General features: G+C 36.2%; 48 protein-coding genes and 2 tRNA genes. 30 read left to right on the plus strand and 20 right to left on the minus strand.

Annotation, left to right across the window (positions count from 1 at the left end; genetic code table 11):
- Together ACTB1O_RS01445 and ACTB1O_RS01450 are read right to left on the minus strand one after the other, a co-directional pair.
- The coding region (locus ACTB1O_RS01445; RefSeq protein ID WP_462993364.1) for a methyl-accepting chemotaxis protein at positions 1–2,242 on the minus strand (2,242 nt) is incomplete at its 3' end.
- 7 nt (positions 2,243–2,249) lie between these two features.
- Positions 2,250–3,092: a ParA family protein gene (locus tag ACTB1O_RS01450; RefSeq protein ID WP_462993411.1), complete on the minus strand. Its 843-nt coding sequence runs from the start codon at positions 3,090–3,092 to the stop codon at positions 2,250–2,252.
- Positions 3,093–3,400: 308 nt separating this feature from the next.
- Between ACTB1O_RS01450 and ACTB1O_RS01455 the strand changes: the two genes are divergently transcribed.
- The 3 genes from ACTB1O_RS01455 to ACTB1O_RS01465 are packed head-to-tail and all read left to right on the plus strand — an operon-like array spanning position 3,401 to position 5,409.
- Entirely contained in the window at positions 3,401–3,754 is a 354-nt protein-coding gene (locus ACTB1O_RS01455; protein ID WP_462993365.1) for a hypothetical protein, read from the plus strand.
- Positions 3,755–3,760: 6 nt separating this feature from the next.
- Positions 3,761–4,558, plus strand: a complete 798-nt coding sequence (locus tag ACTB1O_RS01460; protein WP_462993366.1) for an amidohydrolase family protein — start codon at positions 3,761–3,763, stop codon at positions 4,556–4,558.
- Positions 4,519–5,409, plus strand: a complete 891-nt coding sequence (locus ACTB1O_RS01465) for an adenine deaminase C-terminal domain-containing protein (RefSeq protein WP_462993367.1) — start codon at positions 4,519–4,521, stop codon at positions 5,407–5,409. The genes ACTB1O_RS01460 and ACTB1O_RS01465 overlap by 40 nt, the downstream gene beginning before the upstream one ends.
- A 74-nt stretch (positions 5,410–5,483) precedes the next feature.
- Here ACTB1O_RS01465 and ACTB1O_RS01470 read toward each other — a convergent pair whose 3' ends face one another.
- Positions 5,484–6,236, minus strand: coding sequence for a heparan-alpha-glucosaminide N-acetyltransferase (locus ACTB1O_RS01470; protein ID WP_462993368.1), 753 nt, complete (start codon positions 6,234–6,236; stop codon positions 5,484–5,486).
- A gap of 62 nt (positions 6,237–6,298) precedes the next feature.
- On the opposite strand from ACTB1O_RS01470, the gene ACTB1O_RS01475 reads away from it, so the two are divergent.
- Positions 6,299–7,156 carry a methanogenesis marker 8 protein gene (locus ACTB1O_RS01475; RefSeq protein ID WP_462993369.1) on the plus strand — a complete coding sequence of 286 codons (858 nt, stop codon included), beginning with the start codon at positions 6,299–6,301 and terminating at the stop codon, positions 7,154–7,156.
- Positions 7,157–7,230: 74 nt separating this feature from the next.
- Here the strand turns inward: ACTB1O_RS01475 and ACTB1O_RS01480 are convergent, their stop codons facing one another.
- Positions 7,231–7,914, minus strand: a complete 684-nt coding sequence (locus ACTB1O_RS01480; RefSeq protein WP_462993370.1) for an HAD family hydrolase — start codon at positions 7,912–7,914, stop codon at positions 7,231–7,233.
- A 285-nt stretch (positions 7,915–8,199) separates the two neighbouring features.
- Here ACTB1O_RS01480 and ACTB1O_RS01485 point away from each other — a divergent pair, with 285 nt between their 5' ends.
- The gene (locus ACTB1O_RS01485; RefSeq protein WP_462993371.1) at positions 8,200–9,939 is read left to right on the plus strand and encodes a sensor histidine kinase; all 1,740 of its coding nucleotides are present in this window, start codon (positions 8,200–8,202) and stop codon (positions 9,937–9,939) included.
- 93 nt (positions 9,940–10,032) lie between these two features.
- Here ACTB1O_RS01485 and ACTB1O_RS01490 read toward each other — a convergent pair.
- Positions 10,033–10,117, minus strand: a tRNA-Leu gene (locus ACTB1O_RS01490).
- Positions 10,118–10,327: 210 nt separating this feature from the next.
- Here ACTB1O_RS01490 and ACTB1O_RS01495 point away from each other — a divergent pair.
- On the plus strand, positions 10,328–10,828 hold the full coding sequence (locus ACTB1O_RS01495; protein WP_462993372.1) for a regulator of amino acid metabolism, contains ACT domain protein: 501 nt from the start codon (positions 10,328–10,330) through the stop codon (positions 10,826–10,828).
- A gap of 133 nt (positions 10,829–10,961) precedes the next feature.
- On the opposite strand, the gene ACTB1O_RS01500 is transcribed toward ACTB1O_RS01495, so the two are convergent.
- From ACTB1O_RS01500 to ACTB1O_RS01520, 5 genes are read right to left on the minus strand one after another with little or no spacing between them, the layout of a single operon-like run.
- Positions 10,962–11,465: an HDIG domain-containing metalloprotein gene (locus tag ACTB1O_RS01500; protein WP_462993373.1), complete on the minus strand. Its 504-nt coding sequence runs from the start codon at positions 11,463–11,465 to the stop codon at positions 10,962–10,964.
- Positions 11,462–11,983 (minus strand): transcription factor, encoded by a 522-nt coding sequence (locus ACTB1O_RS01505; protein ID WP_462993374.1) that lies wholly within the window; start codon positions 11,981–11,983, stop codon positions 11,462–11,464. The genes ACTB1O_RS01500 and ACTB1O_RS01505 overlap by 4 nt, the downstream gene beginning before the upstream one ends.
- Positions 11,977–13,065, minus strand: coding sequence for an ATP-grasp domain-containing protein (locus tag ACTB1O_RS01510; protein ID WP_462993375.1), 1,089 nt, complete (start codon positions 13,063–13,065; stop codon positions 11,977–11,979). The genes ACTB1O_RS01505 and ACTB1O_RS01510 overlap by 7 nt, the downstream gene beginning before the upstream one ends.
- Positions 13,062–13,583, minus strand: a complete 522-nt coding sequence (locus tag ACTB1O_RS01515) for a tRNA (cytidine(56)-2'-O)-methyltransferase (RefSeq protein ID WP_462993376.1) — start codon at positions 13,581–13,583, stop codon at positions 13,062–13,064. Before ACTB1O_RS01515 ends, ACTB1O_RS01510 begins: the two co-directional genes overlap by 4 nt.
- Positions 13,580–13,879 carry a MarR family transcriptional regulator gene (locus tag ACTB1O_RS01520; protein WP_462993377.1) on the minus strand — a complete coding sequence of 100 codons (300 nt, stop codon included), beginning with the start codon at positions 13,877–13,879 and terminating at the stop codon, positions 13,580–13,582. The genes ACTB1O_RS01515 and ACTB1O_RS01520 overlap by 4 nt, the downstream gene beginning before the upstream one ends.
- Before the next feature lie 78 nt (positions 13,880–13,957).
- Here ACTB1O_RS01520 and ACTB1O_RS01525 point away from each other — a divergent pair, with 78 nt between their 5' ends.
- On the plus strand, positions 13,958–14,356 hold the full coding sequence (locus tag ACTB1O_RS01525) for a hypothetical protein (RefSeq protein WP_462993378.1): 399 nt from the start codon (positions 13,958–13,960) through the stop codon (positions 14,354–14,356).
- A gap of 2 nt (positions 14,357–14,358) precedes the next feature.
- On the opposite strand, the gene ACTB1O_RS01530 is transcribed toward ACTB1O_RS01525, so the two are convergent.
- The 3 genes from ACTB1O_RS01530 to ACTB1O_RS01540 are packed head-to-tail and all read right to left on the minus strand — an operon-like array spanning position 14,359 to position 16,959.
- The gene (locus tag ACTB1O_RS01530) at positions 14,359–15,066 is read right to left on the minus strand and encodes a UPF0280 family protein (RefSeq protein ID WP_462993379.1); all 708 of its coding nucleotides are present in this window, start codon (positions 15,064–15,066) and stop codon (positions 14,359–14,361) included.
- A 1-nt stretch (position 15,067) separates the two neighbouring features.
- Positions 15,068–15,454: a 4Fe-4S binding protein gene (locus ACTB1O_RS01535; RefSeq protein WP_462993380.1), complete on the minus strand. Its 387-nt coding sequence runs from the start codon at positions 15,452–15,454 to the stop codon at positions 15,068–15,070.
- A complete protein-coding gene (locus ACTB1O_RS01540; RefSeq protein WP_462993381.1) occupies positions 15,451–16,959 on the minus strand; it encodes a homocysteine biosynthesis protein in 1,509 nt (502 codons plus the stop codon). The genes ACTB1O_RS01535 and ACTB1O_RS01540 overlap by 4 nt, the downstream gene beginning before the upstream one ends.
- Before the next feature lie 94 nt (positions 16,960–17,053).
- Here ACTB1O_RS01540 and ACTB1O_RS01545 point away from each other — a divergent pair, with 94 nt between their 5' ends.
- The 4 genes from ACTB1O_RS01545 to ACTB1O_RS01560 are packed head-to-tail and all read left to right on the plus strand — an operon-like array spanning position 17,054 to position 21,673.
- Positions 17,054–17,758, plus strand: coding sequence for a Nif3-like dinuclear metal center hexameric protein (locus tag ACTB1O_RS01545; protein ID WP_462993382.1), 705 nt, complete (start codon positions 17,054–17,056; stop codon positions 17,756–17,758).
- A 14-nt stretch (positions 17,759–17,772) separates the two neighbouring features.
- Entirely contained in the window at positions 17,773–18,096 is a 324-nt protein-coding gene (locus tag ACTB1O_RS01550) for an SWIM zinc finger family protein (RefSeq protein ID WP_462993383.1), read from the plus strand.
- 58 nt (positions 18,097–18,154) lie between these two features.
- Positions 18,155–20,890, plus strand: coding sequence for an alanine--tRNA ligase (gene alaS / locus ACTB1O_RS01555; protein ID WP_462993384.1), 2,736 nt, complete (start codon positions 18,155–18,157; stop codon positions 20,888–20,890).
- Between the two features lie 9 nt (positions 20,891–20,899).
- Positions 20,900–21,673 carry an ArsR/SmtB family transcription factor gene (locus ACTB1O_RS01560; RefSeq protein WP_462993385.1) on the plus strand — a complete coding sequence of 258 codons (774 nt, stop codon included), beginning with the start codon at positions 20,900–20,902 and terminating at the stop codon, positions 21,671–21,673.
- Between the two features lie 89 nt (positions 21,674–21,762).
- Here ACTB1O_RS01560 and hisH read toward each other — a convergent pair whose 3' ends face one another.
- Positions 21,763–22,365, minus strand: a complete 603-nt coding sequence (hisH, locus tag ACTB1O_RS01565; RefSeq protein WP_462993386.1) for an imidazole glycerol phosphate synthase subunit HisH — start codon at positions 22,363–22,365, stop codon at positions 21,763–21,765.
- Positions 22,343–23,749, minus strand: a complete 1,407-nt coding sequence (locus tag ACTB1O_RS01570) for a phosphoadenosine phosphosulfate reductase domain-containing protein (protein ID WP_462993387.1) — start codon at positions 23,747–23,749, stop codon at positions 22,343–22,345. The genes hisH and ACTB1O_RS01570 overlap by 23 nt, the downstream gene beginning before the upstream one ends.
- A gap of 185 nt (positions 23,750–23,934) precedes the next feature.
- On the opposite strand from ACTB1O_RS01570, the gene ACTB1O_RS01575 reads away from it, so the two are divergent.
- From ACTB1O_RS01575 to ACTB1O_RS01645, 15 genes are all read left to right on the plus strand, one after another.
- The gene (locus ACTB1O_RS01575) at positions 23,935–24,831 is read left to right on the plus strand and encodes a DUF6159 family protein (protein WP_462993388.1); all 897 of its coding nucleotides are present in this window, start codon (positions 23,935–23,937) and stop codon (positions 24,829–24,831) included.
- Between the two features lie 223 nt (positions 24,832–25,054).
- Positions 25,055–25,606 carry a Na+/H+ antiporter subunit E gene (locus ACTB1O_RS01580; protein WP_462993389.1) on the plus strand — a complete coding sequence of 184 codons (552 nt, stop codon included), beginning with the start codon at positions 25,055–25,057 and terminating at the stop codon, positions 25,604–25,606.
- The gene (locus ACTB1O_RS01585) at positions 25,603–25,860 is read left to right on the plus strand and encodes a monovalent cation/H+ antiporter complex subunit F (protein WP_462993390.1); all 258 of its coding nucleotides are present in this window, start codon (positions 25,603–25,605) and stop codon (positions 25,858–25,860) included. Before ACTB1O_RS01580 ends, ACTB1O_RS01585 begins: the two co-directional genes overlap by 4 nt.
- A 1-nt stretch (position 25,861) precedes the next feature.
- Positions 25,862–26,218 carry a monovalent cation/H(+) antiporter subunit G gene (gene mnhG, locus ACTB1O_RS01590; protein WP_462993391.1) on the plus strand — a complete coding sequence of 119 codons (357 nt, stop codon included), beginning with the start codon at positions 25,862–25,864 and terminating at the stop codon, positions 26,216–26,218.
- Positions 26,218–26,487, plus strand: a complete 270-nt coding sequence (locus tag ACTB1O_RS01595; RefSeq protein ID WP_462993392.1) for a hydrogenase subunit MbhD domain-containing protein — start codon at positions 26,218–26,220, stop codon at positions 26,485–26,487. Before mnhG ends, ACTB1O_RS01595 begins: the two co-directional genes overlap by 1 nt.
- Entirely contained in the window at positions 26,484–26,774 is a 291-nt protein-coding gene (mbhE, locus tag ACTB1O_RS01600) for a hydrogen gas-evolving membrane-bound hydrogenase subunit E (RefSeq protein WP_462993393.1), read from the plus strand. The genes ACTB1O_RS01595 and mbhE overlap by 4 nt, the downstream gene beginning before the upstream one ends.
- Positions 26,767–27,228 (plus strand): MnhB domain-containing protein, encoded by a 462-nt coding sequence (locus tag ACTB1O_RS01605; protein ID WP_462993394.1) that lies wholly within the window; start codon positions 26,767–26,769, stop codon positions 27,226–27,228. Before mbhE ends, ACTB1O_RS01605 begins: the two co-directional genes overlap by 8 nt.
- 1 nt (position 27,229) lies before the next feature.
- Positions 27,230–27,574 (plus strand): sodium:proton antiporter, encoded by a 345-nt coding sequence (locus ACTB1O_RS01610; RefSeq protein WP_462993395.1) that lies wholly within the window; start codon positions 27,230–27,232, stop codon positions 27,572–27,574.
- Complete coding sequence (locus ACTB1O_RS01615; RefSeq protein WP_462993396.1) at positions 27,571–29,145, plus strand: proton-conducting transporter transmembrane domain-containing protein; 1,575 nt, start codon at positions 27,571–27,573, stop codon at positions 29,143–29,145. The genes ACTB1O_RS01610 and ACTB1O_RS01615 overlap by 4 nt, the downstream gene beginning before the upstream one ends.
- A 1-nt stretch (position 29,146) precedes the next feature.
- Complete coding sequence (locus tag ACTB1O_RS01620) at positions 29,147–29,494, plus strand: hydrogenase (protein ID WP_462993397.1); 348 nt, start codon at positions 29,147–29,149, stop codon at positions 29,492–29,494.
- A 1-nt stretch (position 29,495) separates the two neighbouring features.
- The gene (locus ACTB1O_RS01625; protein WP_462993398.1) at positions 29,496–29,936 is read left to right on the plus strand and encodes an NADH-quinone oxidoreductase subunit B family protein; all 441 of its coding nucleotides are present in this window, start codon (positions 29,496–29,498) and stop codon (positions 29,934–29,936) included.
- Entirely contained in the window at positions 29,929–30,639 is a 711-nt protein-coding gene (locus ACTB1O_RS01630; protein WP_462993399.1) for an NADH-quinone oxidoreductase subunit C, read from the plus strand. Before ACTB1O_RS01625 ends, ACTB1O_RS01630 begins: the two co-directional genes overlap by 8 nt.
- Entirely contained in the window at positions 30,640–31,866 is a 1,227-nt protein-coding gene (locus ACTB1O_RS01635; protein ID WP_462993400.1) for a hydrogenase large subunit, read from the plus strand. It begins immediately after the preceding gene.
- The gene (locus ACTB1O_RS01640) at positions 31,863–32,891 is read left to right on the plus strand and encodes a respiratory chain complex I subunit 1 family protein (RefSeq protein ID WP_462993401.1); all 1,029 of its coding nucleotides are present in this window, start codon (positions 31,863–31,865) and stop codon (positions 32,889–32,891) included. Before ACTB1O_RS01635 ends, ACTB1O_RS01640 begins: the two co-directional genes overlap by 4 nt.
- Entirely contained in the window at positions 32,888–33,292 is a 405-nt protein-coding gene (locus tag ACTB1O_RS01645; RefSeq protein ID WP_462993402.1) for a 4Fe-4S binding protein, read from the plus strand. The genes ACTB1O_RS01640 and ACTB1O_RS01645 overlap by 4 nt, the downstream gene beginning before the upstream one ends.
- Positions 33,293–33,313: 21 nt before the next feature.
- On the opposite strand, the gene ACTB1O_RS01650 is transcribed toward ACTB1O_RS01645, so the two are convergent.
- A complete protein-coding gene (locus ACTB1O_RS01650) occupies positions 33,314–33,622 on the minus strand; it encodes a hypothetical protein (RefSeq protein WP_462993403.1) in 309 nt (102 codons plus the stop codon).
- Complete coding sequence (gene hycI, locus ACTB1O_RS01655; RefSeq protein WP_462993404.1) at positions 33,612–34,064, minus strand: hydrogenase maturation peptidase HycI; 453 nt, start codon at positions 34,062–34,064, stop codon at positions 33,612–33,614. Before hycI ends, ACTB1O_RS01650 begins: the two co-directional genes overlap by 11 nt.
- A gap of 49 nt (positions 34,065–34,113) precedes the next feature.
- Between hycI and ACTB1O_RS01660 the strand changes: the two genes are divergently transcribed.
- Entirely contained in the window at positions 34,114–35,235 is a 1,122-nt protein-coding gene (locus ACTB1O_RS01660) for a hypothetical protein (RefSeq protein ID WP_462993405.1), read from the plus strand.
- An 81-nt stretch (positions 35,236–35,316) separates the two neighbouring features.
- On the opposite strand, the gene ACTB1O_RS01665 is transcribed toward ACTB1O_RS01660, so the two are convergent.
- Both ACTB1O_RS01665 and ACTB1O_RS01670 read right to left on the minus strand, forming a co-directional pair.
- Positions 35,317–35,607 (minus strand): hypothetical protein, encoded by a 291-nt coding sequence (locus ACTB1O_RS01665; protein ID WP_462993406.1) that lies wholly within the window; start codon positions 35,605–35,607, stop codon positions 35,317–35,319.
- 117 nt (positions 35,608–35,724) lie between these two features.
- Positions 35,725–36,213, minus strand: coding sequence for a MogA/MoaB family molybdenum cofactor biosynthesis protein (locus tag ACTB1O_RS01670; protein WP_462993407.1), 489 nt, complete (start codon positions 36,211–36,213; stop codon positions 35,725–35,727).
- Positions 36,214–36,380: 167 nt separating this feature from the next.
- Here ACTB1O_RS01670 and ACTB1O_RS01675 point away from each other — a divergent pair, with 167 nt between their 5' ends.
- The 3 genes from ACTB1O_RS01675 (at position 36,381) to ACTB1O_RS01685 (ending at position 39,175) form a co-directional block, all read left to right on the plus strand.
- A complete protein-coding gene (locus ACTB1O_RS01675; protein ID WP_462993408.1) occupies positions 36,381–37,022 on the plus strand; it encodes a hypothetical protein in 642 nt (213 codons plus the stop codon).
- 119 nt (positions 37,023–37,141) lie between these two features.
- Positions 37,142–37,213, plus strand: a tRNA-Arg gene (locus tag ACTB1O_RS01680).
- A gap of 780 nt (positions 37,214–37,993) precedes the next feature.
- Complete coding sequence (locus ACTB1O_RS01685; protein WP_462993409.1) at positions 37,994–39,175, plus strand: type III PLP-dependent enzyme; 1,182 nt, start codon at positions 37,994–37,996, stop codon at positions 39,173–39,175.
- Positions 39,176–39,258: 83 nt separating this feature from the next.
- Here ACTB1O_RS01685 and corA read toward each other — a convergent pair whose 3' ends face one another.
- Positions 39,259–40,323, minus strand: a complete 1,065-nt coding sequence (gene corA, locus ACTB1O_RS01690) for a magnesium/cobalt transporter CorA (RefSeq protein ID WP_462993410.1) — start codon at positions 40,321–40,323, stop codon at positions 39,259–39,261.
- Positions 40,324–40,605 lie beyond the last annotated feature (282 nt).

The following is a 40,605-nucleotide window of genomic DNA, read 5'->3' on the forward strand; positions in this document are numbered from 1 at the left end:
TTTCAAGCGCTGCTTTCTTGGATTCACCTGCAAGATTTTTCACTTCCCCTGCAACGACTGAAAAACCTCTTCCATGTTCTCCTGCACGGGCAGCTTCGATTGCAGCATTTAATGCGAGCATGTTAGTCTGCTCGGCAATTCCACTAATTAAATTAATAATATCGTTTATTTTGTGCATCTCATCGTTTAGGGAATTAATCTCCTCAACGCTCTTTTGGGATATCTTTCCGACTGCTTCCATCTTCAAAGATGCATCCTTTCCAATATCAGCAGCGAGTTTTCCCTCAGATGTTGCCAGCTGGGTCTTTTTCATGACTTCCTGTGATGTACTGGATATCTCTTCAATGGATGCAGAGAGATCTGAGATGCTGTTACTGATATTCTCAAAGTGTTTTGTAAGGTTTCTTGTGAAATCTGAAGATTCACATGCATTTTGTGCCAGTTTTTCTGTTGCATGAGCAATATCTTCATTATTTCTCCTGAGTTCTTCAGAAGTGCTTTCTACCAGATTGGTTTTTTCACTAATTTCTTCAATTAGAGTTCTGAATGACAGAATTGATTCATTGAATTTTTCCTTTAATATTTTTAGGCGGTCATTTTCCAGGATTGAAGCTTTTGTTACCAAATCTCCCTTTGCCAGTTCAACCATATTTGCAGTTATTGTTTTGGCACTTTCTTCAAGGCAGACTGATTCCTCTTTTGCTTTTTTCATCAGTTCTTCGATCTCTGTCTCTCTTCTACGCAATGCTGTTATTTCATTATAAACAATGAGAATGTTTGAAATTTCCTCTTTTTCATTCAGGATTGGAATTGCATATTGTTCAAGTATATGTGTTCCTGTTGGAAGATCTATTGTAATCTCACCATATGAACGACGTTTTGAAGAAAATATTTTGTTAAGTTCATCGCCCCGGTTATAATTTATTTTAAAATCACCGGCATTCATTTCAAGCAGTTTTGCTTCATTAATGCCGCTCATCTCTTCAAAAGCCTTGTTTGTTACAAGAATTCTGAGATTTTTATTCAGAAGAATAATTGGCATGGGGTTTTGCTGGACGATGGTCTCGGACCGTCTGTTAAGGGAATCTATCTCTTTAATTTTTGCTTTTATATCTTCTGATTCCTCTCTTTCTTTAGTTATATCGTTGTAAATGATCAGAATATTTTTAATATCGCCATCTTTATTTTTTATTGGTATTCCATATTGCTTAAGGTAATGGACTCCGGAAGGAAGTTTGATTTTCAATTCGGAAAAACTGCGCTTTCGGTTTTTCAATACACCTGATAAACCATCTCCTTTCTTTTCCAGAATATCAAAATCTCCTAAATTCATATTTTTGATATCAGATTGCGTAATACCGCTCATTTTTTCATAAGCTTTATTGGATACAAGCACTTTAAAGGAAGTGTCGGTTAAGAGAACCGGCATTGGATTTTCCTGAACAATTGTTTCAGAACGAAGTTTTAAAACATCAATCTGTTTTAATATTTTGTTAATCTCTTCTGATTTGTTTATGCAGGTTTCTTTAAGATTTTTGTTTTCTTTCTGAAGTTTGAATATATCTTCATCTTTTATATTGAGCAGATTTTTAGCATCTTTTAATTCATTATTAATTTCAGATAATGCTGAATTTCTGTTCTCAATATTTTCACGTTCCAGTAATATTTCTGCTTCAATTTTTTGCAAATTCTCTTCTTTTTCTGATTCGTAAACTGTTTCAGGATTATTTATTGTATCTGCAGTTGCAAGATTTTCAAGTTCTGTTATTTTTTCTTCCTGAATTTTTATGTAGTGTTTATACTCATTTTCAGTTTCGATAAGACGTTTATTTAGATCTTCTTTTATCTCAATTAATGAGGAAATTTCACTTTTTAGTGAATTTATGTCCTCATTTGGCAGAATATCTTTGGTTTTTTCAGCATTATTCTTAAGAGCTGATATTTCATTTTCCAGAACATCTATTATTCTGTTTTCTTCTTCTGAATATTTTCCGGATTCTATATTCTCAAGTATCCTGTTTATAGTAGAAGCAAAAGATTTAGCATCTTCATCAGCAACATTCAAGTCTACTCTTTCCTTTGTTTTTCCTGATAAAAAATTATCAAGAATTGTTGTGCTTTGGGATACAAATTCTGATAATACGTCTCCTGTATTAACTTTTGAAGTTTCTCTTGGTATCTGTGCACCTGTAAATAGTGCTTTTCTTCCGGGTCTGTTTTGATAGATTTTATCTTCAGTCATAAAAAAATCACCATTTTTTCACTTTTTCTGAAATTTGTTCATATTTTATTGCTGCCGGACTGGTGGATGATAATAGTGTCAAAGGGATTCCAATTTTTTGGGCATTGTAAACTTCGGCATCATAAGGGACAGTGTGTACTTCTTTTATTGAGCTTTTTATCGTTGCTTCCAATTCATCCTGTCTTTCTTTTTCTTTTTTTTCGGGATTGTTATTTGATAACAACTGCCTGAATATTTCTTTTATTTCTTCAAAAGGTGCTTTTCTTTCATATAATGCACCTGCGCGTGTAATAATGGCCAAATCAGGAGAACGGTTTCTGCCAGTATTTTCTTTAATGTCCTCGAATATCTGGTTTAAACTTTCGATTCCTTTTTGAGCAAAAATACTACTGTCAAGTGTCAGAATGATCCTGTCTGCCGCCAGGAGGCCATTTATAACAAATTGGCCCATACTTGGCGGAGTGTCTATCAGAATATATTTGTATTCGCTCAAAATCGGCTTTAATGCTTCTTTTAAGACCAGAGCTCTTTCATTTATGCTGTATAAATAAGGTTCTACACCTACCAGATCCAGAGAAGATGGTGCAAGAAATATACCTGACTGCGTTTCAGTAATTACATCTTTTATTGAAATATCAGGAAAACCCTCAAAAACATTCATAAATACATCATACATGTTTTTAGTCTGTTCTTCGGGGACAACTCCAAGGCCTGTTGTTGCATTTGCCTGTGGATCACAATCTATTACGAGAACCTTTTCTTTTGTTTTCTGGAGGCATCCCGCAATGCTCAGACATGAGGTTGTTTTGCCAGTACCTCCTTTGTGATGCGCAAAAGTAATTACTGTTATAAAATCACCATCCCTTTATTACTAGTTTTTATGGTTTTTTGTGCTAAAAAAAGATAACGAAGCGAATCGTGAATTAAAAAGAGTGGAAATTAAAAACCAAAATATCATTTAATGATAGTATTGTGCATTTTATTAATTTCAAGAAGCAAAAATCCATATTTTATATATATTTTTTTGTGAAAAAAGTCATAATTTCTGCAAATACCTGAATTAATAACCAATATGAAACCATTTAATTACTACATTTACTTCTCTTTCATTCGAAACATTGCGAATGATTTAAGTCATAGGGATTTGACATTGATTTAATGACCTTTCGAAAAGTGAGAATTCTTTTAATACCTGTATTTATGATTCTTTTGTTTACATCAGGGTGTCTGAATTATTCGTTTGGTGATCTTACGTATAATGACACGGAATTAAACATAAACATTCAAAATAGTGGTGAAGGCAGATATTCAACAGTTCAGATAACAGTTTTCAGTCTTGAAGATTTCAGGCAGAAAGAGTATGCCAAATATGTTGAAACTGTTTACTTAAAACCTGGTAATAACGTATATTCAGTAGAAACAGAATTAAAAAAGGGTTCTTATAAGATGTATCTTTATGTTCTGGAGGATGGTAAACGTGCGTCTGCAGAGATTAGAGATATTACAGTCTGATTGATCATGACAAGGCTATCACTTTTAAAAGCCGCTCTTGGGATGGAGAAGGCCGATTTGGTATTTTATAATGCAAAGGTATTCAATCCGTTTACATGTTCATGGAAGACTGTTAATTTTGCTGTGAAGGAGGGTATCATTCTTGGTGAAGGTGATTATCAAGGAATAAAGGAGATAGATCTTTTTGGTGCAAAGGTTATTCCCGGACTTATTGATGCCCATGTTCATATAGAGAGTTCCTTATTAACACCCGGCGAATACGGGCGTCTTGCGTTGAGTAACGGTACAACGACGGTCTTTGCAGATCCTCATGAGATAGCCAATGTAGCCGGGAAAAGAGGAATCAGATATATGTTATCAGAAAGCAGAAAAACTCCTCTTGATATATTCTATCTGCTTCCTTCCTGTGTTCCGGCAACGCCCTTTGATATGGGTGGTGCATCTCTGGATTCCGGGGACTTAAAAGATTTCTGTGAAGAAAAAAATATTGTCGGCCTTGGAGAGATGATGAATTATCCGGGTGTTCTCTCGGGAGATGCTGATGTTTATAAAAAACTGGATCTTTTCAATATAATTGACGGCCACTGCCCGCTTCTGTCAGGTAAGGAGCTCAATGCCTACATTATGCAGGGAATTTCAAGTGATCATGAATGTACAAATCCAAAAGAAGCTGAAGAAAAGCTTAAAAAAGGGATGTATATCATGCTTCGTGAAGGTTCAACTGAAAAAAACTTATCTGAAATTCTTTTACTGTATCCAGATGTATGTTTGCAACAGATGACAGACATGTTGATATGCTTATAAATGAGGGGCATATTGATGACTGTATAAGAAAAGCGATAAACGGTGGATTAAAACCCGAACTTGCATACAGGATGGCCACTCTTTCCGCGGCAGAAAGATTTGGTCTTTCTGACAGGGGTGCAATTTCTCCCGGAAGAGTAGCTGATTTCTGTATAATTGATGATTCTGATGAATTCAGGGTATTAAAAACATATAAGTCGGGTGTTGAAGTGGAAGATAATGGATATACCCCGCCCGATTCTGTTTATTCTGAATTCAATGTTCCTGATTTAAAACGAGATGATATTAAAATATCCGGAAAGGGAAATGCACATGTTATTGGCTTGATTAAAGGACAAATATTAACCAAATCTCTTCTTATGGACGTGGATTCCAATGATATCCCTGATGTAAAAAATGATTTGCTGAAGTGTGTTGTGTGTGATCGTTACAGGGGTAAAAAAACCGGTATCGGGCTTGTTACAGGAATGAAGATGAAAAAAGGAGCGATTGCATCTTCAGTATCTCATGATTCTCACAATATTGTATCTGTCGGATGCAGCGATGATGAGATTATTTCTGCAATAAATTTATTAAAGGAATCAAAAGGAGGGATGTCTGTTTTTGTTGAGGGCAATGGATTTGTGCTCCCTCTGGACTGTGGTGGAATAATGTCATCCAAATCTTATGAGGAAGTATCTTCAGATCTTAAAAAGCTAAATGAAATTATTAAAAAAACAGGGAGTATTAAAAATCCCTTTATGTATCTCTCTTTTTTGGCTCTGACTGTAATACCTGAAATAAGAATTACGGAAAGAGGAGTGTTTGATGTTTTAGAATTCAGAGATATTCAGTTATTTGATAATAATTAATAATTTTTTGATTCATTTTTTTAAATTAAATTATGTTCTGTGTAAAAAAATTAATTTATAGTTGAGGATTTTTTTCAGATAAGTATTTTGCCGGTAATTATTGATAATATGAGAATTATTACAGGTTGATGAATAAGATAAATGATCAGTGAATGTCTTCCCAAATGATCAAAAAATGCGTAAAAATTATTGTATTTGGGAATTTTATTAAAATTTCTTTTTGCTTTGGGATAAAAATATGAACCCGCGGCGATTCCTATCAGAAAAAATCCAAACCAGGGAAAAAGTGGTTCATAATCAAGAGAATAAAATGTATCTGGTGTTATTCCTAAAGGTATCAGGAGATAAGATCCTTTTGTTCCTGCAATAAATATCCCTGAAATAATCACTCCAATGCCTGCTAATGCATTTAGTTTTCCAAATCTGATGAAAAAAGGTGAAAGAATTATTGAAAGTCCTATTAAGTGGAGTATTCCAAATACAATGAAACCATCTCCAACAAATATCCATGTTACAAATGTAATAAGACCTCCTGTTAATAATAAAAAAAGTCCCCTTTTAAGGAATTTAAGGTAATATTGAGTGCCTTTAAGATATTTTTTTGATCTTTCACTACTGATAAATATTGAAACGCCCGCAATGAAGACAAATAATACCGCTGTTGAATATCCAAATATTTTCCAGAAACCATAATGTACATTTATCTGAAAAATTCCGAAATATTCAATGTCAAAGAGTATGTGGAAAAGAATCATCATTACAATTGCAAGACCTCTAAATGAGTCCAGTTCCCAATATCTCTCTTTTTTTTTATTAGAATTAACCAAAATTACTGCACCTGAAAAATTGTTAATATTAATTTGCTTTTAATAACTAAATATCTGTATCAATGAACTTTTATGATGAACATATAATAGAAGTGGCAGGAAAAACAAAAGTTGTCGTAAGAGACAGAACTGTTGTTTTTGTAGGAGAGTCTATGATATCGGAATGTCCTCTTGCAAGGAAGTTTAATTCACCTGTAAATAATATGAATCCCGAAGAGATTAAAAAAAACATTGAAGAGAGAATTAATTCATTCGGAATGTGCACAGGAGAAAGGGAAATTCTCTCTGACGATGATTTTGTGCTTTTTGGTGCTTCAGAACTGTTAAGTAGTGCATTGAAAAGCGGTCTGATTGATTGTGCGGTTATTGCATGTGATGGTGCAGGGACTGTTGTTGCGACAAATCCCCGTCTTATTCAGGGTATTGGCGGGAAAATGTCAGGACTTGTTAAGACCTGTCCATATGACGATGTAATAGGACGGATAAATAAAAATGGTGGTTATGTTGTATTTCCTGAGAATGCTTCAATAGATTCTTATAGGGGTTTTTTAGAGGCATGTGAACTTGGTTTCTCAAGGATTGCTGTTACTGTTGCAAAAGGTGAAGATGCAAAAAAAATCAGGGACATTTCGGATGATGCAGTAATCGTCGGCGTACATACAACAGGTGCTGACAGGGAAGAATCAATGTTTTATGCTGATAATTGTGATATAATATCTGCCTGTGCATCTTCAAATATAAGAGATATTGCCGGCAGAAAGGCGCTGATACAGGGAGGTGTTTCTGTTCCTGTGTATGCAATGACTCTTAAGGGAAAAGAAATTATTCTTGAGAAAATTAAAAATACACCTGCTCAGGTTTTTATTAAGGGAGAAAAACTTCCTATAACATTTGGAAAGGATCCCTCACCTCTCCTATAATTTTTTTATAATATTCATTTTTATAAATATGGGTGGGATGTATTTTTGGGAGATATACAAAAATAATTTTTGATCTAGATATTTAGAATTTTTTTAATTTCTGAAAATTTTTCTATTGTATAATCCGGTATTACTTTAGGAGAAGGAATTTTTAACCAGTCACCATATTTTGCATATACAGTTGTAATCCCCAGTTTGTTGCAGGGCTCGATCTCTCTTTTTGGACTGTCCCCTATTACCATTGAAACATCAGGTTCGGAAGACAGGTTTTTTAGAGCCATCAAAAATGTGTCTGGTTCGGGTTTTCTGTTTCCTGAAATATCTGGTGTGACAACACATTCAAAATATTGGTTTATTCCTACTTTTTTCAGTCTTTTTTTTGCCTGTGAACTTTCAGCATCGGTCACAATTGCCATTCTGATTCCGGCACCCATTATTTCCGGAAGTATCTCACAGACACCCGGATATGTCTCAATCGATTCAAGTTTTACTGATTCATATACATTTACAGCAGAATTAAAAATATCAATATCCCAGACATTTCTATCTTTCATGAACTGTTTAATATTTCCGTGGTCTTCAAATCCGTATCTGCCAAACAGAAAATATCGCAAAAGTTCCTCGCCTGTTCCGGATTCTATAAGTTCTGTTACACTGTTGCAGGCTTTTAATTTTGCATCTGAGAAGTTGTACAGTGTATTGTCCATATCAAAAAGAATCGTCTCCGGTCTTTTCCTGACAGGATTATGTAGATTCATCTTATTCATTATCTATTTATTTATTCATAATACCAGTGAAGTATACAATTTTTAGTTAATATAGGAAATAATATCTTTGACAGTTTTAAAATTAAGATAAATTTTGATAAAATTTCAACATTTATTTTGATTAAAATGCCATTTTCAAGGAAAACTGGTAAATTGGGAGATTTTTTTAATATCTGTATGAAAAAGATATCTATATATTAGATCCGATAAAGTTTTTATTAATCAATAATATTTTTTACATGTCACCCTCCCCTCGAATAAAAGGAGTTAAATATCTTGATTGATGGTCTGGAATTGGGAAATAATATTCTTACAAACATTTTGGAGCAGTCTGACGAATCTGCTTCTTTTTTATTTGATATTTCAGGTGGTGCAAATGCAGTAACTGATTCATCAGGGAGAATTATCATTGCAAATTCGTCTTTTTTTAATATGCTTGATGCAGATTATAGTTTAATTGAATCCGGACTGTTTCTTTCTGATTTTTTTGAAGGGAAAGAGATTACATCTTTGAGATTTTTTTTGAATGAAAGGATTTTTGATCCATACAATTCTCCTAAAACTTCAGTATTCAGTATAAATACCAGTGGCGGAGAGAGAAAAAAAGTTATATTTACTGCAGTACGCATTCCCGGAACAGGTAATATTCTGGTCTCTGCAATAGAACCTGATTTATTTCATATCAAAAATTCTTTTGAGTTAATATCAGAAAAAAAAGATGATTTTGTTTTGATTTCAAATGATAATATTGCAGGTGAAAAAAATTATGATAGAGCAGAATACATGGATTTTGAGGATCCTGAAGATATTCTGGATGATTCTTCACATGAAGAAGAAAATTTGAGAATTTACCAGCTTGAACTTTTAAACGAAATATTAATTTCCGCAAATTCTGTGTATATTCTAAGCAAAATGCTTGACAATATTCTTCATCTTATTTCAGAACGTCTGAAATTTGATATTTGTTTTATTTATCTTAAAAATAGTGATGGAAAAACAGCTGAAATTGTATCTGAACTTGACGTTCCGAGAAGTTTTATTGAAAACCAGAAGATCCTTGATATTAGAAGCTGGCCCAACAATCTGATCTTTTATGCAGGCCAGCCTAAATACATTGAAAATTTTTCTGATGTGGATATCAGTCGGTATGATATTAATATTCTTGAAAGCCTTGGTGCATTGTCTTATGCTGCAATTCCTCTTATTTCTGAGAATACAGTCATTGGAGCTATTTTTGTAGCTAAGGCATATGAATGTTCATTTAAACCTTTTGAAAAAGAGACCCTTGAACTTATAGGCTGTGAGGTCAGCAGTATTATTCTTCGTGGTATTCTTCAGGAAAGGCTTGAAAAGGACTATTCTGAAACAAAACAGTGTTTTGGAATAGTGCTTGATGATATCAATGATTTGAATGATGATCTGATGCGTTCTGTAAAACAAATTACTGATCCTAAAAGTTCACTTAGTCATCTTACCAGCAGGATGAGTGCAGGTATACATGAAAATAGGTTAATATTGAGAAATCTCAGGATATTGAAAGATATTCGTGAAGGATTTAGCAGTGAATTGAAAGAAACATCCCTTGATGATGCAGTAAGATATGTTATAGATATAAATCCTAAAATACAAATAAATTATTCTGAATCAGGTCTTTTTGTTTATTCAGATGAGTATCTAAGGGAGATATTTGAAAATCTTATAAACTTCATAATCAAAACCACAGGAGACAGAACTGAAATTTTCATTGAGTCGGTTTCTTTATTAAGTGAGGTAAGGATTTCTATAGAAATCAAAGGGCAGGGACTTTCTGATGAAGAGAAGATGCTTTTCTTCTCTGATTTTGATGAAGAGAATCTTCATCTGGATTCGAATTCACTTTGTTTATATATTGTATTGATTCTTATAAGGCGTTATAAAGGAGAAATAAAAGTAACAGATCGTATCGCCGGGGACAGATCAAAAGGTCTTGCGTTTCAGATTCTGCTTGGCAGATGTTGCAGAGAAAATGACTTATAGTTATATTTTTGTAATATTTTTAAATTCCAGAATTTTTAGTATTGGAATACTATGTAATAATTGTGTTAATTTCAAAAATTTCACAAAAATGAATGCGAGGGAAGGGATTCGAACCCTCGAATACCTACGTAACAAGGCCCTCAACCTTGCGCCTTTGACCTGGCTCGGCAACCCTCGCCTGTGTTACTCTAATAAGAATGATGTTTGGACTAAAATAGCTTCCGATTTTATGCTGAAAAACCTGAATATTCTATGAATTCTAAATACATTTATTTTATGGGCATTATTTTTGAGCATAAATTTGAGACATGATTATATTTTTCAAAGGAACGATTTTTCCTTATACATATCAGTGTATATATATGTTCACAGATGCAAATAATCTGTCATGTGGGCTGCTATATTGCGGGAGTTTTTAGACTCTCCATCGCAGACAATAGTCATCAAATATATGCTGGAGAATGGTTTCGGTGTAAATGAAAAGGGACGAATTACCTGCAACGGAATTGAGATACCTGCAACACATATCGGGAAGATGACAAATACTGACAGAAGGGTTGTTGATGCCACTTCCAAAAGGATTCTTTCTATCCCTTTAATTCGTGAAATTTTTCTAAATCTTCGTGTGACACCTGATCTTACAAAAGTAGCTGAGCACATGAATCTTTCAGTTATTACCATATACCCAAAGGATGCATGTCAGAAAGGAATTGTGGGAGCGGCGGTTGAAGTTTTGACAAAAAATGATCTCTCAATAAGACAGATCTTTGTAACGGATTCACAATTATCAGAAGATCCCAGGTTAGTAATAATTGTCGAAAATAACCCTCCCTCATCTGTATATGAAGATTTAAAAAAACTGCCTCAGGTACGACAGATTGTTATTTAAAAAAAGTTTTATCAATCAATTCAAAGTAAAAAAAGAATAATTATCCTGATTATTTACAATATGTTGTAAAGATCAGAAAAAAATTCAAAAAAAAGTTGGGAAAAATATTATTTGTATAGAATCCGCTAATTTTTTATTGCTTTTTTGTGTATCTGTATTTTTCAATCTCTTTTGCCAGCTTTTTCAATCTTAATTTGATATCTTCTGACATATCTGAAGAGATTCTTAGTCTTTCTTCAATTGTTATCTCCTTTGTACCTTTAATCAGGTTGTCACAATGAGCAACAATTTTCTCCTCAAGAGTCTCCGGTATGCAGTCCTTTGGAATAAGTCCATATTTCCGGCATTCATCTGCTGTTAGTCCCGCACCTATATGTCTTTCAATAATTAGGCAGATGTCTTCCGAAAGTCCCATATCCCTGCAGATTTGTGCTCCTGTCTGACCGTGTGCTATAGAATGCGTCCTGGAGCGTCCTATGTCATGGAGGAGTGCTCCTGCATTGACAAGTTCCATATCTGCATCTGCATTCTCTGCAAAGGATATGGACAGGTCTCTGACCGCTATGCAGTGATTTATTATCTTATCCTCGCATCCTGCGTTTTTAAGGAGCGTAATCAGATCATCTGTTGTTTTCACGCTCGTCCAAGATTTTCCTTAATACGCTCCACACGGCGTTTCAAGGCTTCTCCAATGAGTTCATTATCAAAATGCTCCATTTTTTCATCACAGTTCTGACATACAAAGTCTCTGTTTAAGGCCTCATCAAATGTATAACGAAGACCGCATGTGGAGCACATATAGAAATCATTCATTGTTTCATATTTTTCTCTGACTTCAAGGATTTCAAGGACTGCGTCAATATCCTCATAAAGACAACTGTCGATGTTATCAAGTTGAAGTATCCAGAGATATGTAAGCCAGCCTGTCTCGGAATTCTTAATCCTTCTATATTTGGCCAGGCGTTTTCCATAGAGTGTATAAAGAGTATGCCTTACTGTGTTCAGATTTATTTCTGTTAGCTCTGCAAGATCCTCATCGCTGTATTCACCCTCCGGCGGAAACTTTTCAAGTAATTCCATTCCTTCTTCATTGATCATACGAAGAAGGTAAGCACGGACTGCCTCATTTTTTAGTAATTCTTCTGGTGCTACCATCTGCTTATATATCTGCCAATGTCTTTTATAGTCTTATCCAGTGATTTAAGTGCAAAGTTCCGTGTAGAACCTGTTCCATATACGCTCAAAATAGCACTTCCCTCTTCAATTGAAGTTCCGATTCCTGGAATGTCGGCAATTTGGGGGTATAATTTGCCCAGTTCATCCTTTACCGTAATATCTCTGTCCGCGAAAATTACTCTTCTTGCTGTATACTTTTTTGCACTTTTTTCATATGGTCCGGGCAAAATTCCTCTGCATGCGTCAATATGTAAATTGAATATATTAATGCCAAAAGATAATTCTATTATATCCATTGTTGCCTGAAATCTCGGGTTAATTTCAATTGCCCAGAATTCTTTTTCTCCGGCAATAAAGTCAACACCAATAGAACCTTTACATCCACTTAAAGCCGCAGCTTTTTCTGCTGTTTTTATTATTTCATCTTCCAGAGGATGACTAAAAGGAGTAATGGCTCCTGAAAAACCATATGATTTTTCACCGTTGCCACCCCGGAGAAACTGTTCATTGAAAGATATTGCCTGTGCATTTTTACCATTTGCAATACATGATACACTGCAGGGTATTCCTTCCGCAAGAGTCTGTCTGATGTAAGATTCTTCCGGCCATAACTCAACCCATTCTTTCTCTTCAGCAAGATTTTTCGCTTTTTTATTTCTCCATCCGCCTGCACCACTGCAGGGTTTTATCATTACCGGATATTTACCTTCATCTGCAATTTTAGGAACAGGTATATTATTTGTTTCAAAAAAAGTCTGAATATTTTTTTTATCAAGGAAAGGAGAAGCAATTTTTGGATCTGTGCCACAGATGTTCTTTTTTATTTTTATATTTTCTGCTCCTGATGTTACAGCAATGAAGTCAAAATTTTCTTCTTTATCCAGTTTATCAACAATTCCTGGTATCTCAGCTATCTCTTCAAATGTTGTACATGATTTGGTAATCTTTACAAGATCCTGATCGCAGAAATTATCTATTGCAAATACTTCGTATCCTGCATTATGAGCGGAACGGGCTACATGGCGGGTCGCAAACCCTGCAATAAGCACCTTTCCCCTCAACTTTCAAACCTCTTCCCATGGTCACAGGGAATAATTTTTATTTCCGGGTCTGGAAAATCGAGATTTAAGGTTTTTCCTTCAAAAAGATGATCCAGGGTAAGAGCAAGACTTGATATTTCTGAATGCGGCTGGGTAGTAACAGATACGTTGAAGTCTGCCATTCCGTATAGATCTCCAGGGACTTTTTCTGCGCCGACAACTACAAGAATTTTTTTATGTATCTTTATTTCTTTCTCGACATCTGTCAGGCAAAGTCCGTACATTGTCAGATGAACAACAATTCCGCCTGATTTTTTCCAGTCATTTATGCATTTTTTCCATGAAACATCATTTTCAAGGAAAAAATTTCCGCCCCAGCGTTTGACTACATCATCTATGGATTTTTTTACACCAGTATCATTTGATGCCAGATACATCCCTTTTGCGCCAAGTGCCCTTGCTGTAAGACCTACATGTGTAGTTACGCGCTGATCGCGTTCCGGGCGGTGGCCTATTCTTAAAACGCAGATTTCTTTCATAAAAAATTCCCTTTATAATCCGGATTTGGTTTAATAATGCCGTTTTCAATAACCACAGGGCTTGTTTCATTGCGTGTAGATGAAAGAACACTTCTTTTAAAGATAGTTTCCTGAAGAGAAAGAATCTGTACATTTTCTTTGTTGTATTTTATAAGACAATTCTTTTCAAGTCTTTCAAGAGATTTTAAAAGAACCTCTTTTTCAACCCCGCTCATCTTTATAATGTCGGAAACAGGGCAGTTTTCTTCAGCGACAATTATATGGTATATTTTCCAGTCCAGGTCCTCTTCCCGCATTCTTTTTTATTACTCCGAATGGACAATATATTTTTTTACATATCAGGACTATAATTCAGAAATGGAGCTGAAATTTTAGTGACCGACTATTACGAACTTGCGGAACTTGCTGATCAGATACTTGGTATTGCTGATGAGGATTTAGAAGAACTTGCAAAAATTATTGATGATCTGGACTCAAAATTACGCGAAGAACTTTTAGACTCTGATTTTTTAAATGCCTATCAGGTTTTTTACTATTATTTCAGATCTGAACCACGCGAGATTGTAAAGGACAGACTAATGCTTGAACCTGCAACGGCAGTTAAATCAAAGATTCATATTGATGACTATGACATTTTTGAGATCTATTTTACTGTGAAAAACAGCAGTCCTGAGTTAATTATTTCGGATGGAGATATTGAGATTAAACATTTCTCAGGCAAAGAAGCTTATCGCGAAGCAACTAAATTTGCGGAAGAGAAGTCTTATTATTAGTATTATCCTGATGTAATTAGTTTTTCATCCACATCAGCGCGTCTGATTTTTGGAATAGATCCCCATTTTACTGCAATTTCATCAATCACTCCAAAAACACCGTCAATTTTAGAACCTCCAAGTTTTTCAAAGAGATTTTGATTATCTTCCGAATTAATTATGTTGCATGCAGATGTTGCCCATGCATCTGCAAGAGATACATCTGATGAAAATACTGTTACAGAATCTGCAGTTCCGAATGAGATCGAAGGGCCTACAGTTGCAGAAGATGTGCATACTCCATATATTTCATCTGTGGGTTGCATGAGAAAAGCCATTTTTCCACTAAAAAGTGAACTGCCTGCAAAAAGGCCTATTTTTAAGATACGATCGGATATGAATGCAATATCTCCTCCATTATCAATAACTGCGAAATCAGCTCCGCAATTTTTCATTGCCTCAACTCCCGCCCAGGCAACTGTACCTGCAACAGCTGCCATCGGTCCAGTACCTGACATATTTGCGGCATTTGTCATTCTTTGAACTACAGCTGAATCTGATTCAACAATAACCGGCTCCAGAGATGAACCAAAAAGAGGTTCTTTTATAATTATTTTTTCAATCTCCTGACGTGCAGAGATCATAGCTTCTTTTGCTGCTGTGATATGAGCCGGGGAATCAGCTAAGATGGTTGTAATTGTGGATTTATACCTGAAGTGTTCACGAATCATTCTACTGGAGAAGTTTCAGCGCACCATGAGGGCATGCAGTTGTGCATTTGCCACACAATACACATTTGTCTGTTCTCATCTGAATGGACCAGTCTTCATCAAAGTAAAACACTTCCTGCGGGCATATGCTGATGCACTCGCCGCAATCAATGCATTCATTTTCATCTCTTTTTACTGAATCTTCAAGTTTTTCAACATTTGCTCCGGAGTCTCTTAATTTTTTACAGACTTTAGGAGCATCTGAATCCGGTACATCAATTAAAATTTCACCGGCCTGGGACTCGATAGATGCCCTTTCTACGTTGATTAAAACACCCGTGTCCATTACAGTTTTAGCTATAAGGGGTTCAAAACCTTTTTTCCGGGAAAAGTTAACAAGAAGTTTCATTTCATCCACCTCCTGCCAAAGAGTTTGCCAAGGTCAATTGCACTGAGAAGACCTACAAGGTGGCCGTCTTTGTCGACAACCGGAAGAGCACTTATATTATTTCTCTCAAGTTTCATTGCTGCAATATCAACTGCTTCTTCAGGTGATGTTGTAACAATGTTTCTTGACATTATCTCTGAAACAGTGTTCTGTTTTGTCTCTTTTACAACCGCTTTTGAGATATCATATGTTGTAACGATGCCAACAACCCTGCCTTCATTGTTTATTACCGGCAGATGGTTTGTTTCATCTCTCAGAAGTTTTTTAGCCGCTGTTTTGATCTCTTCCTCTTCTTTTATGCATGTAATATTGGTGTTCATTATTTCGCGGACTGCCGGAGCGCGTCTGGATTCTCTCATCGGTTTAACCCTTATTGAAGCATCGGATTTTCTTGTTGGAAGGCAGAGTGTCATATCTCCTTTTTCTATCCACAACTTTAATTCGTCTGCAACCTCTCTTGCCTTTTTAAAACTTGAAAGAGAGGATGTTCTGGCCTCTTCTCCTTTAATATCGACAGCACCGCTTTTTAATTCGGCATAACTGACTTCTATGATATCAGGTCTGTTTCTGCTTGGGACTCCGTAATCAACCACGGTTGTTTTGATATCTTCGTCGCGTATTGCCGCATTTCTTACAACTTCTGTGTTTGTTACAGGAATAGGTACTCCGATACCCAGATACAGAGAAACACCGTAGCCGTTAAAGGATGCTGCTCGCAGGAAATCGGTTGACATCTCTTTCATATCGCCTGTTGTCATAAGATTTGCAAAAAGATTTGCGGGGGATGTCTGTGTACCCTGTCCTATTATCATGCCTTTGGCACCGCATAGAAATATTGGAACTCCGCTTCCTATCATATTGAGTTTTGGATCATTGATTAGAGGTGAGAGGCAACCCGCACCTGAATAGCTTACATTTCCAAATCCCGGCAGCAGAGTACCCATATATGTATGAAGTGTGTTTTCAGTGGAGTTTGTTGCCGCTGCATATTTTTGAAAGGCATTTCTTGGATTGCACATTGTGGCCTGATTTAAATCTTCAAGCAGGAGTTCGGTTGTTATAGTCTTTCTCGGGTAACAGTCAGTTCCTTTGGATGAAGCCCTGAGTTCAATGGATTTACCTGATATAAGATCTTCAAATACATGTGCGCCGCCATATTCAATCCCTCTGGTCTCAGATTCCTGTGTCGCTCCAAGATATGCATCAACTGCTGCAATCCCTGAATAGGCTTCAACATCATTAAGCCATGCTTTTTCCATCCTGATTGGGGGATCCGAATGTCCGAAATTGAAGAATGCACCTGATGAGCACATCGCACCAAAAGTACCTGTTGTTACAACATCAACTTCTTTTAGTGCGCCTTCCTCACCAAGTTCGGCAACTATGTCGGGCATCTCTTCTGCCGTGACAACTCTTGCGCTGCCGTTTTTTATCCTGTTATTGATCTCTTCAATGGACTTTTCCATGATTATGATTCTCTCTTTTTGAATATTTATGTGTGATGTTTATGACTATCAGTAATATGAAGGTATATCTCAGTGAATGTCATAATAAATAATCATGGATATTGCAGATTTCATCGAAAAACTAAATGAAATTGCCCCTCCTGAAATTGCTGAGGATTTCGATGAAAAAAGGATAGGTCTTATTGTTGAAGGAAAGAGGGATATTCAAAACATAGCATGCGCACTTGACGCAACAGAATTCACAGTATCAAAAGCAATCTCTGAAAAAGCTGATATTCTGATAGTTCATCATACTCCTATATGGGAGCCTTTGACAAGAATATCTGGTCATCAGAAGAATATTCTGCAACCGGCACTTTCATCAGACCTGAATATATTTGTGATGCATACAAATTTTGACCATGCTGATTTTGGAATAAATCATGCACTGGGAGAACTTTTAGGTTTAAAAAATATTGAAGCGATGTCTCTGGGAATTATTGGGGAATGCAATCTTAGAATTGAAGAGATAGCATCATTACTTGGTGGAAATCTGCGTATATATGGTAATCTTTTGAGTACTGACAGAATTGCAGTTGTTGGCGGAAGCGGTTTTGATTTGGACATTATATGCGAAGCCGAAAAAGCAGGTGCTGATGCATTTCTATCATCAGAACTGAAACATAATGTCCTTTTGTCTTCTTGCCTCCCTCTTATAGAGTCAACGCATTACGCGCTTGAATCTGTAGGAATGAAAGCATTGGCTGAAAAAATGGGATGGATATATATTGAAGACAGGCCTGTTCTGAGGATGATTTAATAATAAAATATTATATGAATAACGTATGGGAAAATTCCTCCGGAATTAATGATTCCATAAGAGAAAAGATAATTTCTCTTTATGGCAACAGAGGCAAAAATGCCTTAAAAGCACTTGATGAGAAGAGAATCTTAAAATATCTTGATTTTTTTGTCGTAATTGGTAATTCCGGTGAATATGTTGTAGCAGATGATTTTTGTACATGTCATGATTTCTCCTTTAGGCAGAATGAGTGCTGGCACATTCTGGCTGTCCGGATTGCAGGATACTATGGAGATTATATTAAGATAGAAGAGTGGTACCAGGACAGATGGGTAAAAAATCATTCATCTGATTAATTGCAAACACTAATACTATTTCAGGATTATAAATTGAAGAGGTACAGCGTGGTTTTTTATGCTCGAGGAAGAGTATTGTCTTGAATATTTCAAATCACAGGGTCTTGTCAGAAAAATCTGCAAGAAATGTGGTTCAGCCTTCTGGACCCGCAATCCCGGACTGGAAGTCTGTGGAGATGCTCCCTGTGTTCCATATAGTTTTATAGGGAATCCGGTTTTTAAGCCCCATTCTCTGGATGAGATGCGTGAAGCCTATCTTTCGTTTTTTGAAAGCAGGGGACATACAAGAATAAAAAGATATCCGGTGGCTGCAAGATGGAGAGATGATATATATCTCACAATTGCTTCAATAGCCGATTTTCAGCCTTTTGTTACAAGCGGTGTCGTTCCGCCTCCTGCAAATCCTTTGACAATATCACAGCCATGTATCAGGTTAAATGATCTAGATTCTGTCGGACGTTCCGGCAGGCATCTGACTACATTTGAGATGATGGCCCACCATGCTTTTAATTCCGACAAAGAGGAGATTTACTGGAAAGATATGACTGTGGAGCTTTGCGATCAGTTCCTTGAATCCATTGGCGGCAATCTGATGGATGTGACATATATTGAGCATCCCTGGATTGGTGGCGGGAATGCCGGCCCAAGCGTAGAAATAATGATAGGCGGCCTTGAGATTGCAACGCTTGTTTTTATGAGTCTTGGAAAGACCAGGAATGATAAAACTCCTGTTGAGCTTGAAGGAGTTTCTTATTATCCAATAGATCTTAGAATTGTTGATACAGGATATGGCCTTGAACGATTAGTCTGGGCATCAAAAGGTTCTCCTACCATTTATGATGCTGTTTTTCCCAAGATGGTAAATGATCTCATGGTATCTGCAGGAATTGAGCATTTACTTGATGAGCCCGAGTTTACGAAAATTCTGGGGATGAATGCGAAATATGCAGGTCTGATGGATATTTCCGGTTCAAATATTATTACGATGAGAAAGGAGATTGCAAAAAACATTGGTGTTTCATATGAAAAACTCCAGTCGATAATGGAGCCTGTTGAACGCATTTATGCAATTGCTGATCATACGAGATGTCTTGCTTATATGCTTGGCGATTGTATAGTCCCATCGAATGTACAGGAAGGTTATCTGGCACGTCTTGTTATCAGAAGAACTCTGCGTATGATGAATGAAATCGGTATAGAAAAGGAATTATCCGATTTAATTGAAGCTCAGATGAAAAATATCGGGATTGGATCATTTGAACAGGAAATAAGTATCATACGTGAAATTGTCTCCAATGAGATAGAAAAATATAATCAGACAATGAAGCGGGGTGCGAGGATTGTTCAGAAGATGGCAGGCAGTTATAAAACGAAGAATGAAAAGATCCCGCTCAATGAGCTTATAACCCTTTATGACTCACATGGTCTGCCACCTGAGATTGTGCGGGACATTGCAGCAGAAGAGGGTGTAAAAGTAGAACTTCCTGATAACTTCTATTCACTTGTTGCAGATCTTCATTCTGAATCTGACGAAGGAGAAAAAGCTGATCCATATGCAGACATTAGACAGAGGGTAAATGCACTTCCGCCGACTCGTCGCTTATACTATGAGCAGGTTGCAGATACAGAGTTTGAAGCGATGGTAATCGATCAGTTTGAGGATTATGTTGTTCTTGATCAGACTCTTTTCTATCCTGAAGGAGGAGGTCAGCCTGCTGATCTGGGTTCTTTATTTTCACAGGAAGAAATGGTCAAGGTCATTGATACATTCAAGATTGGAGAAGTTATCCTTCATAAAATTAAAGGTGGAGAAATTAAACGGGGTACACCTGTTAAAGGTGTTGTTGATGAAGATTATCGCTGGACGATGATGCGCCATCATACTGCAACACATGTTCTTTTGAATGCAGCAAAGGAGGTTTTGGGTGCACATGTTCATCAGGCCGGTGCACAGAAAGATTATGATTCCTCACGTATGGATCTGCGTCATTTCAAACACATAACTCCTGAAGAGCTAAACAGGATTGAGATTGCAGCTAACAGGATAGTGTTCTCAAATCTTAATGTATATGCAGAATGGGAAGACAGAACAAAGGCAGAACAAAAATATGGATTCTGTCTTTATCAGGGTGGTGTTCCTCCAGGAAAAGATATCAGGGTTGTTAAGGTCGCGGGAGATATTCAGGCCTGTGCCGGTACACATTGCAGAAGTACCGGGGAAATAGGAACTATTAAAATAATCCGTGTGGAGCATGTTCAGGACGGCATAGAAAGAATAGAGTTTGCGGCCGGTATTTCTGCTGTCAGATATATGCAGAAAGTTGAATCCCTTCTTGACAGATCGGCCTGCAGTTTGAGTGTGCAACGTGAAAATCTGCCTTCTTCTGTTGAAAGATTCTTTAGTGAATGGAAAGAACAGAAAAAGAGCATTGATAATCTCCAAAAAGAACTTGTTGATATAAAGATAAAATCACTTTCAGGTGAAGAGATCAACGGAATTCCTGTTGCTGTATATGAGATTGAGGCTTCTCCAAAAGAACTTGTTTCAATTGCCACAATTTTTGCCAATAAAGGCGGAGTCGGGCTTATTATCGGAGGAAGTGAAAAGATTCACGTAGCTGCGGCATCAGGTGTTTCATCTGTTAATGCAGGTGAAATTGTAAAGATTGTATGTAATATTCTTGGTGGTAAGGGTGGCGGAAAGCCAGGTCTTGCTCAGGGTGTTGGAAATGACAGGTCGCAGATACAAAATGCTCTTTCTGCAGGAAAAGAGCTGATAACCAAATTATTATAATTTTTTTAAATGACTGAAAGTGTTGTTCTTTTAGAACCCGGTGATGAGAGGGCAAAAAAGATAGGAAAGGCTATGGCAAGCCAGACTGCAAATGAAATACTTTCAATGTTAAAGAAGGGTGTTCTAACCTTAACTGAGATTTCAGAGAACATGGGTCAGCCAATGACCACTATAAAGTATCATGTTGAAAACCTTCTGGACGCAGGACTTATAGAAGTCAAAAATATAAAATACAGTGAAAAAGGCAGGGAAGTTAAAGTATACGGGGTGTGTGAGCAGGTTGTCATTGTATCTGCAGGTACTAAGGATATCCGGCAGATACTAATGAAATATGCGTCTGTTTTTGGATTTTTTATTATTGCAACGCTTGCTGCAGGTTTAATTTCATCTGCTTTGTTCTCCGGATCTGTATTTTATGATATTTCAAATAGTAATGAACAATTTGTGACTGCTTCATATTCAGATGGATTTAATGAAAGTATGATTGAATATGATTCAGGCGAATTAACAATTCCTATTCCGCCTGTTCCTGATACTACATTATTAAAATCCACAAATGTAGGAATTCAGCAAGAGACATATAATGGAACCATTCCGTCTTCAGAAAGCAGAATAGTGTCTGATAATATTTATTCTGGTAATAATTTTCCGGAAGATACAGTTCATTTTATTGTAATTGCATTTTTCTTTGGAGGTTGTGCAGTTTTAATTGTTCTTATGGGATATGAGGCAATAATCTGGAGAAGAGAGAAAAAATACTGGAATGAAGTTCAAAAGAAATAATCTCATTTATTATAAGATATTTTATTAAATTTTTTGGAAATTTTCAAAGCCCAAATAAAATACATATTTCGCATTTTTTCATTTAAAAATCAAAGCAGGTCTATAAAATTTTCAAGAATTTTAAGACCCACATTTCCGCTTTTTTCAGGATGAAACTGAGTGCCGTATGCATTTTTGTTTCTGATTGCGGATGCAAAAGGGCAGATGTAGTCGGTTGATGTAAGAGTATATTCGGGTTTTGTTTCTGCATAGTAGGAGTGAACAAAATAGACAAAACTATTATCCTCTATCCCTTCAAAAAGCGGATTTTTCTGAGTAATTTTAATATTATTCCATCCCATATGGGGTATTTTATAATTTTGTTTTTTTGGGAAATGCTTTACTTTCCCTGGGACAAGGCCAAGACCCTGATGGATTCCGTATTCCTCCCCCTCATCTAAAAGCATCTGCATTCCAAGGCAGATTCCAAGGACAGGGCGGGTTTCAACATAATCATAAAGCGCATTTTTCATCTCTTTTAATTTTTCCATGCCCTCTGAAAATGCACCCACTCCTGGGAGCACCACCCCGTCAGCAGACGCCATTATTTCCAGATCTGAAGTTATAATGGTCTGTGCACCTGCTTTTTCAAGCCCTTTTTTGACACTTCTTAAATTTCCAAGGCCATAATCAAGTATAACTACTTGTGTCATCCTCACCGCCCCTCTTTCTCCACTCTGCTTTTTTTCGCCAGTCTTCATTAAGACCTTTTTTATCCATCCAGAACTGAAGTTTTTCTTCCCACATATTCCAGAGTTCAGGATATTCTGCCTTTATTATTTCAAAAGTTGCAAGATCGCTTGAAGGGCACATGAAACATCCGATTCTGTCTATTCTCCTCTCATAAAGAATGTTATATGGTGCATTTTCCCTGAACAGATACAGAAACACATGTAGTGCTGTCCAGTGCTGAATCGGTGCTGCTGATAACTGGACTCCTACCTTAAAATTTCTCCAGACTCTCGGACTTTTCATTCTTGCAAGAGATTCATATTTTCTCTGGCCGATAAATGATAAACATTCTCCCCATCTCTCCTCAATTATTTTTTTAACAGGCATAAGTTTGCAGACGCTGCAGCACCATCTGGCATCAATTGCAGGAGGTCCTTCCACTTCAAATGTTTCCCAGAATGTTTCTCCTGCCCCTGTTTTTATTATCTCAAGTCCGTATTTTTCAACTACATCTTCAATATTTTTATAAGTCTCCGGAAACTCAAGTTCTGTATCAGAGAATAAAACAGGCACATTACCAACCGCTTTTAAAACAACAAGAAGAGTTGCCAGACTATCCTTTCCACCGGAATATGAAACATTATACGGAAGATCAGGATTTTTGCTGATAACTGATTTCACAAATCTGATTGCTTCTGCCTCGACATTATCAAGAATTATTTTATTGGATTCTATTGCATCATCCCATGATGACTCTCCTTTAACGCAAATTCCCGGTTTAGGTTTCCTTGTCCTTACAATCGATCCTCTTTCCATTTTTCTGGCAGTGACTGCATCTTCACGTGCACGCCCAACAGCTATACATTCTCCGTTTTTTGTGAGAATAAAGACTTCATCGCCTGCTTTTACACTGTCTTCAATTTCTATTAGTCCGGGTGCAAGAAGGCTTGAACCCTGTTTAATAGATTCTATTGCTCCATCATGTGCTATAACGTACTTTTTTAGAGGTTTAGAGTATTTTGCAGCATGAATACGTGGTAATAATTCCCATTTTTTTTCTTCAGGGTGATATCTGTAGGCACATGCAACAGCGCCACCCATTATTACCTCTTCCATGCGATCCTTATCCGGAATTTTGTTTAAAATTACCACATGATCTTCAGGAATCAGTTTTTGTCCAAACTGTTCTTCGTAAAGATTATTTATGTGATCAATATCGGCTTTAAAGGCAGGCCTGATATCTCCGGGAGGAGTTATTGAAACACTTCTTGTGTCACTACCACAGGAACATTTTTTTCCGAGGACGGGGGTGTGACATTCATCACACCAGTTGAGAACTAATTTTCCGAGAAAAGCCCTTGACATTTGTTGATAAATATTAGAATATAATTTAATAAATAGATGTTAGATTTACACATCTGAATACTCCATACAGTATTTTTTGTGATTTAATTATTGACGATCCCAGATACAATATTCTGAGTTTTACATGTATTTTTTTTATTACTGATATTAAGGCCTATATAATGAAAAGATCATATGGATAATAAATGTTTGAACGTGTCAAAAAAGGATGGATTCTTTTTAAAGAAACTTTTGGAATATTAAAGCGTGAAAAAAGTCTTTTATTGTTTCCGGTTCTTTCAGGAATTACAATTCTTCTGGTCCTTGGTCTTTTATTCTTCCCTGTTCTGTTTATCTTCAGTCTCGAAGGATTTAATCCGGATTCGATGGGAATTTCGGGATGGGTTATCTGGATTGGATTATTATTTGTCATATTCCTTTTGATGAATTTTATATCGTCATTTTTTAAGGCAGGGATTGTATCCAATGCAACATCTGTAATTGAGGGCAGAGATCCTTCTTTTATGGATGGAATTCTGACAGCAGTTTCAGTAATTAAAGCAATATTTGTGTGGTCAGTAATCGCTGCTACAATTGGAGTTATTTTGCAGCTGATAAGAAATCAGGATAATGGAATCGGACGTCTTATTGGAGAATTAATTGCAGGTATTGCCGGTGCAGTATGGGAACTTATAACATTCTTTGTAATTCCTGTTATGATCTTTGAGAAAAAAAGTGCATTTCCTTCAATAAAAAAGTCCTGGTCTCTTTTTAAGAAGACATGGGGTGAGACTGTTGTTGCCGGTTTTTCATTTTTAGTTGTATACATTCCGTTTTTTATTCTTTTTATCGGTACAATTCTTTCACTTTTTTCAGGAAATCTGAAACTGACAATGTCAATAGGGGCCGTTACAATCATTGTTATGGTGATAACTGTTGTTTTAGTATCAGCTCTTCAGGGAATTCTTGTGGCACTTTTATACCACTATGCAAAGACCGGTAAGATTTCTTCGATGACAGACAGTGATTTAATCTCAAATGCGTTTGTAGAAAAGAAAACAAAGATTTCTTCTGGACAAATTAATTCAGGAGGACAAATTTAATTTTTTTAAAGTAAAAAAACCAATTTTTTTTTAATTTTTATTTTATAAACAAAGTTATTTTTTATTTTTTTTTCTAGACCTTTCAAAAGGGTTAAGATAATTTATCAATCATTAATAATCGTGATAAATCTATATTTTTTGAAGTGGTGAAATTCAAAAAATTAGAGATTAAATTCGTATTAGCCTGTATGAGAGTTATATGAGAGGTTTTTCTCTCTGCGGCATGAAGAGAGTGATATATGTGTTACCAATTGTTCTGACAGCAGTATGTGCATTTTTGGTTTATCTCCTGCTGACTCTTGGTTCGGGGACAGAAGTCTTTGGACAATGGTCAGTCTATGAGATATATGCCGGTATTATTGTAGCATCGGTTGTCGGTGTTATTTCAGGAAAATTTTTTGTAAAAAAGGAAAGTCTAAGGATGTTAAATCCAGTCCGGTGGCTGATTCTGTTTTTTTACATAGTTGTGCCTTTTTTCCTTGAGATGACCCGGGCAAATTTTGATGTTGCATACCGGGTTATTACAGGAAAAATCCGGCCCGGTATCGTAAGAATATCCCCCGGACTAAAGACAGATCTTGGAATTTTGCTTCTTGCAAATTCAATTACCCTGACTCCGGGAACTCTTACTGTAGATGTGGATGAAAAAACCGGTGATCTTTTTATTCATGTTCTAAATGTAAAAGAAGGGCTTGAGAATAAGAAAATAGCAGATGAAAATGAAGTATTTTCTCTTTTTAACCTTAAAAAATGGGTCAGGAGGATTGCTGAATGATTGATGTATGGATGATTGTCACAGTAATTTTGTCTTTCATGATTCTTGTTGCAATGTTAAGGCTCTTTTTAGGTCCTGATCTATCTGACAGGGTAGTTGCATTTGACACAATCAATACACTGACTGTTGCACTGATGATCATGCTCAGTGTGGCATTTAGTGAATTCTTCTTTGTCGAAATTGCAATAGTCTATGCAATATTATCATTTGTGGGAACACTTTTTATTGCAAAATATATCGGGGGAGAGTTGTAGGATGATATCTGACACAATAATTTTAATATTTCTGGCAATTGGTGTTCTATTCAATGCACTTGGAGTCATCGGAATTTTAAGATTTCCTGATACTTATACAAGATTGCATGCTGAGACTAAAATGACAACATTTGGAACGATATTTCTGTGTTTTGCGGTTTTTGTATACTGTATCATAAACTTCCTGTCATCAGGAGACAGCCAGTTTACAGATCTTTTGATAAACACTGGAATTGTTCTTGTTGCACTCTGTTTTACAAATGCAACAGGTTCGCACGCAATCGCCCGTGCGGCTTACAAATCCGGACAAAAACCCAAAGAAGCTGTCGTTGACAGATTAGCGGAGGTTTTGAAATAATGGATCTGTTATTGATAATTCAGGTTATTATTCTTGCAGGACTTTTGATATCAGCCGGTCTGATCTTTTATTTTAAGGATCTGGTTTCTGCTGCTATCGCATTTGGTGTGTTCAGTTTTCTGCTCTCTCTTGAGTTTTATATTCTTCAGGCACCTGATGTTGCAATTGCTGAGGCTGCGATTGGTGCAGGACTTACAACTGCGATATTTTTGGTTGCAATAAAAGGGACAAAAAAATCCGGTGAAAAACTTGTGGAGGCTGAGAAATGAATTCAAAAAAGTATATTTCTGCAATAATAATCGTAGTTCTAACCACGTTTTTTTTGCTTGCCACAACAGGTCTTGAATATGGGAATCCAGAAAATACGCAGATGGACAGTTATATGACAGATAACGGCCAGCAGATGGCTGCTGTAAACAATATTGTATCTGGTGTTGTTTTTGATTTCCGTGGTTTTGATACACTCGGTGAGGCAACTGTTCTTTTTGTTGCCGTACTTGGAGTATCACTGATGTTTCGAAAGAGAAAACAGGAGGAAGACTATGAATATGAGTAAAATCGTCCAAACAACAGCCAATGTTATGCTTCCTTTCATCCTGGTATTCGGTTTTTATATTGTAATTCACGGTCATCTCACTCCCGGAGGAGGTTTTCAGGGAGGTGCTGTAATAGCAACAGGAATTGTACTAATGTTTGCTGCCAACAGGTATGACGAGATAAAAAAGAAATTTACAACATCTGCCTTGAAAAATACTGAAAGCCTGGGGCTTTTGCTCTTTATTATTACAGGCCTTCTTGCTCTTACTGTTGGTGCAACATTTTTCTATAACTGGCTTGCAAACGGGGGTTTTATCTTTGGTGATGCTGTTGCATACGGTCCAAATCCCGGTTTTCTCAATACTGCAGGAACAATTCCTGTTATGAATATCGCTGTTGGAATTGAGGTTATGGGGGCGATGGGAATTATCATTCTTTATATGCTCTCGGGGATTTCAACGGAGGAAACCTGATATGATCTACAATCTGCCTTACATTGCGGCCGGACTGATAGTTATTATCGGAATCATAATAATGGTTGCAAAAAAGAACCTCATAAAAATCGTAATGGGTCTTGCTCTTGTAGAATCAGGTATCAATCTGTTTCTGGTTGCAACAGGTTATATCGAAGGAGGAATAGCACCCATATTTACAAATGCGGGTCCTGAAAAAATGGTTCTTCCGACTGTTCAGGCAATGACACTTACAAATATCGTAATCGGTATTGCGACAACTGCAATGCTTCTTTCTTTTATTATGGTAATTTATAAAAAATACAATACAGCTGATGTTACCGAAGTCGGGAGGCTTAAAGGATGATTACTGAATGGATTGTCCAGAATGCTCCTGCACTTCTGCTTGCAGTTCCAATGTTTGGTGCATTTGCAACTCCTGTTTTTGGACGAATAGGAGAATCTGCAAGGAATGGCTGGGTTCTTTTAATCAGCTTATTAACTTTAATTATTGCCGGAATACTTACAAATGAAGTATTGACATCAGGAACTGTTGTATATACATTCGGTGCTTCGTCTCCCGCAATGACTGTTCCTGCTGACTCCGGCGGAATTCCGTTTAGGATTATCTTTACTGTTGATGCGATGTCTGTTTTCATGGCAATATCAGCAGCTGTTGTCGGATTTGCTATTACCCTTTATTCGATTGTTGCATCCGCAAAGATGTCAGGAAAAGACTCTTTCTTTGCACTGATTCTTTTGATGCAGGTCGGAATTTTAGGTATGGTTTGCACAGGAGATATGTTCAACTTCTTTGTATTCCTTGAGATTAATTCGCTTGCAGGAGCGGCACTTGTTGCTTCAAGGGTTGATAAGGGGGTTGCAGTTGAAGCAGGTCTTAAATATGCAGTTCTCTCAACTCTCGGAGGCCTCCTGGTTCTTTTTGCAGTAGGTCTCTTCTACGGACAGTATGATGCATTAAACATCGCGGTTATTGCTCAGAATATGCAGTTTGGAATGCTTGATAAGATTGCCCTCGTTCTTCTTGTGGCGGCACTTGCAATGAAGGCAGGTGCAGTTCCCATGCATTTCTGGACACCTGATGCATACTCGATGGCACCTTCTGCAGTTACTGCATTTCTGGTAGTCGCAAGTCAGGCCAGTCTGTATGGTCTTTTCAGGGTTTTGTTCACATTATATAATTTAACACTTGATTACGTCACAATGGGCTGGATAATTATAATCTTAGGTGTTCTTTCCATGTTTATAGGCGTTACAATGGCAATTCCCCAGAAAGATATCAAACGTCTGATGTCCTATCATGCGGTATCACAGACCGGATATATGCTTCTTGGTGTCGGTGTCGGACTTGCAGTACTTGGCGATGCGGCCATGATGGATGCATTCGGAATGACTGCAATGGAAGGTGGAATTTTCCATATAATCAACCATGCAATGTACAAGGGTCTTTTATTTTTGACAGCAGGTGCAATATTTTATCAGGCAGGAACAAGGAATCTGAATAAACTTGGCGGTCTTGGTCACGATATGAAATGGACGATGGTCTTTTTTGTAATCGGTGCTCTTGCAATTGCAGGAATCCCTCCCTTTAACGGCTTTGCATCCAAGCTCATGATCTATGAATCTGTGTTCATGTTCAGTCCGGCTTTGTCCATAATTGCAATGGTAGTCTCCATTTTAACACTGGCCTCCTTTGTTAAGGTATTCCATTCTGTTTTTATGGGCCCTAAACTTCCTGAGTATGAAAATGTCAGGGAAGTTCCGCAGGTTATGCTTATTGGAATGGGAATCCTGGCATTTCTGGTAATCCTTTTTGGAGTATTTCCGCAGCAGGTTGTGGATATTCTTATATCCCCTGCTGCAACGGCTCTTGTTGATCAGAGTGGATATATCAGTGCGGTTTTGGGAGGTGTCTGAAATGGCTTTTATTGAGACGTTATCCACAGGATATGGCAACTGGAATCCATTATTCTGGATTTTTGCGTTTGCAATAACATTGATTTTCGGATGGATAATCTGGAGGCGTGGTGAATCCTCATACAAGAAGGGTACAGAACAGGTAAAACCATATCTTTCCGGAAATCCCGAACCTGAAAAAGGCGATGTACATATCCGTGCCGGAAATATGTACTGGGGTTTTACAGAGGGATTAAAGGGATATTATGACATTTTAATTCCACTACATACAGGAATTTTAACTGATTACATCCTTTGGTTTTTGGGGGTTATGGCAGTAATGCTTGTTATAGTGGCAGGGGTGCTCTGATATGAAAATTTCAGATTCATTTAAGCGATCTTTATGGGTTTTTCATTTTAACTCTGGTTCCTGCAACGGATGCGATATTGAAATTGTCGGGACTCTCATGCCAAGATATGATCCTGAGAGGTTTGGAATAAAACTTGTAGGTTCTCCAAGACATGCGGATGTTTTACTGGTCACAGGGCCTGTTGTTCATGCAATGGCTGAAAGACTCAGACGTGTTTATGAGCAGATGCCGGAACCAAAGGTTGTCATCAGTGTTGGAACATGCAGTCAGTCAGGCGGAGTTTTTTTTGATTCATACAATCTTGACGGACCTGTGAGTGATATAATTCCTGTAGATATTTATATTCCGGGGTGCGGCCCGAGACCTGAGGCAATAATTGACGGGGTTGTAAAGGCAATTGCAAAACTTGAACGGCTTAAAAAAGGTGAAAAACATGAGTGAAGAAAAGAGAGTTCCTATGACAGCAAAGGCAATTTCCGACCATTTTTCAGGGAAATTTGCACAAAATATAATAAAGTCAGAAGTCAGGGAATGGAAAGAGGGAATAAAAAATACTCCTGTAAATTCAGTATGGTTAACAATTGAACTTTCTGCTCTTCATGATGCAATTGAAGAACTGATATTAATTGATTATCCTCATTTTGGCGTTATATCTGCGGTTGATGAAGGCGAGACAGTCTCCCTTTTGTATCACATGTATGTATTTTACGGCCTTGGCGGAAAAGAGGTCGAGGTTACAATTGAGGTGGGATTACCCAAATCAAATCTGATTGTTCCTACAATATCTGATCTAATCCCCGGGGCGGCATATTCTGAGAGAGAAAAAATTGAGATGATGGGAGTTGATGTGAAAGATATACCTGACAGAAGGGGTTTGTTTTTGCCTGAGGATTTCCCTAAAGGAGTTTATCCGTGGAGAAAGGATGAGACCGGAATAAAAGATTCAATGATAAAGAATCTATGGGCAGTAGGCCGGCCTGAAGAAAGGCCAAATCCGATTGTCAAGCCAAAACCGGAAAAGAAAAAGAAGGAATCTGCAAAGGAAAGCGGCAAAGATGATGCTGCAAAAGACACTACAGATTCAGATAACAGCAGCAAAGAGTCAGGCATTGTTTCTGAAGGTACAACCGGAGGTGAGGATTAGGTGGATTCTCCTAAAAAGAAGGCATCATACAATATTCCTATTGGGCCTATTCACCCCGCATTAAAAGAACCGATTCTTTTTACATTCAAAATGAACGGTGAGGTAATTGAGGGTGTGGATTTTGCACCGGGAAAAGCCCACCGCGGTATTGAATGGATGGGTATGAGAAGAAATCCTGTTCAGATTGTTCATTTAACCGATCGCATCTGTGGCATCTGTGGTGTTACCCATACATTTACATTTTCACGTGCTGTTGAGCAGATTGTTGGTATTGATGTTCCACTAAGAGCACAGTACATCAGGACAATAATGGCTGAATTTGAGCGTATCCAGTCGCATCTTTTGTGGGCAGGAGTGGCCGCCCACGAACTTGGTTTTGACACTCTTTTCAACCTTGCATGGAGAGTTCGAGAGGAGTCTCTTGATGTTATAGAATATATCACAGGAAACAGGATTAATTATGGAATTATACAGGTCGGTGGTGTCAGAAGAGACATAACATCCGGACAGATTCCAAGGATTAATGAGGCTCTTTCATATTACGAAAGTCTTGTTGACAAAATGGTAAAACTGTTCCTTGAAGATAAGACAATTAAGATGAGATGCAAGGATTGTGGTGTGCTGTCCAAAAAGGATGCCCTGGAGCTTTGTACAGTAGGCCCTACAGCACGTGCATCAGGTCTTAAGACCGATGTCAGGGTTGATTCCCCTTATGCGGCTTATGGTGATATTGACTTTGAGATGGTTCTTCCGGATATTTATTCCAATGAGATCAATGGTGATGTTTACGACAGAATTGTCACAAGACTGTTTGAAATTCCACAGTCTGTTTCTATTATAAGGCAGTGTCTTGCAGGTATGCCTGAAGGAGACATCCTGTGGGAGGAAAAGATGCCAAAGCTTCTCTCTGCCTGTAAAAAAGCTGAAGGTGAAGCGGTCGGCAGGGTTGAGGCCCCGCGTGGAGAATGCATACATTATGTTGGGATGAAAAAATCCGATGCACCTTATTCCTGGAAGGTTAAGGCTTCCACTTACTCAAATCAGCTTGCCTGGCTTGAAATTCTTAAGGGTGAACAGATAGCAGATATTCCTATTATAATTGCATCAATTGATCCATGCATGTCATGCACAGACCGGGTATCACTGATAAACAGTACAAAGGATACAATGACAAAAGAGGAGCTTCACCGGCTTTCTGTTGAGAAGACAAGGAGGATGATGCAATGAGTATTCTTACCTTTTCACTTCAGATATTTTTAGAGATTGTTTTCATTGCCCTATTTGGCATTGTTGTCGGTCTTGTTCTTTTAGGCATTGACAGAAAATTTGCGGCACATATGCAGGCCCGTGTAGGACCTCCTTTGAGGCAGCCTTTTTTAGATGTTTTAAAACTGATGTGTAAAGAAAACATTGTTCCTGAAAATGCAATAAGGTCAATATTTAATGCCGCACCTGTAATTGCATTTGCGTCAGCTGTTACAGTACTTCTGTATATTCCTCTGGGAAGTATAGCGCCGGTATTCGGTGGTTACGGTGACATAATTCTTGTTATGTACCTTCTCACAGTTCCGGCACTTGCGATGGTTGCAGGGGGTTTTGCATCAGGTTCACCTTATGCATCCATAGGCTCACAGCGTGAGATGGTAACGATGATAGCTTACGAGTTTCCACTCGCAATTGCAATTGTAGCGGTTGCATGGAGACTTTCAGTTGCGGGAGTTTCAGATCCCTTTTCTCTTTCAGTAATATCCGGAATTTTCTCAGAAGTTACTATCTGGAGTGTAATGGGACCTCTTGGTATTCTGGGATGTATTCTTCTTCTTGTGGTCATAGCGTGGGTAACTCCGGCTGAGCTTTCACGTGTGCCATGTGATACTCCCGAGGCTGAAACTGAACTTTGCGGAGGTCTTATAGTTGAATATTCCGGAAGAAATCTTGCTTTGTTTTACCTTGCAGGAGCTGTAAAAACAGTATGTATGCTTGCACTTTCTGTGGCTATATTTCTGCCATGGAATCTTTCATGGTTTTTGTCTATGCCGACAGAGATTTCTTTCGCAGCAGATCTTTTATTTTTTGCCTTAAAAATGACACTTGTTCTTTTCCTTTCTGTAAGTCTTATAAGAGTCAGTATGGCCCGTTTTAGAATCAACCATGTTGTAACAGTATACTGGGGTTATATTGCTGCAATAGGACTTTTGGGATTGATTCTGATTATGGCTGATGTATTAACCGGAGGAGGTGTTGTAGCATGAGTTTTCTTCCAACAATCGGAGAAGTTTTAAGGCAGGTATTAAAAAAACCTGCAACAAATCTTTTCCCTGCAAAATATCTCCCGCATTCGGTTACAGATTTTCTCTCTGATGTGAATGAGGGGAAAGCAGTCATAAATCCTACAATTGCAACTCCGGATAATTATCGCGGAAAAATTGTCTATGACAGGGACAAATGTATCGGGTGTAAAATATGTATTCGCGTATGTCCTGCAAATGCAATAGAATTTATAAAAGAGACAAAAACTGTGCGGATTTATGTGACACAGTGTATTTTCTGTTCGCAGTGTAATGATGTATGTCCGGTAAACTGTCTTCATATGAGTGATGAATTTACACTTGCAACTGAGAACAGGTATTCTGAAAATTTAATTGTAGAATGAAAAATAAAAAAATCTTTTTTTTTAAAATCTAAAGCCTGCAATTATTGCAATAATTGATAGAATGAACAGAATTGCCAGTATTATTCCTGTGATAGTGAATAATGATGATTTGGTGCTTTCTTTGGAATTTGTATTTTTTTCATAATTGAGTGCTTCTTCAAATTCATTATTTAAACTTTCTTCATGTTCTATAACAAGCGCACCCTGATAACCACAGTTTTTGCATTTATAGGCATTTCCGGTGTATCCTCCGGTTACCAGATAAATGTCAGGTGAATCACAAACAGGGCAATGCAGACGGGTATTTTTTCTTTTTTCTTTATTCATCATCTTTTGCACCTAATTTTGGAATAGATATAATATCAGATTTAATCATCTTTATGAGATTTTTGGCACCGGAGATTATATCTTCACTTATAATATCTCCAAATTTTGTTGTTTCCGGCTGTATTCCAATTAAAATTATTTCTCCGGCATCACCTTTAATAAAATCTATAATCTTTGCAAGGTCCATCTGGTGCGTGTCAAATCCTGCAAGTCCAATTTTTTCATGCGGTATTATTCTGAACTCTCCTGGTTTAAGATTCATTTCAGCGGCGTCTGTAATTAAAAGAATCTCCGGATTTTCTCTTCTTATTACTCCTGTGAAATTTTCAGGCACTGTTCCGCAGTTATATACTTTCCAACCCGGATGTGAGAAATTTTCTGCAATATATATTCCAACACCGTCATCAGATCTCAGGGTGTTGCCGACACCAAGAAGAATATTCATCTGTAATAAAGATAGAACTCCTGTAAATAAAATAAGGTGATATGAGAGTTTGCTCCCAATATTAAACATCCGAATTATTGTTTTGATGGCAGTTGCAGTCTTTGTAATTTTTTCAGGATGCATTGATGGTATATTTGATTCTCCTTCATCCGAATATCCGGGAATTGTTGGTAATTCGGAATCAGGAGATTATGCAATCATAACCCATAGTTTTCTCTTTGAGGATAATGAAATAGAACTTATAATTCCGATTGATAAAGGTGTATATAGAGCAGCATATGACTCGGATAAGTCGGCATATCTTAAAGAAGACGACCTGAAGTCGAATAACTGGTCATCTGATTATTACAGATCATTCATTTCTGATCCTTCTCTGGATTTATTTTATGAATCAATTTTAGGCGAATTTCGGATAATAAAAAATGATTTATCACTTGATTCTGACAGATATGCAGAGCTTATATTAGCTTATGTTCAGTCAATTCCTTATAAGACAGACTATATCAGAACAGAGCCAAAATTTGCGATAGAGACGGTATATGAAAATTCCGGCGACTGTGATGATAAAAGTCTTCTTGCAGCGGCACTTCTGTCACATGAAGGTTATGATATTGTTCTCTTTGAATTTGAAAAAGAAGAACATATGGCAGTCGGGATAAAAAGTTCCGGCTGTTTTTTTAAGAACACAGGTTATTCTTATGTGGAGGTCACAGGACCAAATTATCCGGGATGGCCTTTGATAGAAGTTAACGAAGATCAGCTGATTAAATCAGAACCTTATTTAATTTCTATAGACGGGGGGGGAAAAATATATAACAGCTGTAATGATGTTTTATCAATCTATAATGCCATGACTGACTCTGAAGAAAAAGCAAAAGATCTTGAGAGTGATATTTCTAATAAAAATAGTGAACTGGAAAGGCTCTATAGCGAACTGGCTTCTTTCTCAGGCAGAATGGATCAATTAAAAAATAATGGTGATATTTCCGAGTATAACAGACTTGTACCTGAATACAATTCAAAAATTTCAGAATATAATTTAAAAAATAAATCCCTGGAATCATTGACCGATCGATATAATAGTTATGTTGGCATTTATAATTACATCATTGAACACAGATATGACCGAAAAGGTGTCTATGAATATATCACTCAAAATCCGGTGAACTGATTAATTTCTATAGAATATTTATTTTTATAGAATTCTATTGGTTAAACTTTTTTTGAATATATATAATGAAAATGTTTTGAATTAGTAAAGTTTAGAATCATGTTCATTTTTTTTATTAGATTCATATTCATATATATTTCCATTTAATTTAACCGTAGCAAATCCTGATTCTACAAGTTTGTCTAAATATCTATGAATAACGCCTCTGGATGGATTTAAACCTCTTTTGTTTAATTCAATAAGGCTACTTGTAATTGTTACAGGATGATTGAAATTATAAAAGTGTTTAATAATGACATCTTTTATTTCCGGAGGAAAAGATTGCCCTTTTGAATTATCAGCAATATCTGATGCTTTTTTAAACGAATTCATTTTTCTTACAGATTATTATTTCAAATGTTTGAATTTTTAGTTGAAGAGTTGTTGAGCATCTTCAAATTAGTTATATGATTAATCTCTATTTTGTATCATTCAATTAATTCAATCTTGTCATTTTCCGGCATGTGTTAATATATGCCTGAGTTCAGGCAAAATGATTTCATTCATTGCAAGTTTGACAGCACCTGTTGAACCGGGAATGCAGAAGATAACTTTTTTGTTTATTATCCCCGCTACTGCCCGTGATAATAATGCACGTGTTCCAATGTCTTCATAACTTTTAAGTCTGAATAATTCCCCAAAACCGTCTATTTTTTTTTCAAGAACTGGTGTTATTGCCTCAATTGTGCAATCATCATGTGTAAGGCCTGTTCCGCCGTTTAGAATTATGCAGTTGCAGTTTAAAAGGGCCTCTTTGCATGCATCTTTAATGTTTTCTTTTAAATCAGGAACTATCTTGTAATATCCAACAGGATATTTGTTTTCCATAAATATTTTAATTATTTCTTTACCGCTGGCATCATTTTTTTCATTTCTCGTTGTAGAAACAGTAATTACAGCAGCTGTAATCTCAATATCTTTTACGTGACTGGGATCCATTGTATATTTATTTGCCCAATTACCAAAAAAATATTCGATTAAAAAAAATTATAGCCTGAACATTTTATGGGATATAAATTATAAATCCATTTTATATCCTGCAAAATAAAAATTTAAAATATTAATTATTAATAATTAAATATCTGTTAAACATATAGGAAAATAATATGAAGTATTCAATTGGTTTTTTTTTAATTATCGGACTTCTTGTTTTATCGGTTATGATGGCAGGCTGTGCAAGAATGCCTGAAGAAACGACCGAGATCTCTTATTCAGAAGAAGTTGTATCTGATATAAATACTCCTGTTCCCACAGAGGTGATAGTAACTTTTTCAACTCCTGTTCCGACAGAAACGCCCGATTCAAGACCAACATTCACTATACCTCCTCCAGACACAAATCCTGAAGACAGTTATTCAGTTGTATATCAGGAAACAGTAACATACAATTACAACATAATACCCTTTGACTATGCTCTAGATTATCCTCCGATGGTATTCTGTTATTCTGCCACAGTTCCGACTGTTTCTGGTACAAAAGAAGGAACCAGCCAGTTTGGAAGCAAAGATGATTATTCAGTTAATTATGTAATTCCCAATCCACTTGCTTATTATAAGATAACAATATTTGATAAAGAAACAAATGGAATAATTTACACCCACGAACTCCCTCGGTTTAGTAAGGAGTCGGTTAAGGGAAATTTTAAGATTTATGAAAGCGGGAATTATCATATAGAGATTACAGGAAATCTTGCAACTGTTAATACAATAATAAAAGTTCCTTCTGAGAATCTTGAAGATGAAGAATAAATAATTAATAATGATAAATTTAATTTCAATTTTTCAAAACAATTTGGGCACCTATATATGCAAGTAACTCCAATTTAGTTAGGCACAGGATGATTGTTCTAATCTTCTGTTGTTTTAAGGTCCCGATAGGGTAGAGGACATCCTAGAAGCTTGCGGAGCTTTTGACCCGGGTTCAAATCCCGGTCGGGGCGTATTTTTTACGCAAATATTTTTAGTTATTTATTTTTTCATAATCATTATAAAAAAATGAATTCTGTCAATTTTTAAGATCAGTTAGAACAACTTTTTTTTTATTGAAATCTAAAAAATTAATGCATAAAATGAAAGCAAACACATTTTTGAAAAAAGGTTGCCGCACCAATTTTTATACTCAAAAATAAAGCCCATATTATGAGTTTTTCCATCAGGACTTAGTCAAAAACATGCGCAAAAAAACAGGGAAATATATTCAGATATTCAAATATATTTGATTCTAACATTTTTTACTACAGGATATAGTATTCAATAATAATTAAATCATATATTTCTATAAATTTGTGTAGGGTAAGAATGAATAAAAAAAGTTTAAAATGTCATTTTTTGATTTAAACTAATTTTAATTTGAAAATAAAAATATTAATAAACTCTTTGAATCCTTTTTTCTCTTAATTTTATTAAATATCAACTTAATTAAAATTTTATGCCAAATTTTAGTTTATACAATCATTAAACTTTTAATAAAATATATATTTAAAAATATTTTTTGCGATATTAAAAAACTTTTTACCTGTAGGATGAATTATTATTTTGATAAATTATTAAAAAACCTTCAAAAAAATATCGTTTGAAAATTGGATTCTAATTTCATATGCAACTTTTCCAAAAAAATTCATAGTCCTTAGAAAAAATAACATGAAAACAGGATGAAGAATATCAGGTCCTCTTTAAAGACCTCATCGATATGTAGCAGAAGGTAGAAGGAAGTGACAGAAATGAAAACTGACGGGCGCAGCATTAAGGTGCATCATATTAGTTCAAAGAGAAAAGAACTGCTCCAGAATATTGCTAAAGAACACGGGACACCTGTATTTGTCATTGATCATGAGCAGATAAGACAAAATTATAGGGAATTTGAAGAACGTATGCCTGACGTTCAGATATATTATGCAGTAAAAGCCAATTCAAATCCTGAAATAATAAAAACCCTTTATGAGATGGGTTCCGGTTTTGATGTTGCATCAATGCCTGAATTTATGCTTGTTTATGAAAATATCAAACATCTGTCTGAAAAAGAGCAGCTGAAATGGATATATGATAAAATAATATATGCAAATACCATCAAACCGGCAGAAACACTTCAGGCTCTTGATCATTATCAGCCGCTTGTAACCTTTGATAATATTGAAGAATTAAAAAAGATCAAAAAATATGCTCCTCATGCCGGATTGGTTCTTCGTATAAAGGTTCCAAATACAGGTTCTATGGTTGAACTCTCTTCAAAATTCGGAGTGGATCCCGGTGAGGCCGCTGATCTTATTGTTAATGCATTTGATATTGGCCTCACTGTTGAAGGCCTGAGTTTTCATGTAGGTAGTCAGTGTACAAATTTTGAAAATTATATACAGGCACTTGAATTGTCTTCAAATATTATAGCAGAAGTTGAATCCCGTACAGGAAAGATAATAAAACTCCTCGATATTGGAGGAGGGTTTCCTGTGAAATATCATCCTGGAGTGAAATCAATACGGACACTTGCAAACCAGCTAAATGGTGAAATGGAACGCCTATTTCCGGGGAAGATTCAGATTATGGCAGAACCGGGAAGATTCCTTGTGGCAAATGCCTGCTCACTTGTTTCAAAAGTAATTGGCAAGGCATTTAGGGATGGAAAATCCTGTTATTACATAAATGATGGTGTATACCATTCTTATTCGGGACAGGTTTTTGATCATTGTACATATCCTGTTCTTTCATTTAAGGATGGCGAACCGCAGATTTCCGCAGTTTTTGGACCGACCTGTGATGCATTTGATACAATTACATTATCAGCAGAACTACCAGAACTTGAAATAGATGATCTTGTATATTCCGAAAATATCGGAGCATACTCCCATGCATCTTCTACATATTTTAACGGTTTTCCTCCGGCTAAAGTGGTTCATATAAACAGATAACTATTTTTAAAAATTGTAATATAATATAAAAAATTGTTGAAAAATTTAAATGGGTACCATATAATATTTTTTTCAAATTCCTTTCAGATCCACTTTTTGCGTCTGAAATAATATAACATACATAATGAGACTAAAATCATTATCAGAATTGTAACAGGATAACCATAATACCAGTTCAGTTCGGGCATATAACTAAAATTCATTCCATAAATGCCGGCAATAAATGTGAGAGGTATGAAAATGGTTGCTATAATTGTAAGTACTTTCATCACTTCGTTCATCCGGTTACTGAGGCTTGAAAGATATATGTCCCGCATTCCTGAAATCATATCTCTATATGTTTCAACTGTGTCAATTATCTGAATCAAATGATCTGTTACATCATTTATGTAAATGTGGGTTGTTTCATTAATTATATTAGAATTGCTCCTTCTTATCCCAAAGGTGAGATCACGCATTGGCCAGATGATCTTTCTCAAAATAATTATCTGTCTTTTAAGAGAATATATCGAGTCCATTACCTGTGGGTTGGGATTTTCAATAATTAGATCTTCAATATCCTCAATTTTATCTCCCATTAATTCGAGCGTGGAATAATAATCATCAACGACAGTATCAATAAGCATATACATCAGATAGTCCGAACCAAGATTTCTGATCTTACTTTTACTGTCTTTAATCCTCTTCTTTACATTTTCAAAAATAGAAATGTCAGATTCGTTTATGGTAATTACGGTATTTTCTGTAACAATTATGCTTATATGTTCTGACTCAATTTCTGTTTTTAAAAATACGCATTTGAGCGAAACAAAAAGATAATTATCAAATTCTTCAAATTTTGGTCTTATTAATGTATTCAGGATATCTTCCAGAGTCAGAGGATGAATATCAAACGTCTGACCAATTTTTTCAATTAATTCGATATCCAAAAGTCCTTTTATCTCAATCCATCTGATTTTCACGTCGTTTGTAGAAACCTGAATATCCTCTGTTTTTATATTGAAATATTCTTTATATGAGTCATGATTAAATTCAATGCAGTTTACTGATGTTCTGGTGGGACTTTTTTCACTTATGTTGATTAATGTACCCGGTGGCAGACCTGCTTTAGATGATATTTTTGTACTGTGTTTTTTTATGATTACCATAACATTTGATTCCTTTATAATTTGTAAAATCAAAAAAATATATGAATTAAATTATATCCATTTTAATTATTTTGACTCTATGCTCTTAACCTAAATAAATGAAATTGTAAGTCTTGTACGATATATAGATTATAATTTTAAAAAAATTAAACTATTTTGTCTTCTTAAATTGGAAAAAACGAACCAAATATTATTAGTTACATAATGTTACAACTTTTTTTTAGTCTGTTACAAAAAGTAACAATTATGAATCTGAGTGTTGCATAATGTAACATGTCTAAA

Source organism: Methanomicrobium sp., from assembly GCF_055145805.1.

Coding starts and splice junctions, on each gene's coding strand:
- ACTB1O_RS01480 (WP_462993370.1), bottom strand. CDS start 7,914: ATGAATCTACATAATCCTGTCAGGAAAAGACCGGAGACGATTCTTTTT.
- ACTB1O_RS01530 (WP_462993379.1), bottom strand. CDS start 15,066: ATGATTCGTGAACACTTCAGGTATAAATCCACAATTACAACCATCTTA.
- ACTB1O_RS01495 (WP_462993372.1), top strand. CDS start 10,328: ATGTGGGCTGCTATATTGCGGGAGTTTTTAGACTCTCCATCGCAGACA.
- hisH (WP_462993386.1), bottom strand. CDS start 22,365: ATGACACAAGTAGTTATACTTGATTATGGCCTTGGAAATTTAAGAAGT.
- ACTB1O_RS01675 (WP_462993408.1), top strand. CDS start 36,381: ATGAAGTATTCAATTGGTTTTTTTTTAATTATCGGACTTCTTGTTTTA.
- ACTB1O_RS01560 (WP_462993385.1), top strand. CDS start 20,900: ATGACTGAAAGTGTTGTTCTTTTAGAACCCGGTGATGAGAGGGCAAAA.
- ACTB1O_RS01570 (WP_462993387.1), bottom strand. CDS start 23,749: ATGTCAAGGGCTTTTCTCGGAAAATTAGTTCTCAACTGGTGTGATGAA.
- ACTB1O_RS01540 (WP_462993381.1), bottom strand. CDS start 16,959: ATGGAAAAGTCCATTGAAGAGATCAATAACAGGATAAAAAACGGCAGC.
- ACTB1O_RS01615 (WP_462993396.1), top strand. CDS start 27,571: ATGATTACTGAATGGATTGTCCAGAATGCTCCTGCACTTCTGCTTGCA.
- ACTB1O_RS01515 (WP_462993376.1), bottom strand. CDS start 13,583: ATGAAAGAAATCTGCGTTTTAAGAATAGGCCACCGCCCGGAACGCGAT.
- ACTB1O_RS01645 (WP_462993402.1), top strand. CDS start 32,888: ATGAGTTTTCTTCCAACAATCGGAGAAGTTTTAAGGCAGGTATTAAAA.
- alaS (WP_462993384.1), top strand. CDS start 18,155: ATGCTCGAGGAAGAGTATTGTCTTGAATATTTCAAATCACAGGGTCTT.
- ACTB1O_RS01605 (WP_462993394.1), top strand. CDS start 26,767: ATGAGTAAAATCGTCCAAACAACAGCCAATGTTATGCTTCCTTTCATC.
- hycI (WP_462993404.1), bottom strand. CDS start 34,064: ATGAATATTCTTCTTGGTGTCGGCAACACCCTGAGATCTGATGACGGT.
- ACTB1O_RS01550 (WP_462993383.1), top strand. CDS start 17,773: ATGAATAACGTATGGGAAAATTCCTCCGGAATTAATGATTCCATAAGA.
- ACTB1O_RS01545 (WP_462993382.1), top strand. CDS start 17,054: ATGGATATTGCAGATTTCATCGAAAAACTAAATGAAATTGCCCCTCCT.
- ACTB1O_RS01665 (WP_462993406.1), bottom strand. CDS start 35,607: ATGAATTCGTTTAAAAAAGCATCAGATATTGCTGATAATTCAAAAGGG.
- ACTB1O_RS01575 (WP_462993388.1), top strand. CDS start 23,935: ATGTTTGAACGTGTCAAAAAAGGATGGATTCTTTTTAAAGAAACTTTT.
- ACTB1O_RS01460 (WP_462993366.1), top strand. CDS start 3,761: ATGACAAGGCTATCACTTTTAAAAGCCGCTCTTGGGATGGAGAAGGCC.
- ACTB1O_RS01620 (WP_462993397.1), top strand. CDS start 29,147: ATGGCTTTTATTGAGACGTTATCCACAGGATATGGCAACTGGAATCCA.
- ACTB1O_RS01535 (WP_462993380.1), bottom strand. CDS start 15,454: ATGAAACTTCTTGTTAACTTTTCCCGGAAAAAAGGTTTTGAACCCCTT.
- ACTB1O_RS01610 (WP_462993395.1), top strand. CDS start 27,230: ATGATCTACAATCTGCCTTACATTGCGGCCGGACTGATAGTTATTATC.
- mnhG (WP_462993391.1), top strand. CDS start 25,862: ATGATATCTGACACAATAATTTTAATATTTCTGGCAATTGGTGTTCTA.
- ACTB1O_RS01475 (WP_462993369.1), top strand. CDS start 6,299: ATGAACTTTTATGATGAACATATAATAGAAGTGGCAGGAAAAACAAAA.
- ACTB1O_RS01630 (WP_462993399.1), top strand. CDS start 29,929: ATGAGTGAAGAAAAGAGAGTTCCTATGACAGCAAAGGCAATTTCCGAC.
- ACTB1O_RS01650 (WP_462993403.1), bottom strand. CDS start 33,622: ATGATGAATAAAGAAAAAAGAAAAAATACCCGTCTGCATTGCCCTGTT.
- ACTB1O_RS01520 (WP_462993377.1), bottom strand. CDS start 13,879: ATGCGGGAAGAGGACCTGGACTGGAAAATATACCATATAATTGTCGCT.
- mbhE (WP_462993393.1), top strand. CDS start 26,484: ATGAATTCAAAAAAGTATATTTCTGCAATAATAATCGTAGTTCTAACC.
- ACTB1O_RS01585 (WP_462993390.1), top strand. CDS start 25,603: ATGATTGATGTATGGATGATTGTCACAGTAATTTTGTCTTTCATGATT.
- ACTB1O_RS01505 (WP_462993374.1), bottom strand. CDS start 11,983: ATGGTAGCACCAGAAGAATTACTAAAAAATGAGGCAGTCCGTGCTTAC.
- ACTB1O_RS01580 (WP_462993389.1), top strand. CDS start 25,055: ATGAAGAGAGTGATATATGTGTTACCAATTGTTCTGACAGCAGTATGT.
- ACTB1O_RS01670 (WP_462993407.1), bottom strand. CDS start 36,213: ATGGATCCCAGTCACGTAAAAGATATTGAGATTACAGCTGCTGTAATT.
- ACTB1O_RS01640 (WP_462993401.1), top strand. CDS start 31,863: ATGAGTATTCTTACCTTTTCACTTCAGATATTTTTAGAGATTGTTTTC.
- ACTB1O_RS01685 (WP_462993409.1), top strand. CDS start 37,994: ATGAAAACTGACGGGCGCAGCATTAAGGTGCATCATATTAGTTCAAAG.
- ACTB1O_RS01625 (WP_462993398.1), top strand. CDS start 29,496: ATGAAAATTTCAGATTCATTTAAGCGATCTTTATGGGTTTTTCATTTT.
- ACTB1O_RS01595 (WP_462993392.1), top strand. CDS start 26,218: ATGGATCTGTTATTGATAATTCAGGTTATTATTCTTGCAGGACTTTTG.
- ACTB1O_RS01465 (WP_462993367.1), top strand. CDS start 4,519: ATGTTTGCAACAGATGACAGACATGTTGATATGCTTATAAATGAGGGG.
- ACTB1O_RS01455 (WP_462993365.1), top strand. CDS start 3,401: ATGACCTTTCGAAAAGTGAGAATTCTTTTAATACCTGTATTTATGATT.
- corA (WP_462993410.1), bottom strand. CDS start 40,323: ATGGTAATCATAAAAAAACACAGTACAAAAATATCATCTAAAGCAGGT.